This is a genomic window from Marinobacter alexandrii, assembly GCA_039984955.1.
In the GTDB taxonomy this organism is placed as follows: Bacteria; Bacteroidota; Bacteroidia; order Cytophagales; family Cyclobacteriaceae; genus Ekhidna.
Map to the genome: position 1 here is coordinate 403700 of JBDWTN010000007.1, position 57671 is coordinate 461370.

General features: G+C 38.2%; 54 protein-coding genes and 2 tRNA genes (1 of these 56 cut by a window edge). 33 read left to right on the top strand and 23 right to left on the bottom strand.

Annotation, left to right across the window (positions count from 1 at the left end; all coding sequences use genetic code 11):
- The first annotated feature begins 212 nt into the window (after window positions 1–212).
- From ABJQ32_08195 to ABJQ32_08215, 5 genes are all read left to right on the top strand, one after another.
- On the top strand, window positions 213–1109 hold the full coding sequence (locus ABJQ32_08195; GenBank protein ID MEP5289617.1) for a universal stress protein: 897 nt from the start codon (window positions 213–215) through the stop codon (window positions 1107–1109).
- Window positions 1069–3666 carry a calcium-translocating P-type ATPase, PMCA-type gene (locus ABJQ32_08200; protein MEP5289618.1) on the top strand — a complete coding sequence of 866 codons (2598 nt, stop codon included), beginning with the start codon at window positions 1069–1071 and terminating at the stop codon, window positions 3664–3666. Before ABJQ32_08195 ends, ABJQ32_08200 begins: the two co-directional genes overlap by 41 nt.
- A gap of 84 nt (window positions 3667–3750) precedes the next feature.
- Window positions 3751–4137 carry a DUF302 domain-containing protein gene (locus ABJQ32_08205; protein ID MEP5289619.1) on the top strand — a complete coding sequence of 129 codons (387 nt, stop codon included), beginning with the start codon at window positions 3751–3753 and terminating at the stop codon, window positions 4135–4137.
- A gap of 31 nt (window positions 4138–4168) precedes the next feature.
- On the top strand, window positions 4169–5038 hold the full coding sequence (locus ABJQ32_08210) for an RNA polymerase sigma factor RpoD/SigA (protein ID MEP5289620.1): 870 nt from the start codon (window positions 4169–4171) through the stop codon (window positions 5036–5038).
- A gap of 73 nt (window positions 5039–5111) precedes the next feature.
- Window positions 5112–5513 carry a hypothetical protein gene (locus ABJQ32_08215; GenBank protein MEP5289621.1) on the top strand — a complete coding sequence of 134 codons (402 nt, stop codon included), beginning with the start codon at window positions 5112–5114 and terminating at the stop codon, window positions 5511–5513.
- Between the two features lie 6 nt (window positions 5514–5519).
- Here the strand turns inward: ABJQ32_08215 and ftsH are convergent, their stop codons facing one another.
- A complete protein-coding gene (gene ftsH / locus ABJQ32_08220; protein ID MEP5289622.1) occupies window positions 5520–7457 on the bottom strand; it encodes an ATP-dependent zinc metalloprotease FtsH in 1938 nt (645 codons plus the stop codon).
- Between the two features lie 178 nt (window positions 7458–7635).
- Here ftsH and ABJQ32_08225 point away from each other — a divergent pair, with 178 nt between their 5' ends.
- Window positions 7636–8586, top strand: a complete 951-nt coding sequence (locus ABJQ32_08225) for a calcium/sodium antiporter (GenBank protein ID MEP5289623.1) — start codon at window positions 7636–7638, stop codon at window positions 8584–8586.
- On the opposite strand, the gene ABJQ32_08230 is transcribed toward ABJQ32_08225, so the two are convergent.
- Together ABJQ32_08230 and ABJQ32_08235 are read right to left on the bottom strand one after the other, a co-directional pair.
- Window positions 8587–9360 (bottom strand): hypothetical protein, encoded by a 774-nt coding sequence (locus ABJQ32_08230; protein MEP5289624.1) that lies wholly within the window; start codon window positions 9358–9360, stop codon window positions 8587–8589.
- A 3-nt stretch (window positions 9361–9363) separates the two neighbouring features.
- On the bottom strand, window positions 9364–9858 hold the full coding sequence (locus tag ABJQ32_08235) for a DUF892 family protein (GenBank protein MEP5289625.1): 495 nt from the start codon (window positions 9856–9858) through the stop codon (window positions 9364–9366).
- A 126-nt stretch (window positions 9859–9984) separates the two neighbouring features.
- Here ABJQ32_08235 and ABJQ32_08240 point away from each other — a divergent pair, with 126 nt between their 5' ends.
- The gene (locus ABJQ32_08240) at window positions 9985–10488 is read left to right on the top strand and encodes a hypothetical protein (GenBank protein ID MEP5289626.1); all 504 of its coding nucleotides are present in this window, start codon (window positions 9985–9987) and stop codon (window positions 10486–10488) included.
- Between the two features lie 29 nt (window positions 10489–10517).
- The gene (locus ABJQ32_08245; protein MEP5289627.1) at window positions 10518–10880 is read left to right on the top strand and encodes a GerW family sporulation protein; all 363 of its coding nucleotides are present in this window, start codon (window positions 10518–10520) and stop codon (window positions 10878–10880) included.
- A 127-nt stretch (window positions 10881–11007) separates the two neighbouring features.
- On the opposite strand, the gene ABJQ32_08250 is transcribed toward ABJQ32_08245, so the two are convergent.
- Window positions 11008–11889, bottom strand: a complete 882-nt coding sequence (locus ABJQ32_08250) for a universal stress protein (protein ID MEP5289628.1) — start codon at window positions 11887–11889, stop codon at window positions 11008–11010.
- A 187-nt stretch (window positions 11890–12076) separates the two neighbouring features.
- Here ABJQ32_08250 and ABJQ32_08255 point away from each other — a divergent pair, with 187 nt between their 5' ends.
- From ABJQ32_08255 to ABJQ32_08265, 3 genes are all read left to right on the top strand, one after another.
- A complete protein-coding gene (locus tag ABJQ32_08255) occupies window positions 12077–12994 on the top strand; it encodes a DnaJ C-terminal domain-containing protein (GenBank protein ID MEP5289629.1) in 918 nt (305 codons plus the stop codon).
- Window positions 12995–12997: 3 nt separating this feature from the next.
- On the top strand, window positions 12998–13354 hold the full coding sequence (locus ABJQ32_08260; protein MEP5289630.1) for a hypothetical protein: 357 nt from the start codon (window positions 12998–13000) through the stop codon (window positions 13352–13354).
- A gap of 80 nt (window positions 13355–13434) precedes the next feature.
- On the top strand, window positions 13435–14208 hold the full coding sequence (locus ABJQ32_08265) for a CBS domain-containing protein (GenBank protein ID MEP5289631.1): 774 nt from the start codon (window positions 13435–13437) through the stop codon (window positions 14206–14208).
- 35 nt (window positions 14209–14243) lie between these two features.
- On the opposite strand, the gene ABJQ32_08270 is transcribed toward ABJQ32_08265, so the two are convergent.
- The gene (locus ABJQ32_08270) at window positions 14244–15101 is read right to left on the bottom strand and encodes a universal stress protein (protein MEP5289632.1); all 858 of its coding nucleotides are present in this window, start codon (window positions 15099–15101) and stop codon (window positions 14244–14246) included.
- Window positions 15102–15327: 226 nt separating this feature from the next.
- Here ABJQ32_08270 and ABJQ32_08275 point away from each other — a divergent pair, with 226 nt between their 5' ends.
- Together ABJQ32_08275 and ABJQ32_08280 are read left to right on the top strand one after the other, a co-directional pair.
- Window positions 15328–16605: an acetyl-CoA hydrolase/transferase C-terminal domain-containing protein gene (locus ABJQ32_08275; protein ID MEP5289633.1), complete on the top strand. Its 1278-nt coding sequence runs from the start codon at window positions 15328–15330 to the stop codon at window positions 16603–16605.
- Window positions 16606–16691: 86 nt separating this feature from the next.
- A complete protein-coding gene (locus ABJQ32_08280) occupies window positions 16692–17417 on the top strand; it encodes a peroxiredoxin (protein ID MEP5289634.1) in 726 nt (241 codons plus the stop codon).
- Window positions 17418–17515: 98 nt separating this feature from the next.
- On the opposite strand, the gene ABJQ32_08285 is transcribed toward ABJQ32_08280, so the two are convergent.
- Together ABJQ32_08285 and ABJQ32_08290 are read right to left on the bottom strand one after the other, a co-directional pair.
- Window positions 17516–17589: transfer RNA gene (locus tag ABJQ32_08285), tRNA-Arg, on the bottom strand.
- Window positions 17590–17749: 160 nt separating this feature from the next.
- Window positions 17750–17836, bottom strand: a tRNA-Ser gene (locus tag ABJQ32_08290).
- 160 nt (window positions 17837–17996) lie between these two features.
- Here ABJQ32_08290 and ABJQ32_08295 point away from each other — a divergent pair.
- The 5 genes from ABJQ32_08295 to ABJQ32_08315 all read left to right on the top strand — a co-directional run bounded on the left by ABJQ32_08295 (window position 17997) and on the right by ABJQ32_08315 (window position 22908).
- Window positions 17997–18734: a hypothetical protein gene (locus ABJQ32_08295; GenBank protein ID MEP5289635.1), complete on the top strand. Its 738-nt coding sequence runs from the start codon at window positions 17997–17999 to the stop codon at window positions 18732–18734.
- 121 nt (window positions 18735–18855) lie between these two features.
- The gene (locus ABJQ32_08300; protein MEP5289636.1) at window positions 18856–19824 is read left to right on the top strand and encodes a VWA domain-containing protein; all 969 of its coding nucleotides are present in this window, start codon (window positions 18856–18858) and stop codon (window positions 19822–19824) included.
- Entirely contained in the window at window positions 19821–20624 is an 804-nt protein-coding gene (locus tag ABJQ32_08305) for a hypothetical protein (GenBank protein MEP5289637.1), read from the top strand. The genes ABJQ32_08300 and ABJQ32_08305 overlap by 4 nt, the downstream gene beginning before the upstream one ends.
- Before the next feature lie 117 nt (window positions 20625–20741).
- Window positions 20742–21920 carry an acetyl-CoA C-acyltransferase gene (locus tag ABJQ32_08310; protein MEP5289638.1) on the top strand — a complete coding sequence of 393 codons (1179 nt, stop codon included), beginning with the start codon at window positions 20742–20744 and terminating at the stop codon, window positions 21918–21920.
- A 64-nt stretch (window positions 21921–21984) separates the two neighbouring features.
- Window positions 21985–22908: a DUF6263 family protein gene (locus ABJQ32_08315; GenBank protein ID MEP5289639.1), complete on the top strand. Its 924-nt coding sequence runs from the start codon at window positions 21985–21987 to the stop codon at window positions 22906–22908.
- An 89-nt stretch (window positions 22909–22997) separates the two neighbouring features.
- On the opposite strand, the gene ABJQ32_08320 is transcribed toward ABJQ32_08315, so the two are convergent.
- The gene (locus ABJQ32_08320) at window positions 22998–23840 is read right to left on the bottom strand and encodes a prephenate dehydrogenase (protein MEP5289640.1); all 843 of its coding nucleotides are present in this window, start codon (window positions 23838–23840) and stop codon (window positions 22998–23000) included.
- Window positions 23841–23921: 81 nt separating this feature from the next.
- Between ABJQ32_08320 and ABJQ32_08325 the strand changes: the two genes are divergently transcribed.
- Genes ABJQ32_08325 through ABJQ32_08335 form a run of 3 tightly spaced genes read left to right on the top strand, consistent with a single transcriptional unit; the run spans window position 23922 to window position 26755 of the window.
- Window positions 23922–25229, top strand: a complete 1308-nt coding sequence (locus ABJQ32_08325) for a toxin-antitoxin system YwqK family antitoxin (protein MEP5289641.1) — start codon at window positions 23922–23924, stop codon at window positions 25227–25229.
- A 51-nt stretch (window positions 25230–25280) separates the two neighbouring features.
- Entirely contained in the window at window positions 25281–26417 is a 1137-nt protein-coding gene (locus ABJQ32_08330; GenBank protein MEP5289642.1) for a M23 family metallopeptidase, read from the top strand.
- A gap of 20 nt (window positions 26418–26437) precedes the next feature.
- The gene (locus ABJQ32_08335; GenBank protein MEP5289643.1) at window positions 26438–26755 is read left to right on the top strand and encodes a potassium channel family protein; all 318 of its coding nucleotides are present in this window, start codon (window positions 26438–26440) and stop codon (window positions 26753–26755) included.
- A gap of 49 nt (window positions 26756–26804) precedes the next feature.
- On the opposite strand, the gene ABJQ32_08340 is transcribed toward ABJQ32_08335, so the two are convergent.
- The 3 genes from ABJQ32_08340 to ABJQ32_08350 all read right to left on the bottom strand — a co-directional run bounded on the left by ABJQ32_08340 (window position 26805) and on the right by ABJQ32_08350 (window position 30851).
- Window positions 26805–28193, bottom strand: coding sequence for a pitrilysin family protein (locus ABJQ32_08340; GenBank protein ID MEP5289644.1), 1389 nt, complete (start codon window positions 28191–28193; stop codon window positions 26805–26807).
- 6 nt (window positions 28194–28199) lie between these two features.
- A complete protein-coding gene (locus ABJQ32_08345) occupies window positions 28200–29579 on the bottom strand; it encodes a pitrilysin family protein (protein ID MEP5289645.1) in 1380 nt (459 codons plus the stop codon).
- 102 nt (window positions 29580–29681) lie between these two features.
- Window positions 29682–30851 carry a sorbosone dehydrogenase family protein gene (locus tag ABJQ32_08350; protein ID MEP5289646.1) on the bottom strand — a complete coding sequence of 390 codons (1170 nt, stop codon included), beginning with the start codon at window positions 30849–30851 and terminating at the stop codon, window positions 29682–29684.
- Window positions 30852–31036: 185 nt separating this feature from the next.
- Here ABJQ32_08350 and ABJQ32_08355 point away from each other — a divergent pair, with 185 nt between their 5' ends.
- From ABJQ32_08355 to ABJQ32_08365, 3 genes are read left to right on the top strand one after another with little or no spacing between them, the layout of a single operon-like run.
- Complete coding sequence (locus ABJQ32_08355; GenBank protein ID MEP5289647.1) at window positions 31037–32995, top strand: sensor histidine kinase; 1959 nt, start codon at window positions 31037–31039, stop codon at window positions 32993–32995.
- A 54-nt stretch (window positions 32996–33049) separates the two neighbouring features.
- The gene (gene abc-f, locus ABJQ32_08360; protein ID MEP5289648.1) at window positions 33050–34924 is read left to right on the top strand and encodes a ribosomal protection-like ABC-F family protein; all 1875 of its coding nucleotides are present in this window, start codon (window positions 33050–33052) and stop codon (window positions 34922–34924) included.
- A gap of 8 nt (window positions 34925–34932) precedes the next feature.
- Entirely contained in the window at window positions 34933–35394 is a 462-nt protein-coding gene (locus tag ABJQ32_08365; protein ID MEP5289649.1) for a hypothetical protein, read from the top strand.
- A gap of 16 nt (window positions 35395–35410) precedes the next feature.
- Here the strand turns inward: ABJQ32_08365 and ABJQ32_08370 are convergent, their stop codons facing one another.
- On the bottom strand, window positions 35411–36076 hold the full coding sequence (locus tag ABJQ32_08370) for a DUF6090 family protein (GenBank protein MEP5289650.1): 666 nt from the start codon (window positions 36074–36076) through the stop codon (window positions 35411–35413).
- A 138-nt stretch (window positions 36077–36214) separates the two neighbouring features.
- On the opposite strand from ABJQ32_08370, the gene ABJQ32_08375 reads away from it, so the two are divergent.
- Window positions 36215–37030 (top strand): M48 family metallopeptidase, encoded by an 816-nt coding sequence (locus ABJQ32_08375; GenBank protein ID MEP5289651.1) that lies wholly within the window; start codon window positions 36215–36217, stop codon window positions 37028–37030.
- Complete coding sequence (locus tag ABJQ32_08380; GenBank protein ID MEP5289652.1) at window positions 37031–38005, top strand: YitT family protein; 975 nt, start codon at window positions 37031–37033, stop codon at window positions 38003–38005.
- A 20-nt stretch (window positions 38006–38025) separates the two neighbouring features.
- On the opposite strand, the gene ABJQ32_08385 is transcribed toward ABJQ32_08380, so the two are convergent.
- Window positions 38026–39153 (bottom strand): amidohydrolase family protein, encoded by a 1128-nt coding sequence (locus ABJQ32_08385; GenBank protein MEP5289653.1) that lies wholly within the window; start codon window positions 39151–39153, stop codon window positions 38026–38028.
- Between the two features lie 103 nt (window positions 39154–39256).
- Between ABJQ32_08385 and ABJQ32_08390 the strand changes: the two genes are divergently transcribed.
- From ABJQ32_08390 to ABJQ32_08400, 3 genes are all read left to right on the top strand, one after another.
- Window positions 39257–39739 carry a dCMP deaminase family protein gene (locus ABJQ32_08390; protein MEP5289654.1) on the top strand — a complete coding sequence of 161 codons (483 nt, stop codon included), beginning with the start codon at window positions 39257–39259 and terminating at the stop codon, window positions 39737–39739.
- A gap of 8 nt (window positions 39740–39747) precedes the next feature.
- Window positions 39748–41649: a histidine kinase gene (locus ABJQ32_08395; protein ID MEP5289655.1), complete on the top strand. Its 1902-nt coding sequence runs from the start codon at window positions 39748–39750 to the stop codon at window positions 41647–41649.
- Window positions 41650–41746: 97 nt separating this feature from the next.
- Complete coding sequence (locus ABJQ32_08400) at window positions 41747–42499, top strand: LytTR family DNA-binding domain-containing protein (protein ID MEP5289656.1); 753 nt, start codon at window positions 41747–41749, stop codon at window positions 42497–42499.
- A 118-nt stretch (window positions 42500–42617) separates the two neighbouring features.
- Here ABJQ32_08400 and ABJQ32_08405 read toward each other — a convergent pair whose 3' ends face one another.
- The 4 genes from ABJQ32_08405 to ABJQ32_08420 all read right to left on the bottom strand — a co-directional run bounded on the left by ABJQ32_08405 (window position 42618) and on the right by ABJQ32_08420 (window position 45668).
- On the bottom strand, window positions 42618–43133 hold the full coding sequence (locus ABJQ32_08405) for a hypothetical protein (GenBank protein MEP5289657.1): 516 nt from the start codon (window positions 43131–43133) through the stop codon (window positions 42618–42620).
- A gap of 616 nt (window positions 43134–43749) precedes the next feature.
- Window positions 43750–44127 carry a cupredoxin domain-containing protein gene (locus ABJQ32_08410; GenBank protein MEP5289658.1) on the bottom strand — a complete coding sequence of 126 codons (378 nt, stop codon included), beginning with the start codon at window positions 44125–44127 and terminating at the stop codon, window positions 43750–43752.
- Window positions 44128–44160: 33 nt separating this feature from the next.
- Window positions 44161–44709: a carboxymuconolactone decarboxylase family protein gene (locus ABJQ32_08415; protein MEP5289659.1), complete on the bottom strand. Its 549-nt coding sequence runs from the start codon at window positions 44707–44709 to the stop codon at window positions 44161–44163.
- A 98-nt stretch (window positions 44710–44807) separates the two neighbouring features.
- Window positions 44808–45668, bottom strand: coding sequence for a helix-turn-helix domain-containing protein (locus ABJQ32_08420; protein MEP5289660.1), 861 nt, complete (start codon window positions 45666–45668; stop codon window positions 44808–44810).
- 101 nt (window positions 45669–45769) lie between these two features.
- Between ABJQ32_08420 and ABJQ32_08425 the strand changes: the two genes are divergently transcribed.
- On the top strand, window positions 45770–46798 hold the full coding sequence (locus ABJQ32_08425) for an alkaline phosphatase D family protein (GenBank protein MEP5289661.1): 1029 nt from the start codon (window positions 45770–45772) through the stop codon (window positions 46796–46798).
- On the opposite strand, the gene ABJQ32_08430 is transcribed toward ABJQ32_08425, so the two are convergent.
- From ABJQ32_08430 to ABJQ32_08440, 3 genes are all read right to left on the bottom strand, one after another.
- A complete protein-coding gene (locus tag ABJQ32_08430; GenBank protein MEP5289662.1) occupies window positions 46795–49269 on the bottom strand; it encodes an outer membrane beta-barrel family protein in 2475 nt (824 codons plus the stop codon). The genes ABJQ32_08425 and ABJQ32_08430 overlap by 4 nt on opposite strands.
- Before the next feature lie 85 nt (window positions 49270–49354).
- Window positions 49355–50608 carry a HAMP domain-containing sensor histidine kinase gene (locus tag ABJQ32_08435; GenBank protein MEP5289663.1) on the bottom strand — a complete coding sequence of 418 codons (1254 nt, stop codon included), beginning with the start codon at window positions 50606–50608 and terminating at the stop codon, window positions 49355–49357.
- Window positions 50605–51285, bottom strand: coding sequence for a response regulator transcription factor (locus ABJQ32_08440; protein ID MEP5289664.1), 681 nt, complete (start codon window positions 51283–51285; stop codon window positions 50605–50607). The genes ABJQ32_08435 and ABJQ32_08440 overlap by 4 nt, the downstream gene beginning before the upstream one ends.
- Window positions 51286–51431: 146 nt before the next feature.
- Between ABJQ32_08440 and ABJQ32_08445 the strand changes: the two genes are divergently transcribed.
- The 3 genes from ABJQ32_08445 (at window position 51432) to ABJQ32_08455 (ending at window position 55366) form a co-directional block, all read left to right on the top strand.
- Window positions 51432–53879 carry a prolyl oligopeptidase family serine peptidase gene (locus ABJQ32_08445; GenBank protein ID MEP5289665.1) on the top strand — a complete coding sequence of 816 codons (2448 nt, stop codon included), beginning with the start codon at window positions 51432–51434 and terminating at the stop codon, window positions 53877–53879.
- 142 nt (window positions 53880–54021) lie between these two features.
- Window positions 54022–54411, top strand: a complete 390-nt coding sequence (locus ABJQ32_08450; protein MEP5289666.1) for a VOC family protein — start codon at window positions 54022–54024, stop codon at window positions 54409–54411.
- Between the two features lie 220 nt (window positions 54412–54631).
- Window positions 54632–55366 carry a TlpA disulfide reductase family protein gene (locus tag ABJQ32_08455; protein MEP5289667.1) on the top strand — a complete coding sequence of 245 codons (735 nt, stop codon included), beginning with the start codon at window positions 54632–54634 and terminating at the stop codon, window positions 55364–55366.
- Between the two features lie 36 nt (window positions 55367–55402).
- Here the strand turns inward: ABJQ32_08455 and ABJQ32_08460 are convergent, their stop codons facing one another.
- The 3 genes from ABJQ32_08460 to ABJQ32_08470 form a co-directional block, all read right to left on the bottom strand.
- The gene (locus tag ABJQ32_08460; protein ID MEP5289668.1) at window positions 55403–55855 is read right to left on the bottom strand and encodes an isoprenylcysteine carboxylmethyltransferase family protein; all 453 of its coding nucleotides are present in this window, start codon (window positions 55853–55855) and stop codon (window positions 55403–55405) included.
- A complete protein-coding gene (locus tag ABJQ32_08465) occupies window positions 55852–57093 on the bottom strand; it encodes an amidohydrolase family protein (GenBank protein ID MEP5289669.1) in 1242 nt (413 codons plus the stop codon). Before ABJQ32_08465 ends, ABJQ32_08460 begins: the two co-directional genes overlap by 4 nt.
- Window positions 57094–57191: 98 nt before the next feature.
- Window positions 57192–57671, bottom strand: the 3' portion of a protein-coding gene (locus ABJQ32_08470; protein ID MEP5289670.1) for a S8 family serine peptidase. It continues 3372 nt past the right edge of the window; the window shows 480 of its 3852 coding nt (coding positions 3373–3852); its start codon lies off the right edge, out of view; it ends in the stop codon at window positions 57192–57194.

Genomic DNA, 57671 nt, shown 5'->3' on the forward strand with positions numbered 1-57671 from the left:
GGTTCGATGATTTTTCAGAAAATTATGATTTAATGACCTCAGTCACTCCCTCACAAGCTTGATTCACACGTGCACCCAGAGCTCCCCCTCAAAGAATCCTCTTCGAGATATGAGTAACTCAACTTTATGAATTTTAATCAGTCTAGTTGCTGATTTTACTCATGTATTCAATTTAATTGAGAGGATAGCTTTAGTCGAAAGTTGAAGTAAAAATGAAAGACATAAAAAGAATCCTTATTGCATTGGACTTTACTGAAATGGATCAGTACTTAATTGGTTTTTTATCCAAAAACAAGCAATTATTTACGAATCTGGAACAGGCTTATTTCATACATGTAGAACGTGACTTGGGCTCAGAAGAAAGTGACAAGCCTATAGATGAAGTGCTCATGCAAAAAGAAAAGAATGAGGTGTCTTCTTTAGATGATGAGTGGCTAAAGTCAAGAGCTAGTTTCCACATCATAGAAGGTGATCCACTAAAAGAAATACTGAATTGGTCAGAAATAAAAAAAGTGGACCTGCTCATGGTAGGGCATAAAAAGTTAGAGAATGGAAGCGGCATTCTTATGCAACGACTCGCACGAAAGATCAGAACATCAGTACTTGTCATACCACCTAAGAATATCGAAGTTCATAAACTTCTTATTCCACTTGATTTTTCAGATCACTCAGAACAAGCAATAAAGCTTGCCGTGCAAATAGGCGACTTAGCAAAAGATTCAGAGCTGGTCGGACATCACTTATTCCAAGTACCTACAGGATACACTAAAACTGGAAAGACCTATGAAGAAATGGAAACAATTATGCATGGGCATGCTGAAACCAATTTCAACAACTTTCTAAAGAAGTGCAAAATCAGTGAAAACAAGATCCAGAAGAGAATTGAACACTCAAAATTTTCAACTGTTTCCGATACGATCATACAGACTAGTCAAGATCTGCAATCTGACATGATCATCATTGGTTCCAAAGGCCAAACGTTTGCTTCATGGGTATTGCTGGGAAGTATTGCGGAGCGATTGATTGTAAAAAATTATCGTGCGGCCCTCCTCATTGTTAAGAAGAAGAATGAAAATTTTGGATTCTGGGAAGCATTCAAAAAAATATAAGGATATGAACGTGGCTGCCTATCAAGGTCTATCAACAGCAGAAGTCCTAAACCGGCTGGAGAAGTATGGGAAAAATGAGATTATTGATTCCAGAAAACACAGCATATGGTTGATCCTTGGTAGACAGTTTAGTTCACCGCTCATACTTATACTAATAGCTGCTGCCTTTATATCTTTTGCTATTGGGTATCTACCAGAACAGGAGCCACACCTTGTTGATACCATACTGATACTAGCCATTGTGTTAATATCAGGTGTATTAGGGTTTATTCAAGATTATAAAGCTGAAAAAACAATCAAAGCTTTGCAACAGATGTCTTATCCCAGATCCAGGGTTATTAGAGACAATCAAGAACAACTGATATTAGCTAGTGAACTAGTCCCAGGAGATTTACTTATAGTAGAAGCAGGTGATATGGTCACTGCAGATGGCGAAGTAATTGAATCTTTTCACCTGGATATAGATGAATCCATCTTAACAGGAGAATCTCAGGCTGTTCATAAAATCGAAGGGGAATTAGTCTTCAAAAACACCATTGCAAACAGTGGGCTTGGAAAAGTGCATGTCACTTCTACTGGAATGCATACCAAAATCGGTAAGGTAGCCTCTGAGCTACAAAAGGTAGAAGAAGAACGTTCTAGCTTTCAAGTCGAACTCTCTGGGCTAAGCAGGAAACTATCGCTCATCACTTTCTTTATCACTATTGTTATCGGAGTTGTGGGTGTATTCAAATTTGGATTTTATACCTCCATCCTTACGGCCATTTCGCTTGCAGTAGCTGCTATTCCTGAGGGATTGCCTGCAGTAGTGGTACTTGCTTTGGCCATTGGTGCAGGGAAAATGTTTAAGAAAAATGCATTGATCAGAAAACTTCCGATCGTAGAATCCATAGGTGCTGTTGATGTTATTTGTACGGATAAGACTGGAACACTCACGCTGAATGAGATGACGGTTACTACCACCTTCTTTAATAGAAAAGAGCATACGGCATCCGCGCTACAAGCAAATGAATTGAGTCATACCGCTAACATGCTCTTTCTATGTGCTCATACCTGCAATCATGCTTCTTCTGGGTTTCGCGAAGATGGCTCAGAGTATTACCTGGGGGATCAGACAGAAATTGCATTAAAGAAAGCTGCACTTATACAACTCAGTGCTCAACCCCTTCCTCATTATCGAAAGATCAATGAAATACCCTTCGATTCGGAAAGAAAACGGATGACTGTATTGGTTGAAGATAAAACAGGAGTTCATACCGCATTTACAAAGGGAGCGCCTGAAGTGCTTTTAACCAAATGCACTCATATTCTGGAAGGAAATGAAGTGGTTCCGATGACTAAGAAACTCAGCAATGAGCTTATGGAACAAACTGATGTTTTTGCTTCGCAAGCACTTCGTGTGATGGGCTTTGCCTACAAAAGAGCTGAATCCGATCATGAACATCTTGATGAGGGGCTTACATGGATTGGTTTACAAGCAATGATTGACCCCCCTAGAAAAGAAGCAAAGCAAGCATTGGAGGATTGCAAAAATGCTGGCATCCGTGTAATCATGATTACGGGGGACAATCCAGTCACTGCTCAGGCAATTGCGCGGCAAGTAGGATTGGATAGCAAAAATGTGCTTACTGGGGGAGAGTTAGATCAACTCAGTGACCTTGAGCTTGAAGATTACTTAAAAAGTGACACGAACATATTTGCAAGAACAGATCCATTTCACAAATTGAGGATACTCGAACTGCTAGAGAAAGATCATACGGTGGCGATGACTGGCGATGGAGTAAACGATGCACTAGCTATTAAACGCTCAGTGGTAGGTATAGCGATGGGTAAAAAAGGAACCGAAGTAGCAAAGCAAGCCAGTGATATAGTCTTACTTGATGACAACTTTAGTTCAATCAGAGATGCGATAAAGGAAGGTCGCACCATCTTTGATAATACTAGAAAATTCATAGACTATTTACTGACCTGTAATCTGGCTGAGGTAACGTTAATTTTCTTTATCACTCTTTTTTTCTCATTCTCAGAACCCATCCTCTACCCTGTTCAATTGCTTTGGATCAATCTTTTGACGGACGGCTTGGTCGCCTTGGCTCTGGGAGCTGATCCTCCTGCTAAAGACATTATGCAAAGAGCTCCGAGGAAAAACGGAGAGCCCCTCATTGATAAAAAGCTGGCATGGTTGATTGGATTGATTGGATTAAAGAAAGCAGCTGTCTTGGTTGTTACTTTTCTGCTGGTTCTACCACAAGGTTTAGATATTGCCAGATCAACGTTACTAACAGGAATTGTCCTTTTCGAATTTGTCAGAATAGGCGCTATTCGATATGGTGAGAAATTGGGATGGTTTGACAATAAGTGGTTAGTCATGGGCCTGGTTGTCTCATTGATACTCCAAGTCGGTCTTATCTATTCACCTTGGAACCACTTCTTTTACCTGACTCCATTGGGCATGCATGAATGGCTTGTGCTCATTGTTGGAGTTGTCATTGGGTACCTGCTAGCCATTCTAATTACCCGGCTGGTAAGCAGATTTTTTAATACAACGAAAGGCTGAAAAAGATCACGTAAGTCGATGAGGTAGGTCATTACATAAGATGGATCATATTGTCAACTTAGCTTTCTTATCAACCAGCGTAAAATGAGCTACTACATCAATAAGTCCGTCTCCAAAGGTTTCGAACAAACTGTACAGCGCACCATTGATCTTTTAGAAAGAGAAGGGTTTGGTGTATTGACAGAGATCAATGTCAATGAGGTCTTGAAGAAGAAATTGGATCTTGATTTTCCCAAGTATAAAATATTAGGTGCATGCAATCCTGCTTTCGCTCATGAGGCCCTTATGAAAGAAAACAAAGTGGGAACTATGTTGCCTTGCAATGTTATCGTTAGAGAAGATGGAAAAATGAGTGTTGAAGTCGCCGCAGTTGACCCCTTAGCTTCCATGCAAGCCATTGATAATCCCGCATTAAAAAATACTGCTAAAAACGTAAAAGAGCGCTTATCCCGCGTCATCAGGGATGTTTAACTTATTTTTTCAACCTTAAAACTATGGAACCATGCAGCAACTCACCATTACTGACAACATCACAAGAGTCGATTGTGATTCACTTAATAAGTACTTTAAAGAGATATCCAGAGAACATTTATTGACGGCAGAAGAGGAAGTCGAAATAGTCAGACGGATCAAGAAAGGAGATCATCGCGCCAAAGACAAACTTGTCAAAGCCAACTTGCGATTTGTGGTGTCTATCGCTAAACAGTACCAAAATGGGCCCGTGCCACTAAGTGATTTGATCAATGAAGGAAATATCGGCTTGATAAAAGCGGCTGAGCGCTTTGATGAAACTCGTGGCTTTAAATTTATCTCTTATGCTGTCTGGTGGATTCGTCAGGCTATTCTTACAGCTTTAGATGAACAATCCAGAGTCATTAGAGTGCCCTCACATAAGATTTCGAATATGTCCAAAATCAAAAAAATCAAAGAGGGATGGGCCAAGAAAAATGGCCGTTATCCAACAAGTGCTGAACTAGCAGAGGACATGAACATGGACGAAGAGGATATAAATGAAACAATCAGCACATTCAATTCCACCTCTTCACTGGACGCTATATGCAGCATGGATGGAGATCACTCACTGATGGATCTTATTACTGATAAAGCAAGTGATGAAGAGCTAGAACAAACGAGTTATTTCGAGCAACTTAAGAATGATGTAAGCCACATATTGGCCAGGCTAAATGAGCGGGAAAAAGAAATTGTAGAAATGGTATTTGGTATAGATTGTCCAAGCCCACTTTCTCTCGATGAAATCAGTAAACATTTGGGTATCTCAAGGGAAAGGATACGTCAAATCAAGGAGAAAGCATTGAAGAAACTATCCTTTCATGCCATAAGGAAAAAAATTAAAAAACTTACAGCAGCTTAAAAATCCTTTTTTATCATGAAAGAAGCCAACACAAATCATAGAAATAAAAAAGGACTGTAGGTAGTATAACTATATGAAAAAATCAGTCCTTGTATTTGAGGATGATCCAGACTTGAAAGAGAACATAGCTGAGCTAATTCAACTCAATGGCTTTCCCGTCAAAACACACTCGCCTGTTAGCCTCGAAACCATCTCACAGGAAGGGCAAAATGCAATTGCCATTTGTAATGCTTCTACTATCGTTTGCCCTATAGAATCATTTATCAGCTTACTTAAAAAGAAGGTTGCTCAAGTGATTGTATTATGTACAGATCTTCAGGACCCAAGAATCAGTGAGGCTGATGAGAAAATCGTCATGCCTTTTGATGAGAAAGTGTTGGTCACTGCTTTACAAAATTGTTCATCACCGACTAAGAAATTCTTCAAGAATGACACACTGAAAAGTGTATTCAAGTTAACCTTGACCGGTATTTAATTGCTTTTAGTTGGACAATACAGTTGAGTCATTTCCTGGTATTTTCTCTCCTAATATTTTTTCTAAATCTTGACGGTATAGGGTTTCTTTTTTGAGTAGTTCTTCAGCCAAGGTTATTAGCTTACTTTGATTCTTTTTCAAGATTTCTTCCGTTTTATGTGACATTTTTTTCACCAAGCTTCTAACTTCTTTATCTATAAGCTGGGCTGTTTCTTCACCATATGGTTTACCAAAAAATTGCTCATTTCTACCTGTAGAGTCAAAATAGCTTAGATTACCCATTTCTTCCCCTAACCCATAGTAAGCTATGAGTGTATAGGCAAGTTTAGTCACTTTCTCAAGGTCATCTAATGCTCCTGATGAAGCTTCATCAAAAATCAATAACTCTGCCATCCTACCACCTAAGGCAATGCACATTTGGCTTAAGAACTGTGACTTGGTATAGATCTGATGTTCCTCTGGAAGATACCAGGCAGCTCCCAAAGATTTTCCCCTGGGAATGATAGATACTTTTATAAGCGGATCGGCATCCCTAATCATCCAACTAACTAGAGCATGACCCGCTTCATGGTGAGCCACAATATTTCTTTCTGTAGGGGAGATGATCTTACTTTTCTTCTCAAGTCCTCCGATGATCCGATCCATAGCACGTACAAAATCCTCCTTTCCTACTGCTTTTTTGTTGTTTCTTGCTGCTATCAATGCTGCTTCGTTACAAACATTGGCAATGTCAGCCCCAGAGAAACCGGGAGTTTGAGAGGCTAAAAAATCAACATCTAGGTTTTCAGCCAACTTTAAGGGTCGCAGATGAACATTAAAAATGGCACTTCTTTCTACTTTATTAGGTAATTCAAGATAAATGTGCCTATCAAATCTTCCAGGTCTGATAAGAGCTCTATCCAGCATATCCGCTCTATTGGTAGCTGCAATCACAATAACCCCTGAATTAGAACTAAATCCATCCATCTCAGTCAAAAGTTGATTGAGTGTATTTTCTCGTTCATCATTTGACTGAAAGGCTTTTACATTCCCTCTACTCCTACCAATTGCATCTATTTCATCTATAAAGACGATACAAGGAGCTTTTTCCTTTGCCCTATTAAACAAATCACGCACCCTCGAAGCTCCTACTCCCACAAACATTTCTACAAATTCAGATCCTGAAATAGAAAAGAAGGGAACAAGAGATTCTCCTGCGATCGCCTTTACCAAAAGCGTCTTTCCAGTTCCTGGAGGACCAACCAATATGACTCCTTTGGGAATTTTTGCTCCTAATTCAGTATACCTTACTGGATTTTGTAAAAAGTCTACAATCTCTTTCATTTCAATTTTTGCTTCTTCCAAGCCTGCCACATCATCGAAGGTTATTAATTGTTTACTATTTGCATCTCTAAATCGAGCAGTGGTTTTTCCAAAATTGAAAAGAGACTTTCCTCCGTCCACACCCTTGCCCGATCGTCTCAACATATAAAGCCAAAATAGAAGTAGTAAGCCAAAGGGCAGCAAAAAACTAAGTCCATCAAACCAATTAGTCCGCGTTTCATATTTTACTTCAACATGCTTTTCAGAAAGTATTTCTTCTTGTGCCTTAGATAGGTTTTTTTCAAAGGTTTCTACCGAACCGATCTGAAAGAAGTAATGGGGTCCTTTTGAATGAGACTGGCTTATATCTTCATACTTTCCTTGCCTATCAGACCGAATGAATATCTCAACAATTTCCTTATTTACCACTACCACATAATCCACATCCTCTGAAGAAAGGAGCTCACTTTTAAACTTATTCCAAGTTATCTCACTGGGCTTGACATTTTCTTTAACTAAATAATAAAGCCCCAGAAAGAGAATAATTATGACCAGATATGACCAGATATTAAATGGTTGAGATTTGTTAGTCCCATCGCTCTTTTGCTTCCTTCTCAATTCGTCCAGATTCTGATTGTTCATAGCTTTTGTGTTTGAACTTCAATTAAAGAGCAACTATCAAGAAACGGGGTGATAATCCTCAACATGATGATTGATTATCATCAACCGCTGATCATTTTCAAGGGCTACTATGATCCTAATCATTCCTTTTGAATAGCTAAAAAGGCTAGGTTGGTAATTCTATATCAACGCATTATTCATGAGTGATTTTGGGCTACTCTTACTTGGAATACTCGGACTATGGCTAGGAACTGAGCTGGTCGTCAGGAAGGCGATTATTCTGACCAAGCGTTTTAACGTCTCATCCGTATTCATTGGTTTATCCATCCTGGCATTCGGAACTGATCTGCCTGAATTGATCGTAGCAATTAATGGAGCCATTCATAGCTCTAGGGGCATAGATAGTTCAGGGGTTATCGTAGGAAATGCCATCGGAAGCTCCATCAGTCAAATAAGCATCATCATTGGATTAACAGCTGTTGTTCACTTTCTGGCGGCTGGTAAAATTCAGATACGTCACTTAGCCGTTGAACTTATTGGGTCTATTGTTTTATTAGCCTTGGTTGGCTTTGATTATGTCATTACATGGAACGATGGAGCCATTCTAATCATTGCTTTTCTCATCTATTTCCTAACTCATCTAAACAGGGAAAGGGCAAATGAAATTCAGGAAGTCAAGGAAAAAACCATATTACTTAACACTACCTCTCACGTCTTATTATTAATCCTCGGACTGGGAATCGTTATTCTTTCTTCCGAATTGACGATAAACAAAGCGCTTAATCTGGCCAATCAATGGAATGTCAATCAATCATTTATTGGTGCTGTGATTATCGGTCTTGGAACGAGTCTTCCCGAATTGGCCATTTCCATTAGTGCCATTTTAAAGGATAAGCCGGGGCTTTCTATTGGCAACATTATCGGCAGCAATATCTTTGATATACTGGTTCCAATAGGTATTAGTTCACTCATTTCTAATATCTATATTGAAAAATCTATCTTACTTTTTGACATGCCCTTTTTGTTAGTGTTGTCGATCGTAGTGATTTACTTTCTAAGTAAAAAGAAGGGACTACAAAAAAAGGAAGGAATTGGGCTTACCCTCCTCTATCTCACTTATGTATTTCTGAAGTACATTCTGTGGCAATAGCTACTTTTCCTTCAACTCTTCTTGCAGTCTTTCCATCCGTAGTTTAGCTGGGAAGTATCCCATTTCAAAAGATGTCGTAAATGCATTCAGAGCCTCTTCAAGACTCTTCTTTTTCCGTTTTGGGGCCAGTCTGATCTTATTTGCAAGCTCCTCCAGCCCCTCACCCTCTGCAAAATAAATCTCAGCCTCACTTAACCTTACAACCTCCATGAGCCCAATGATTTCCATCTGAGCAAGTGCAACATCCATCCTTGAAAAGTTGAGAGATTTTTGTGTTTTCTCAAGCTGTGATTCAGTGATTTCCAACCGGCCTTTCAGCGAATCTTCTAGGTTACGGTATTCGTTGACACTTATTTGCAAGCGATTAATTTCATCATTCTTTTGATCTACCGTAGTTTTTAAACGATCTATTTGAATGGAATAGGTACCGCTTATTTTTTCTAACTCTCTGATTGCCCATTCTGTCTTTTGAAAGTATTGATTAAGGTTTTTTACCTTTTGTATATAATCTTTATCATCCACTCCTTTCTTCAGATCCAGAATTACAGACCTTCTCCTAAGGTCAATGGAATCAAGGTATTGCCCGACTACTTCAAATAGCTGAATAGTATATTCTTTAGACTCTAAAGCTGCCTCAAGCGAATCCACTTTAAGGTGTAAGGCCGTGTTTTCATTCCTAGTCTCAGAATAACAGCCGGTCAATAAGAAGAAAAATAGTACCCAAATTGAAGCTTTGGAAAGAGCATAATGTCTATTTGCTGATTTTGATTCCATCTTTCAGTGAATAGCTCTAAGGTTGATCTCTTCTTTAGCTAGCCCTGAAAGCATACGATCTGTATTCTTTTCCTCTGCCAAAGATTCTCTTAGGAGTATAGCTACATTCTTTTCCGCCAATTCTTCAGCATAAGTACAGAGCGTACCATAGCTGGCAATGTTGTGATGATTTAGGTGTTGGATAGATGCAATAATACCCGCATCCCTAACGTCATCATCAGTACACCTCATTTCCAATTCAAATGCTTCATCAATAAGCCCTTTCACGCCCATGTTATTCTCACCATGAATGTTTCTTTCCAGCAATGAAAAAACATCTTCTAATCGCTCCATTTGCTCTCGCGTTTTTCCTATATGCACATCGATAGCCCCTTGCAAAGCGTTTGAAGTCGTCTGCTCCCTTAATTTTTTTAATGCTTCTAACTGCTGCCTCTCTCCATCTTTCTGCTCTTTGAGCTGTTCGACAAAGAGTCCCATAAAATCAATAATATTTTTCATAACTCTTTTTCTTATAAACCAGATCAATAAATAGGTCTGACTCACTGATGCGCTTCATCTTAATAAATGATCCTGCTCATTCCCAATGATCATACGATCTGATAAATTAATGAAGAACAAAAAATCATGATCGTTTTAATTATTACCGTCATTCTTCTTGCCCTAATCGCATGGGTTTTGTTTACCCCCATCATTTTGAGGATGGATACTATACATCATATCTATGATTTAAGACTTTTCGGTGTAGTTCGTACCTGGCTCGATCTGGAACAGGATGAATTAACCTTTCATCTCAAGCTACCATTCTATCATTATCGGGCAAATCCATCATTCGAGCGATCTGAAACTATTAAAAAGAAGAAAAAACCTGAGCGCAAGAATTTTTCTTTCAAACAAGCCAAACGGATAAGGAATGTTCTTCGCTCATTTAGGTTCAGTACTCTTAAAGCAGCTCTAGATACAGGCAATTATGCTGTAAACGCTCAATTGATTCCGTTAGGTGTATTTCTAATGAATAAAGGGTTCCCTGTCCACATCAATTTTCAAGGAAACTCTTACCTAATGCTAGAGGTCCGAAATACATTTTGGAGGATAAGCACTGCTTACTTAAACATCAGAAAATACAATTAATGTTTTACATAAATATTTAAACCATGGAAATGCATATCGAAGAATTATTAGAACAAATCACAAAGTTCATCAAATCGGAAGCCACTACAGACACTATTATGGGAGATCTCTTCAAGCTAGGTCAGTTTGAATGTGTTCCTGTCATACGTGTAGGAATGGGTTTTGGAAGTGGTGCTGGTGGTGGAAAGGCCCCTAAAAGCTCTGAAGGAGAAGGTGGTGGAGCTGGTGGAGGAATGGGTATAGAGCCAATAGGATTTCTAGTCACTAAGGATGATGAAATATCATTTATCGGTGTGAGTAAATCAAGCAAGGGAATAGCTGCTGCTTTTGAAAAAATCCCCGATCTCGTTGAAAAAATGATCTCGAAAAAGGAGAAAGAAGAAACCGCTTAGGTCTCTGAAGATTAATGAGACTGTCTCAAAAGAATTAAAATAATGTCATTCTGAGGAACGGAGTATCTCAAAGTGTGATAATCCTCCATTCTCAAAGACAGGTTCAGGATAACATTTTGAGACAGTCTCATTCATACCTGCTATCCTTTTCCATCCGATACGATCTCAAGTCGGAATCCTCAGCATGAAAAACAAGAAGTGGTATATCTGTCCTGTAAAACACTTTTTTCGTTATACTTCCGGAAAATAACTGGGCTAATAAACTCAATTTAGATTTTGAAGTTGCTAAAAGATCTACGTTGTAATTATTCACAAATTTCTCCAATTGCTTAGGCACATTTTTTCCTAGAATGAAATGCCATGATATGTCATTGTCCGGCAGCATATCATCTATATCAAATCTGAAGTCTTTCATCATTTTACTCTCCCATTCATCATCCTTCTCGCCAGAAGTCACTCTAATTACAGAAAGTTCTGAATCAAAACGATTGGCTAATTCTTCCAAAAACAAAAGATCATCCTGATCAGTGTCATGATAATCAAGGGCAAAAGCTATATTCTTCGGCGTGTCAAAAGACGAGGCTTGAGGAACGATAAGGAGTCGGCATTGAACCTTATCCAATACTTTCCCAGTTATCGATCCGAAAACAAATTTATCAAGCGGCCCCCTGCTTTCGGTTCCAATAATCAATAAGTCGTAATCCCAACTATTTGCATAGGAAATGATTTTTTCCAAGGCAAACCCTTCCTCATTGATTATTTCACATTCAAGGTGAAATTTTTGTGTAATATCGGCCTGAATAGACTCCAATTCTGACAAAGCTGATTTTCTGAAATACGCTAACTCCTCTTGGTGACTTTTCGTTTTTATGTCCAGGTTTGCTGGCGTAGTGTGATAGGCATGCAAGAGGTTCAATTTTGCATCAAAAGCTCTAGCGATATTTATCCCATAAGCTAAAGCGTTGCTACTTACCTCAGAAAAGTCAAGTGGTATTAGAATGGATTTCATTGCATCATCTTTAGCCTGAATTTCCAAATAAGATGATATCAATGCAATGACTTAAATCCCTTTTGTGACTGACAAATGATAGTTTTTGTAATGGCATGATTTAAGTCAATTTCATCCATGAACACGATCATTTAGAAAAAAGCCTGGGTCATTTATGTTTATCCTAAATAAGATTCAACGGTCTGGAATGGATTACAAAGATTATTATCAGGTACTAGGAGTTAACAAAACAGCTTCACAGAATGAAATAAAAAAAGCCTACAGGAAACTGGCGGTAAAATATCACCCTGACAAAAATCCTGATGACAAGGTAGCTGAGGAGAAGTTTAAAGAAATCAGTGAGGCGCACGAGGTTTTGGGTGATCCAGAGAAGCGCAAAAAATATGATGAACTTGGTGCAAACTGGAAACAATATCAAGAAGCTGGTTTTGATCCTTCGGGACAAAGGCATTCATCTGGTTGGTCAGGTGGTCAGCACTATGAGTTTGATGGAGATCCTTCGGAGATGTTTGGAAGTACTGAGTTTTCTGATTTTTTCGAAACACTTTTCGGTCAGAGAGGTAGAAGACGTGGCTATCAGCAGGAATTTTCAGGTGCTGACCTTGCGGGAGAGGTTGCCATTTCCCTCCAAGAAGCTTACTCTGGAACGGAGCGAATTGCAGATCTGGGATCTGAGAAAATTCGGCTTAAGATTAAGCCAGGATCGTACGATGGCTTAAAGTTGAAGGTCAAAGGGAAAGGCCAAAAAAGTCCGCAAGGAAAGGCTGGTGATCTTTATTTGACCGTAAGAGTTCAAGATCATCCTTCCTATAAGAGACAAGGTGATGATATCTATATGGAGTTGGCAGTTGATCTTTTTACCGCTCTGCTTGGAGGGAATCAAGAAGTGACTACACTATCAGGAAAAGTAAATGTCAAAGTACCCGAAGGCACACAAAACGCAAAAACGCTGCGACTAAAAGGAAAAGGAATGCCTATTTACGGCAAAAAAACACATGGAGACCTGTTTGTAAAGCTCACAATCAAATTACCCACTAAACTGACTTCTGAGCAAAAGAAAATAGCCAAACAATTGCAAGAAAGTTTTCAAATACAATATGCTTAAGCTATGAAGTATTCTATCATAAAATCAGAACCTATCTTCTCAGATGAAACCATGTTGGATTTCATTGAAGCTATCAGAAACAGAGAATTCCTGTATCGAGCAAGTTCGCTAATGGAAACTGATGAGCAATTTGATCAGATGGTTGAGGCAGTAAATCGAGCTATGAAAGCATGTTTACTTAGAAAAATTCCAATACACGATCATTTCCAAGGCATTTATTTAACAAATGCAAAAACTCACGAAACTATCCAGGACTGGAAACTTTCCCGTCTTGGGTATGTACTTGTGATCTTAAACGGCGATCCCCGAAACCAACTCGTCGCTAAAACACAAATAGAACTAGCAAAGAGTCTGCTTTAGTCCTCGATCATCATCAGGCAATAACGTAATCTAAATCATATTTTATCTCATTAGTTCACCCCTTTTTTATAAAAAAAATTATGAAGACGCTTGTAAAGGAACTGATGACAAGTAAAGTCCATTCGATCGGAATATCGAATTCCCTCATTGAAGCACGAGATATGCTACTGAAGTATCACATCCGTCATTTACCTGTAATGGATGATGACAAGTTGGTAGGAATACTAAGTAGAACGGACGTGATGAGACTAAGCTTTGGCGATGTGTATGATGAAATAGAGACTGAAGCAGATGCCGCGCTTTACAATGCGCTTACCATTGAAGATGTAATGGTTAATCGTCCAAGAACGGTGGCTTCAACCGATCCTATAAGTATAGCTTCAAGAATATTCATTGAAGAAGAGTATCATGCATTGCCCGTTTTGGAAGATGATAAACTAGCTGGCATCATCACTACTACTGACGTGATTAGAAATTATCAACAAGAACAACACAGTGCTAAAATTCCCAAAAAATACACTGAGGAGCGACCATGGGGAAACTTTGAACAGTTCTGTGAAAATCGACTTTGTACGGTTAAACTTATTAATGTCAATCCAAACGAAGAGTTGAGCCTTCAATATCATAGAAACAGGAATGAGTTCTGGAGAGTGGTGAAAGGAAAAGGTAAAGTAGTCATTGGTAAACAGGAATTAGATGCAAATGTTGATGACGAATTTTCTGTACCCGCTAAAACCAAACATCGCATCATAACACAAGAATTTTCGTTGCAAATTCTTGAAATTTCTTATGGCTTGTTTGATGAAAAAGACATTGTTCGACTCATCGATAAATACCATCGAACACAACAATAAAGAACAATTCACAGTAGTTTCCTACTCCTCATTATCTAGTTGAATAGATCAATGTTTTTTACCTTCTTGTCCAGCTTATAAGTCCAAACAGGAATACTGATATGATTGATAGTATCTTCTGTCATACTTCCAGCAAGTAAGTGCGAAATTCCTCTTCGTGCGTGAGTAGCCATAGCGATCATATTTGCTTTAGATTCCTGTGAATAAGCAAGTATCCCTTCTGCTGGAAAGACGCTACAGATAATGCATAACTCACTGTCCTGAAAACCATAAGTCTTCATCAGTGAGTCAAATTTTTCCCTCACCACTTTTTCGTTTTCGATGTTGTGCGGTGTACGCACCCATACAAACTCCATAGAAGCCGAGAAGAATTTTTGAAGTTGTGCAAATTTTTTCATCAACTCATCTTGTATTTCTCGGATGTCAATGGGTACCAATATCTTTTTAATTGAATTCACTGAAGTCTTGGAAGGTATTGCTATCACAGGACATTTTACCTTTCTCACTATTTTTTCAGTGTTTGAGCCAATGAAGAACTCTCCCAAGCCTGAAGATCCATGTGTGCCTACGGCTATTAAGTCTATCCCTTCATCCGCTACTATATCTTTAATAGATTCTATAAGACTAAGCCCGGACACACATATTTCGCACTCAACATCCGCAGCGACTCTCTTTCTCAACCCTTCTAATTTTTCATTGATTTCTCGCTCAAATTCTTCAATTAGAGGTTGATAATTATAGGTCATTCCGTAACTAATATCATTGTAATAATTGAAGAATGCACTGTGAAGGAGTATTAGTTTAGCTTTTGACATTTTTGCGATTTCCACCGCAAACATTGCCGCAGAAATGCTTACCTCAGAAAAATCGACAGGTACTAATATTTTTTTCATCATCAATCTTTTTTCAAAGGTGCTTACTAATAAAAAATAGTCGCATGATAGCTGATAGGGTATTCTATGATTTATATCAATTTCTTCATTCCATCTTCACAAATGGTGAAACATCCTATTTATCTAAATCAGAAAAGCTGAAAGACATCAAGTATCGGACTGATAGTTATCAGCATAGGATGATTACTCTGAGCTCACCTTTGCATTAACAATCATAAAGTCAATAATGAAAACAGCATCTTCGGCCATAGAAGCCGTTTCATCTATTCAATCAGGTGAAAATATTTTTATCCATACAGGAGGAGCAGCTCCGCAATCGTTAGTCGATGCATTGACAAGAAGAGCTGATGAATTGGAAAATGTTCGTATCTATCAGATGCATACTGAAGGAAACGCTTCATATGCTGAACCTCAATTCAGCAAAAGTTTCGAAGTAATTGCCATGTTTATTGGTAAAAACACAAGACAATGTGTCAATGAAGGATCTGGCGATTTTCTTCCATGCTTTTTTAGCGAAGTACCTATCATGATTAGAGAGGAAATTATACCAATTGATGTGGCACTAGTACAAGTATCTCCACCAGATAAACACGGATTTTGTTCACTAGGAATCTCCGTGGAAACAACTAAAGCCGCGGTAGATAAAGCAAAAAAAGTCATAGCGCAAATCAATCCTCAAATGCCACGAACTCATGGGGATGGATTGATTCATATTGATAACTTCCATAGTGTATTTGAATATGAACAACTTCTTCCAGAAGTAGTACCTCACCCACTCTCCGAAATTGAAAAAAGGATAGGCGAAAATGTTGCTAGAATAATTGAAGATGGCGCGACACTTCAAATGGGAATTGGAGCAATACCCAATGCAACATTAGCGTGTCTCCATAATCACAAAGACTTAGGTATCCATACTGAAATGTTTTCAGATGGAATTTTACCATTGGTCGAAAATGGTGTCATTAATAACAAATTAAAGAAAAAAAATACGGGTGTAATCGTATCTGGATTCCTAATTGGCACTCGAAAATTATATGACTTTGTAGATGATAACCCACAGGTGAGAATACTAGATATACAATACGTCAATGACATATCTGTTATTAGAAAGCAGCCTAAAATGACAAGTATCAATAGTGCTATTGAGATAGATCTGACAGGACAGGTTTGCGCAGACTCTATTGGCGAACGAATATATAGTGGTGTGGGTGGTCAAATGGATTTTATTAGAGGTGCTTCCCTTTCTCCTGGGGGGAAACCTATTATTGCCCTATCATCGCAAACAAGAAATGAGGAATCCAAAATAGTCTCCCAACTGAAGCCTGGTGCCGGAGTAGTTACCACTCGAGCACATATCCAATATGTGGCTACTGAATATGGAATTGTTAATCTCTATGGTAAAAGTCTAAAGGAGAGGGCTAAAGAATTGATAAAAATCGCTCATCCAAATCATCAAGAAAGTTTGGAAAAAGCATTGTTTGAGAGGTTTGGATGCATTTTATGATGTAGCTCATCAAAAAAATTGAAGGGAGTCATTGAGATTGTCACCTATTGACATCTAGTTTATTCATATCATAAAGTAACTACACAATGGAGATACTAGAAGAAAAGGAATATGCTGCAATGCCCCGAATCGGTGATCTTGCACCAGCTTTCAAAGCAATTACAACACAAGGAGAAATTAACTTTCCCAGTGACTATAAAGGGAATTGGGTTATTTTTTTTAGTCATCCTGCGGACTTCACTCCCGTATGCACCTCTGAATTTATGACCTTCGCCTCCATGGAAGATAAGTTCGAAAAAGCAAATTGTAAGCTTGTCGGGCTCTCTGTTGATGGCTTGTATAGTCACATTGCATGGCTAAGAACCATACAAGAAAAGATCAAATTCAAAGGTATGGAAAATATTGAAGTCAAGTTTCCTTTGATTGAGGACATCTCCATGGAGATTGCAAAAAAATATGGAATGATCCAACCAAATGAAGACACCACCAAGGCAGTACGGGCTGTATTTTTCATTGATCCTACAGGAATTATTAGGGCCATTATTTACTATCCTCTCAGTCTAGGAAGAAACTTCGATGAACTATACCGAGTGTTAATTGGCTTGAAAACATCAGATGAATTTGATGTAGCTACTCCTGCAGATTGGGTTCCAGGTGATCATGTAATAATTCCTCCTGCAGGATCATGTGGAGTTGCAAAAGGTAGAATGGATGGACAAGAGGAAGGCCTAGATTGTAAGGATTGGTTTTTCTGTACCAAGGAACTAGACAAAAAAACTATCCTCGAAAAGGTCTTACGATTAGAGAGTTAATAAAAATAGATTGGCATTGTTCAGGTGAACTTAAATTAGAAACAACTCGACAGACAAAACAAAAAAAGCCCCATACGTATCGTATGAGGCCACAAGTGTGATTGCACAGGGACTCGAACCCCGAACCTGCTGCTTAGAAGGCAGCTGCTCTATCCAGTTGAGCTATGCAACCATGATATTTTGTTGCGGAGAGAGGGATTATTTCATGATCCCCTTTTGGGGGAGATGAAACAAAATGCTGATACTACGTATCAAACTAACCTCCGTAAATCCTTATTCAAGTAAACTTGATCCGGATTTTCTCCAGTTACTGCTTTCGCAGCATTTTGTTGCGGAGAGAGGGGGATTCGAACCCCCGGTACGATTTCTCGCACGCATGTTTAGCAAACATGTGGTTTCAGCCACTCACCCACCTCTCCGTGGCATTAGCTAATGCTCTTTTAAGGCCAACATTATGACCAAAAACCCCTTTCAAAAACATCTTCTAAAGAAGGTTTCCTCTGAAAAGGAGTGCAAATATAAAAGTAACCTTCAAAAATCCATTTCGTTGACCCAATTCTTTAGTAATTTTCTTTTGCAATGAACAGAACTCAAATTTTATTAGCTCTCGTAATACTCAGTTTTATAGGAATGAGTTCCGTATTTCTTGACCTTCATTCTTTAGTCAGTGGTTCTGAAGTAGAGGAAATCTCCAAAAGAAAAGTTCGTGATGGAGAAATAAAGCAGTACACCAAGGATAAACGACTAAAAACAATCGTCAATTACAATAAAGGAATAAAGCATGGAGTATCCTATCTCTATCATGATGATGGCGAAACAGTTCTATTATCCATGCCATACAATAACGGCAAACGAGAAGGCACTTCAAAAAAATATTATAAAAGCGGAGTTCTGTATGCCTCTACTTCTTACCATGATGACCTACTTCATGGTAAACGAGAAATCTATTACTCGTCAGGACAAATAAAAGCTATCATCAACTATGGTTTTGCAAAGCCCGGGGTTGGAACAGTAGAGTATCTAACGGATGGCACACTCAAACAAGCAAACTCAATCGAGATAACAGAGATAGGAAATAATTATTTTCTTTCTACCTCCCAGGAATGTAGAAACCTAAAGTTTTACATTGGTAAGTTGATCGAAGATCAATTTTTTGATGCTGTTCATCCTGACATCAAATTACTTCCAAAAGAAAATGGATCATATTTCGTTGACCTTAGTGTCTACACACCGAGTTTCTTAAAGTATCAAGATGTTGTATGCCATTGCGAAAGCTCTCAGGGTAATCCTATTATCATGAAAAAAAAGCTTTTCTAATACATACACTGCTACTCATCCTTAAAAAATGTTAATCTATAAAATTCTAGTGCCATCCATTGCGCTGTTCTGTTACATTTGCCCGCTGATAGATTCGTACCTAAAATAAAGTATTCAGTGCATGAAGTGGGTTAATACAATCAGCACATTCGAGATCATCTTAATAGGAGTTTTCATACTTCTGTACTTAGTATTTATTTGGCGTGTTATTCGTACCACACAAAGACTAGGTCTTCCTGCCCGACGAGTTATTATAAAAACAATCATTCGGACAATCTACTTTGGATTGATAGTCACCGCTCTTTTGGGACCAAGTTTTGGTGATACATCGAGAGAAGTGAAAACCGTTGGTAAAGACATCTTCGTCTGTATTGACTTAAGCCAATCAATGAATGCCTATGATGTTCAACCATCCAGATTGGAAAAAGTAAAATTTGAATTAAAAAATATTGTTGAAGCATTCAGTTCAGACAGAATTGGCTTGATCATGTTTAGTAGCGAGGCTTACATGCAATGCCCGCTCACCTATGACAACAATGCGCTTAACCTTTTTATTCAAACACTAAATACTGGTATGGTACCTAACTTTGGAACTGACTTTGGGCCTCCGCTAGAAATGGCAACCGAAAAGTTAATCGCAGATGATACGGTGGTCACCAGATCAAAATCTAAAATCACTATTTTAATCAGTGATGGCGAGGACTTTGGAGATAATACGGATGAGATAGCAGAAGAATTAGAATCTGAAGGAATCACATTATTCACGCTCGGGGTTGGCACAAAGCAAGGAAGTAAAATTCCTACTAGGAACGGATTTAAAACTGACCAAAGTGGGAATGAAGTAGTATCACAACTCAATTCAAGTTCATTAGAAGATCTTGCGGAAAATACAGGAGGGGAATATTTCGAGATAAATGAATCAAGAAACGATGTTACTCGTTTGATAAATGCGATTAACAATGTAGAGGGAGAAATGCGCGATTCCAAGCAAGTAGATGCAACCCAAAATCGTTATTTCTATTTCTTAGGTCTAGCACTATTTTTGATGGTATTAGACGTATTATTTAGTGTGAAATTGATCAAACTATGAGAATTTTTTTAGTCATCATATTAGCAGTCTTTATCAATGATCCGAAAGAGATCGCTAAAATCAATGCATTAAAGAAAGAAGCCCAAGCAGCTTATCTCGCTGAGGATTATGAGTTGGCACTTGCCAAATACACCATTCTTAGTGACTCACTAGGAGTAAATGATCCTGCAGTTAAATTAAACCTGGCTCATGCTCATTATCATTTGGGCGACACTGCAGGAGCTAAATTGAATTATGGAAACTTGGCATCCTCGGAGAGTAACAAACTGAAGTCGATAGCACTTCAACAACTTGGTGTGATGAGTAAAGAGGTGGGTAAACTGGAGGAAGCATTGCAGCAACTCAAATCTGCTATCAAAGCAGACCCTTCCAATCAAGAGGCACGATATAACTATGAGGTAGTGAAGAAATTACTTGAAGAGCAAAAAGAACAGGAGCAACAAAATCAAGATCAGCAAAATCAGGACGGAGAAGACGAGCAGGAACAAAATAAGGATCAGAAAAAAGACGGAGAACAAGAGGAACAAGAAAATAAAGACGGAGAAGATCAAGAGAAGTCCGAAGAAGAAAAAAAGAACGAAGAGCAGAAGGAACAAGAGAAAAAAGAGGGTGAGGAAGAAGAGCAAGAGCAAGAAAAATCAAAAGAGGAAATGACGAAAGAGAAGTTGGAAGAGATGGGAATAACCGAAGAAAAAGCCAGGCAATTACTTGAAGCCATGCGTCAAAGTGAAATAAAGTACTTACAGCATCAGAAAAGAAAACCGACCAAACGTCCACCAAGTGGTAAACCAGATTGGTAAGCAGCTACTATCTATACAGCTATTTTTTCCAATCTGATTTTACGATCTTTGCGTCCCGATCTGAACCATCGGGACTTTTTTTTGATTAACAACATATTAAGATAATCTAAACTCAAAATGAAAGAAGTTTACATCGCAGCAGCAGTACGTACCCCAATAGGAAGTTTCGGAGGAAAACTATCAGGCTTTTCAGCTACACAGCTTGGCACCATAGCTATTAAAGGAGCTCTTAAAAAATCTGGAGTTTCAGCAGAGGAAGTAAACGAAGTGTATATGGGTAATGTGCTTTCTGCAGGTCTTGGTCAAGCGCCCGCTAGGCAAGCAGCTATCGGAGCTGGAATAGGACACAACGTGCCATGCACTACCATCAATAAAGTATGCTCGTCGGGAATGAAGTCTGTGATGTTGGGTGCCCAATCTGTTATGCTAGGTATCAACGATGTAGTAGTCGCTGGAGGAATGGAAAACATGTCAAATGTTCCGTTTTACGTACCTAAAGCTCGATTTGGTTATAAGTATGGACATGGACAACTCACCGACGGGTTAATGCATGATGGACTATGGGAAGCTTATAATGAATTTCCTATGGGAAGCTGTGCAGATAACACCGCAAAAGAAATGAATATCTCGCGTGAAGCACAGGATGAATTTGCTATCAACTCATACAAGAAAGTTGCCGCTTCAACTGAGGCCGGAGAATTCAAAGATGAGATTGTTCCTGTTGAAATTCCGCAACGTAAAGGCGATCCAGTAATCATGGATGAAGATGAGGAATTCAGAAACGTGAATTACGATAAAATTCCTACTCTTAGACCTGTATTTAATAAAGACGGTACAGTAACAGCGGCTAATGCTTCCACTATCAATGATGGTGCTTCTGCACTTGTTCTTGTTAGCAAAGAAAAAGCAGAAGAGTTAGGATTGAAAGTGATTGCAAAGATCAAGGGGTTTGCAGATGCCGCACAAGATCCCATGTGGTTTACCACTGCTCCTTCATTGGCTGTGCCAAAAGCATTGGCACATGCTGGAGTTGATAAATCAGATGTAGATTTTTGGGAAGTGAATGAGGCCTTCTCTGCTGTAGCTCTGGCTAATCAGCAAGAATTGGAACTTGATGCTGATAAACTTAATGTCTTCGGTGGTGCTGTAGCGATGGGACATCCACTAGGTACTTCGGGAGCTAGAATCATTGCTACGCTTGTGAACGTACTTAACAAAAAAGGAGGCAAGATCGGCTGTGCAGGTATCTGTAACGGTGGTGGTGGTGCTTCTGCTATTGTTGTAGAAAAAGTATAACATTATATTAAAACACTAATGAAGAGGGGGTTACATTTGTATACCCCTCTTTAATTTTCAATTTATGATGAAAGCATTTACGCTGATTTTATTCTTGATTATCTCAAATGGTCTTGTTGCACAGCCTTTTGATCTTAGATTAAGGACTAAGAAAAAACAGGAACTTGAATATTCGATTACAACTTCTTTAGCAATAACACAATTCGTAGATGGGGTGCAATCCCTTACAAAAATGGAAATCAAGAATGAGATTAGTCTGGAAGTTAAAAACATTCGAAACGATAAGATAGAAATAACCTCACGCTACAAGAAACTGAGTCTCGATTTAGAATTTGAAGAATCCGCCATGTCTATAAATTCAGAAAGTACGGATGAGCGTGATACTTTTTCCAAGATTTTAAGTCAGCTTGTAGATAAACCTTTTCAATTATCTATTTCTGAAAAAGGCGAAATACTTGAATTTAGTGGTCTATCCAAGATCATTGATGGTGCTTTCACAGATTACAAAGAACTTCCACAAGCTAAAATTGATCAACTAAAAGGACAGTTAAACAAAGCATTTGGTGAAGAAGCCTTGAAAGGAAATATTCAATCTTTTATAACCATCTTTCCATCAAATCCAGTCAATGAAAAAGACACCTGGAGAATAGAAACATCATTTAATGATGGTATGTCAGCAAGCATTGAATCAGATTTTATTCTTGAGGATGTAAGAAAAAATCAAGCAAAAATTATATCTACGGGTATTATAGAATCATTAGATAAAGAAAAATATTTCGAATTAAACGGCAATTATTTTAAGTACAACCTGGTAGGAACTACAGATTCTGATATTGTACTAGATCCTGAAACAGGTCAGGTAATTGAAGCAATTACTCATCAGGATATCAGCGGTGATTCTTTTCTTAAGCCAAATGATCATATCGATGAAGACGTCACCATTTCAATTGAAATTAGTAATAAGACAGTAATTACCCGCTTGAACTAACCACCTAATTTCGCCAAGGATTATAGAATCAAAAGCTGGTTTCTATATATCGGATTACTCATTCTGATCGATCGAACTGAATCCAAATATTAACTCAAAATCTTCCGAATAGACCTCCCCTCTTCAAGATATTTATTTATGGCACGTTCATCCTCTGCCTCTATCAACTTTTCTAGCTTTTCTAGTTCTCGCTTGTACGCACCAATTCCTTTCAAAACCATTTCTTTATTTTCCATAAAAATAGAACTCCACATGGATGGAGAACTTTTTGCTAATCTCACGGTAGATTCAAACCCCGAACCTGCGAGATCCAAAATCACCTCACCGTCCTCTTCTTTTTTAAGTACTGTATTACTTAGTGCATAAGAAGTGATGTGACTTAGATGAGATATGTAAGCCAAATGTCGATCGTGCTCATCCGCGTCCATTTTGGTGATATAGAAACCTGCTTCCTTAGCTAGGGATTCAAACGTTTCCAATTTCATTGAATCGGACTTTTCTGTATCGCAAAGAATGAGGTTTTTACCTTGGTACAGCGCTGCGAAAGCTGCTGCTGGGCCTGAATGTTCTGTTCCCGCAATAGGATGAGCAGCGATGTATTGAGCTCTTTTAGGATGTTCATTAACCGACTTACAGATAGATGCCTTGGTCGAGCCAAAATCAACCACAAACTGATCTGGCTTTAATAAATCTAAGACTTCTGGTAGCATTGTCTTAATTGCTTTGACGGGAATCGCAAGTACGACAACATCTGCCCACTCAACCCCATTGGTTATATCGCTAAAAGTTTTCTCGACAATCCCCAATTCTTGTGCCTTATCAGCCGATTCACGATTCTGATCAAAGCTCGCAAAATGTAAATTCTTTTTGCCTTTTAAGGAAAGTGAGAAGGAACCTCCTATTAGACCAACACCCACAATTAGTAAATTCATTCTATAAATTTTAGCTTTGAAAGCAACGAATTTAGTTAGTGCATTTTTTGTGTACTAAAAACCTTTGAGAATCGTTCTAAAATGATGAAAACTCTTGCAACCACAACCTTACTCCTTTTCATTGTCTGCCTAGCTACTGCTCAGCAGACCATCAAAATTTTTTACGACCAAGGCCAGCTAAAAGAAGAATATAGAGTACTCAATGGAGATAGTTCCTTGGTGGATGGCGATTATAAGATGTATGACCCAAGTGGCAATGTCATTATTGCAGGAAACTTTGATTCTGGTGCTAAAAATGGCATTTTCTACAATTACTATCCAGACGGAAACATTCAAAGACAAACTGTCTATCAGGACAACAGACGTGAAGGACTTACGAAGGTCTTTTCCCCTTCGGGTAAGGTAATACAAGAAGCAACCTTTGAGAAAGACACACTTGTAGGATCTGTGAAGTTGTATGATGAGCAGGGCAAACTAAAAGGCATCACTTCATTCGAAAATGGAAAACCCAATGGGTCTGTGCTTTCCTACTATAGTGATGGCACAACTATCAAAGAAGAAATAAGCTATGCCGATGGTAAACCAAACGGCATCACAAAGCACTTTTATGAAAGCGGAAAACTCAAGCTGGAAGCTAATTATCAGGCAGGCCTATTAGACGGCACTTATAAAACCTACTATCCAAGTGGCGATCTGGAAATGACCGTAATAAACAAGCGTGGAGAACGTACTGGATCTGTCAAAATGTATCATGAAAATGGTCAGTTGAAGGCGACAGGCATTTATGAAGATGGTACTCTTCAAGGGGATTACCTTGTATATTTTGACAATGGAGATGCAAAAAGCGAGTATAAGTACAAAGATGGCTATCGCATTGGCAAGAGCCTGGACTATCATAAAAATGGTCAAATTCGATTGAAGTCTATGTTTTCCAATGATGGATTAAGTGCTATCATCAAAGAATACAGTGAGAAAAAACAACTCACCTCTCAAAAAGAATTACTTAATGAATTACCTCACGGAACATGGAAATATTGGGATAGCAAGGGTCATTCACTTAAAGTAGAGCGCTTCGAAAAAGGAAAGAAGCATGGAATTCAAGAAATCTATGATAAGGGGGAGAAGAGTTCGATTACTGAATACCGATTTGGCAACAAGTATGGTCCTCACACGGAGTTTTATCCAAACGGTAGTTTGAAGACAGAAGCCAATTACGAATTAAACAAGCTTGAGGGTAACTATATCGAATATCATAAAAACGGTCAAGTTGAGCATCAGGGAAAATATGTCAGAAATCGCAGGCATGGAGTCTGGAATTATTACGATAAAAAAGGAACTATTATTGATACGGTGACATACAAACATGGGGAGAAAATAGAAAAAGACTGACCTCTGGTAAATTTTCTTTAACTGAAATCCTTTTGCTGCGTAATAAGTCACATGCGCTTAAAGCTGGCCTCCATAATTCTTATCGCTCTATTCTTTTGGGGATGTGATAAAGAAAAAATACCTGAAAGATTCTATCCGAGAAATGATCACCACGCTTATTGGTATTCATTGAAACAAGCCAATTTACTAAACTCTGCACTTGGCAAAGAGTGGTTAGCAGCTTCAGAAAATCCCTTTGATGATCAAATAAAAGTAACTCTACCCTACCAGGAAGCTTTTGTTATCTCAGACTTAAAACCTGATGCAATCGGCTATCGCTTTAGTGTGAAAAGAGGTCAAAGAATTCTTGTAGATATTCAATTAATAACTGAAGACACTACTCGGATTTTTGTTGATCTTTTCCGGGTTGAAAATGATAGTTTAAAAGAGTATCGTCAAGTTGCATCGGCTGACAGCACACTTCAATTAGGTTTTGAACCTCGGAGAGATGCTTCTTATTTATTAAGAATTCAGCCCGAACTTTTAAGAGGTGGAAATTTTTCCATTACCATTGAGAACGTTCCTACGCTGGCTTTTCCAGTTGCGGGGAAGAACAAAAGAGCTATTCAAAGTTTCTTTGGTGATCCGAGGGATGGAGGTCGGAGGGATCATCACGGAGTAGACATATTTGCTAAAAGGCATACCCCAATTATTGCTCCAACAAAAGCAGAGGTTCGCTTTGTCGGTGTGCGAGGGTTAGGAGGTAAGGTGGTTTGGTTATATGATCGAAAGCGAGGAACAAACCTCTATTTTGCGCACTTGCAAGAGCAAAAAGTTAAAAAATATCAGATGGTTAACCCTGGAGATACCATTGGAACTGTGGGTAATACCGGGAATGCTCGCTTCACTCCACCGCATTTACACTTTGGAATTTATAAAAATGGACCGATCAACCCATATGCATTTATTGTTGAAGAATACAAAAGACCTGAGCCCCTGATTCCAGATTCAATATTATTGGGAAGAAAAGTGATACTAAACAATCAGTTATTGCTCATGTCGGAGATGAGTCGTACTGCACAAGTAAAAGATACTCTTTATGCAGGAGCCTCCATTTCCATCAATGCAGTAAATCACAATTACATACGTGTAACCAATGAAAGCGGATTAACTGGATTTCTAGATAAAAAAGACACACGCAAATTCTAAGAGAATCATTAACTTAAATCATGATTTTCTTTCAAACAATTAAATCTTTTCTTCAAGACAAAGAATATCGAGATTTACTCCTTACTGGAATAGCTATCCTAATTATTGGGACATTAGCATATCATGAATTGGAAGGCTGGAGCTACCTGGATTCTTTCTACTTCTCGTTTATCACACTTACAACCATAGGGTTTGGAGATTTTGCACCTCAAACTGACGGTGGGAAAATTTTCACAATTTTGTATATCACGATCGGTGTTGGAATTATTCTCTCTTTCGTAAACACACTCTACCTCCATTATAGCAAGTCCATCAAAAAGAAGAAAAAGGGTAAATAAAAAAAGCAGCTCTAAAGAGCTGCTTCTCTATTACATTCAGTATATCGGATCAATTTCCTCCAAACTCTTTTTCGTAATCTTTGATTTGTTCTTCAATCTTCTTCTTATCCCCTACTATCACAACCTTCATATCTTCAGGCCTGATGTATTTGGATACCAACTCACTCACTTGCTCTGGAGTCACTGCATAAATGTTTTTTACTTTATCAGTTAAAAACGATTCGGGCAAATCATAAATATCCAGATAAGAAAGCTGTCCAATGATTCCTCCAGGAGTAGAATTTTGTAGCACATAAATACCAGCTTCATAATTCTTTATCCCATCCAGTTCTTCTACTGAAGGGGCTTCATCTTGCAATCGATAGATCTCTTTCGTAATCTCACGAAGAGCAGGTCCGGTTACATCTGTTGTAACATCAGCCATCTCAAACCAAACTGCAGACTTGTATCTATCTGAAATAGTACTGTAGGGTGAGTACGTATACCCTTTGTCTTCTCGAATGTTACTCGTGATCCTTGATCCAAAAGATCCCCCTAAAAGAGAGTTGGTAATATCCAATGCCTGATAATCTGGACTTGAAGGGTCTGCCACAGGTAGACCAATCATAATAGTAGACTGTGGGGCATCCGGTCGGTCAATCATTTGAATATTATCAGCCAACTGTGGTTCTGCAACTGGATAATTAGCTTCTTCACCAACAATCCAATCTTTAAAACTATTTTCAATTGCTGCTTTTACTTCTCCTTCATCAAATTTACCTGCTACATAAACGGTCGTTCTCTTGGCACCAAAATTTGAAGAATAGAAGTTTTTAATCTTATCCAGATTATAAGTGTCTAGCATTTCATCCGTAGGAAAAGTTCTCCCATATGGATGATCAGGATAGATAGCGCCATAGAACTGACTAACAGCCTGAGACTGTGGTTGAGTCATACTAACACTCAATTGCCTTTTCCTGTCATTGATCAATCGCTCAAGCTCATCTTCAGGAAAAGCTGGATTAATCAATACGTCAGCCATCAATTCAAGTGCTTTTGGAACAAATTCGTAAAGCACTGATACATTGAGTGTTGTGCTATGTTGACCTACTCCAATCGAGAGGTCTCCACCCATACTTGCCACTTGATCTGCAATCTCATTGCCCGTACGGTTGATACTTCCTTCTTGCATTAAATCTCCAACAAGATCACTCAACCAAACCTCATCGGCTCCTTCATTGATATTTCCAGTTTTAATCACAATTTGAATCGTGGCTTTAGGAATAGATCCCCATTGCACCATCACTCCACTAAGGCCATTCTCAAGGCTGAAAACATCTTTTTCTGGTAAAGCAAAACCTTTAGGCTCCCCTCCGGCAGGTGGAGTTTCTTTTTCTTGTGCAATTCCAAAAACTGGAACCAAACACATCAATAGCATATATTTAAATATCGATTTCATATCTATTTAGTTTAGAGATTCAGCAGTTGGCTTCAAAGTCAAGATTGTCCGGTTAGTCGATCGTAAATACTCTTCAATTGTAGCATTTACATCTTCGACTGTTACTTTTTTAAACTCACTTTCTATAAGGTTAATTCTAGATGGATCATCATCAAATAACGCAAAACTGCAAAGCAAATCTGCTCTGCCAAATCCGAAGAAACCTCCAAGATTATCATACAAACTTGATCGAATTTTCACAATCGCATTGTCAAGCATTTCCTGAGTTACACCTGTAGCTTGCAAAGCTGCAATCACATCATCTATAGATTGTACAATACTATCTGTATCGGCTCTATCATCATAGGTAAGGTTAAACATCCATTGCATTGGGCCTTTATAGTTAAACATGTTACCCAGGTAATTAATACCTCCTGAAACATTTGCAGTGTAACCATTCTCTTTCACCAATTCTTTATAAAGCAGGCTGTTATCGCCTTGAATAAGTATCTGGTCCAACAATCCCATTGCATAGTAGGATGTGCTATTTCGCTCAGGCATATGGTATGCAATCGCTATTGCTGGCTTGGTTGCCAATTTATCTTCCTTCTCGAATCGCTTCTCCTCTGTTTGTCTTTTTTCTGAAATGTCCGGAGTAGCAGGAAGCTCTGCTGTAGGAATATTTGCAAAATATTGATCAATCCATTTTTTGGCATCTTCCATTTCAAAGTCTCCTACCACAGATATTGCAGCATTATTTGGAGCATAGAATGTGTCAAAGAAGCTTTGAACATCAACCAAAGTGGCTGCATCTAAATCTTCCAAATCACCATAGAAGTTATGTGCGTTGTACCAATTTTCATTAGCATATTGTGGCATATCTAACCATGGAAATCCACCGTAAGGTTGATTCAGCACATTTACTTTTACCTCATTCTTCACGACTCCCTGCTGGTTCGTTAGATTATCCTGGGTGATATCCAGTCCTCGCATTCGATCTGCCTCTGCCCAAAGCATTGTTTCAAGCTTATGTGCTGGCACAATTTCAAAGTAGTTTGTGAAGTCAAATCGAGTGGAGCCATTCAGAACTCCACCATTCTTTTGGACCAAGTTGATGAACTCCATTTTCCCAAGATTATTTGAACCTTGAAACATCATATGTTCAAATAAGTGAGCAAATCCGGTTCGGTCCTTTGGTTCAATTCTGAAGCCTATATTATAATAAGCAGCAATCACCACTGTTGGTGATGTTCGATCCTGTGATAGGATCACCTTCAAGCCATTATCCAGCTTATAATATTCTACCGGAACCTCAAATGAGGCCGATTCCTTCTTTTCTTCCTGAGGTGCGCAACTTGCTAGACACATCAGTGAAAAGGCCATAGCCAATAGTTTAGTGTACTTCATTGGTGTTTATATGATTAATGGATTAGTAAGAAAATGAATTCTAATGTGATAAAAGAGTGTATTTACATTAATGGATTATAGTCCAATGTAATTGGAGCGTATTTAATTAGAATAGCTAATTCTAAAAATGGTACCTCCTAAATCATCAGAAACTAGCATAGAGCCATCCGACGCAAAAATTGCATCAACAGGACGAGCCCAAGCTGTATTTGTTTCTTTGCTCAAAAACCCTGTTGCAAAATCCTCATAAGCTATCCCAGAACCATTCTGTTCAGTGACAAGAGTGATTTTATGCCCAGTGTGACCTACTTCAGGATCTCTATTCCATGAGCCATGCTCTGCAATAAATATTTTACCCTGATACTCAGAAGGAAACATATCACTAGTACAGAATTTTAGGCCCAGAGGAGCAACGTGCGGACCTAAGTTTTGCGCTGGTTGCACAAAATCAGAGCATGGATATTTATCACCAAACTCAGGATCCTTGATTTCACCAGCATGACAAAATGGATAACCAAAATGCTGACCTGCCTCTGAAACTCTGTTTAACTCACAAGATGGGGAATCATTCCCAAGCCAATCTCTTCCATTGTCTGTAAACCACATTTCACCTGTTTCAGGATGCCAGGTAAATCCTACGGTGTTTCGTACGCCGTGAACATAGACTTCTCGGTCGGAACCATCTGGATTCATTCGAGTAATGCTCGCATACATTTCATTTTTACTTTCGCAAATATTACAAGGAGCTCCTACAGGTACATAGAGCTTGCCATCGGGTCCGAAGGCTATATATTTCCAGCCATGATGTCCATCAGTTGGATAATCATCATAAATCTTTACAGGTTCAGGAGGGTTAGCCAAGTTCGTTTCTATATCGTCAAACCTCCAGAGTTTGGATACCTCAGCAACATATAATGACCCATCTTTAAAAGCGATACCATTTGGCATACGCATATCACTTGCAATCACATACTTTTCGTCTGCTTTCCAATCTCCATCTGTATCTCTCAAAGCATAGACCTTATCTCCTCCTCTATTACTCACAAACAAAGTTCCATTTTCAGTTAGTGCCATTGATCGTGCATTATTAACTCTTGCAAACACATCAATTTTGAAGCCATCTGGAAGTTGAATAGAATCTAGACTTAGTCCCTCGTATGATACCAGTGACACTTCTTCTTCCGCCGGCTCTTCCGGTTCAGTACTATCTGGAGATTTCGATGAACAGGAAGCGAGGAAAATCAATAGAATAGGTGAGAAAATTCTTAGCATATCGTTTTTTATTTCAAGTTAAATCATCCTATCGACAAAATGCATATTTCGTGCATAGATCGAAGGATTTAATGGTTAAATAGAATAATTATCAAATCCTGTGTTTTGTTATCTAGATTCGAAAATTCAAAACATTTCATGTTTTTCTTTTGGTGGTAATACGGTTTCTAATCATCTTTCCCCTTGTGGTGCAATCCATTTCAGGGTTTGCCCAAAATCAATCTTTTGATTATAACGGTAAAGTAATACCTCTAAGAGGAGACTGGAGCCTTGTTATGGGGTCATTTCTTTCCTATAAAGAAGTATTGGAAGATTCTTCCGCAACCCAGATCCAAGTGCCAGGAACATGGAATGATGTCAAATGGAATGAAGTTTCTATAGGTCCTTATGGGTATGGCACATACTATACGACGGTAATCCTTGATAAGACAATTAAAAATCAAACGCTGGCGCTGGATGTTTCTGAAATAAGCCTGGCCTACCAACTATACATTAATGATCAATTCATTGGTCAGGTAGGTACGCCAGGAACAAGTAAAGAAAATACCGATCCTAAAATTGATGCTGAGGTCTTTGAATTCAACGCTTCACCCGGAGACACATTAGCCCTCATTTTTCATATCAGTAACTTCAGTCATGAAAGTGGAGGATTGTGGTATGAGCCTAAAATCGGCCCTAGCGACAAAGTGCTGAGAAAGCATGATCTAAACAAATTTATTACACTGATTATGATAGGATGTATACTAATCGGTGGTGTTTTCCAGCTTTACATTTTCCTTAGAAAGCAAACCGAGAAATCCGGCCTTTACTTCTCTCTGGTTTGTTTAACAATCATCATGTTAATGATATCTCGCGGAAGCATGCCGATAATGGATTTGTTTCCTAATACTAGCTGGGTGGTATTGAAAAAAATAGTTTATCTCGCTGTATTTCTCATTGGCCCTTCAAATGCACTCTTTCTAAGAGAAATATTTCCCAGGTATTTCAATAAATATATTATTAATTCGATGGCCATTATTGGTTTAGTGCTTTTCTGTTTTACCCTACTAGTCTCTCCTCGGATAAGCTATGCATTGGTCCCATATCATCATGTCTACAATATCCTAATAGGGATCTACTTATTCATTGTATTGATAAAAACTGCTATTGATAATAAGTTTGGAGCAAGGTTCCTGTTAATAGGGTATTTATCTGGATTTTTCGCCGTACTCCACGACATACTCAGCAGCCAATATATTATCCCTGGGTATTCCTTTTCAATGATTCATGTGGGTATCCTTCTATATATGCTCCAATTAATGGCACTATTAGGCGGGCGATACCTTTTCGCATTGGAAGGAAAAGAACAGCTTTCAAACCATCTGAAGAAAGTCAATAAAGAATTGGAAGAAATTGTTGCAAGAAGAACTAAAGCACTGAAAGACAAAAGTGATATAATTGAATTAAAGAATGCAGAACTAGAGAAAGCCATTAAGGAAAAAGACCATCTCATGGCTGTAGTTGCACATGATTTAAAGGCCCCTCTTTCAAGCATTCAGGGAATCAGTGATCTCATGAAGTCAGATCTCAAGGGACAAACCGCAGAATTCAATGAGATGATCAAAAAAGTATCTATCGATGGAAGAGAGATGATAGATAACTTAACAGAACTAAAAACCTACGAGCAAAGTGATTTTAAGGTAACTAAAACAGTTTTTAAACTACCTGATTTTTTCGAACAGAAGAAGATCACCTATGAACTGATTGCCGAAAACAAAGAAATAAACCTACGCTCCAAGTTGTCATCTAGACGGAAAAAGATTCTTTCAGACTCAAATATGCTTGGTAGAATAGCAGATAACTTACTGTCAAATGCATTAAAATTCACTCAAAAAGGCTGTATCGTTAATTTCTTGATATCTGTCAAAAAAGGAAACCTAATACTTATTGTTAGCGATAATGGGCCTGGTTTTAGTGAAAAAGACAAAGACAGCATTTTCAAAGAATTTCAAAAACTTTCTGCTAGACCGACAGCAGGAGAAAGCTCTGCTGGACTTGGCTTATCTATCGTAAAAACTCTTGTGGACAAATTAGAAGGAAGCATTGAACTGGAAAGTGAAAAAGGAGATGGCGCAAAGTTCACCGTCACGATTCCTCTTAACTAAAAAATGTTTGGCATCTGGGAATCTCCTGAATAGTATTGAAGTTACTTTTGCGGCATGATTGATATCACAAATCTATCTTACTTCATAGGCGATAGACCTTTATACGATGAGGCATCTCTTTTTATTGGTCCAAAAGATAAAATTGGTCTTATTGGATTGAATGGAACTGGTAAGTCTACTTTGCTAAAAATGATGGTGAATGATGTGCAGCCATCAGGCGGTAAGATATCTATGAGTAAGGACACGACCATAGGTTTCTTAAATCAAGATCTTCTTTCCTTTCAGACACAGGATTCCATTCTGTCAGTCGCTATGCAGGCTTTTGCATCCACACTTGCTATCCAAAAAGAGATTGATAAAGTCATCAAAGAAATGGAGGAAAACTACCGGGATGAACTGGTAGGCAAATTGGCAAAGTTGCAAGAGCGATTTGAAGCGCAGGAAGGTTATACACTTCAATCAAAAGCTGAAGAAATTTTAGAAGGTATTGGGTTTAAAACATCTGATCTAACAAGACCTTTAAGTGAATTTTCAGGGGGATGGAGAATGCGAGTCATGCTCGCTAAGCTCCTTTTGGAAAAGCCTAGCCTTTTGATGCTGGATGAACCTACTAACCACTTGGACCTTCCTTCCATTCAATGGATTGAAAACTACCTTCAGTCATATGAAGGAGCCTACATCATTGTATCTCACGATAGAGAATTTTTGAATAGAACAGTCAACAAGATAGTCGAGGTTAGTCAGGCAAACCTCAATGTGTACTCAGGAAATTATGACTTCTATGAAGAAGAGAAAGCACTAAGAAATGAGCTCCAGCAAAATGCCTTTGAAAATCAACAAAAAAAGATAAAAGAAGCAGAACGATTCATTGAGCGTTTTAAAGCCAAGGCTACAAAAGCATCTCAAGCACAATCCAAAATGAAGATGCTTGAGAAAATGGATCGTGTAGAAGAGGTGGTAGATGAGAACATGAAGGTGAATTTCAGGTTCAACTTCAAGACCCAATCGGGAAGGCATGTAAAGCGACTTGAAAGTATTTCCAAGTCTTACGGAGACCTTCACATCTTGAATAATACGTCCATTGGAATAGAGCGAGGAGACAAAATTGCTTTAATTGGAGCCAATGGAAAAGGTAAATCGACCCTTCTTCGCATAGTTGCAGAAACAGAATCATGCGAAGGGAAAGTCCAGACTGGACATAATGTAGTTAATTCTTTTTATGCACAGCATCAGTTAGAATCATTGGGCGTACAAAATGACTTGCTTGAAGAACTAAAACAAGCAGGTACTGGCAAATCAGAACTTGAGTTACGAAGTGTATTAGGTTGTTTTTTATTCTCTAGTGATGAGGTATTTAAAAAGATCAAGGTACTTTCTGGGGGTGAGAAATCAAGAGTAGCTCTGGCTAAAACCTTGATCTCGGAAGCTAACTTCTTACTATTAGATGAGCCTACCAACCATTTGGACATGATGTCAGTAAGCATCTTAGTTCAAGCTCTGCAACAGTATGAAGGTACACTCCTATTGGTTTCTCACGATAGGCATTTTATTACCCAGGTAGCAAACAAGGTTTGGTATATAGAGGATCAGGAAGTAAAAGAATACCCAGGTACCTATAAAGAATTTGTATGGTGGTGGGAAAAAAATAATAAAGGACAAGACACCTCCAAGAAAGATGATCGACCAGCTGAAAAAAAAGTAAGTACCAAACCCCGATCAAATAATGAAGAGCAGCAAGCCGCCAAGGAACTCAAACAGGTGGAGGGAAATATTGAAAAACTTGAGGCGACCATTGCTGAAATAGAGGAGCATTTAGCAAATCCAAAAGTCTATGAAAACCCTGATGAATATGAAAAATTAAATGTCTCCTATGGTCAAAAAAAACAGGAACTTACTGATCTAATGGAAAAATGGGAGGAATTAGCCTGACCTGAGAGATGAAAACACTCTATATCAAGCAAACAAAACCACAAAAGTACCTATACATACTGATGGGAGCAATCTTCATCTTTCAGGGTATAGTGGGTCTTATGAAAGATGTAACTGAAATTTCATTTTGGTTCGGTTTCCCTCAGTTAGGTTTTGGAATCTTTTGCGGACTCTATGCTTTTTCTATCATCAAGCCTTCATCAATCAATTCTCCTAGAATTTTTTTAGGAGAAGAAGATATTACACTTCATCTGGGACTTCCATTAAAAAAGCCTAAAACAATTGCTCATTCAGACATAAAGTTGATTCAACTTAAACCTGAACAGCTAAGTGTCATAACCAAGGAGTACGATTTCACTCATTCTATTAGTTATGAAGCGCCTAATAAGGAGGAAACTATGAGTGAATTGGCAGATTATGCCAAAGAAAAAAATCTTCCTGTTGAAAGGCTCTCCTATCGAAACGTATAAGACTTCAGATTAAAGCTTATAATTGACTGCTGTAATCTTCAAGCTCGTTTCTCAACGATTGAGCTCTATTCCTAACATTATCATAAAAGCCACATTTAGCAATGAAAAGATATCGGTAGGCAAATATCATATTGCGAAACTCATCTTTAGGTAAAAATTCTGGGTTGAGAGACTGAGCAGAATTAAATCGAATTTGATTGATGTAAAAAGGCTTAACAAAGTCTCTCACATGCTCATTGATTGAAACATCATACTCACCTGTTCCTCTATAGTACTGTTCATATAAATCAACTATTTCGTTTCGAATATTAAAGTCATTAATCAGGTCCATTTTACCTGAAGCTTTCAAAGATTCATAGGTTGTGCGTTGAGGAGAAAAAGGAGGATTATATTGAATGGTTAAAATATGATTCATTAATGCCGTATCACTGCCATAGGGTCTACCAATACTAGCCTCAGATAAGGTTACTAAAGACGTGGATATTCGATCATTCACTGAACGAAGTGTATCTAATGCTTGAATGTCTATGTCCAGGTCAGAGATTAAGCTTTCCAGGTATTTTCGTTCTAGTTTCTTACTATTGGATTCTTCTTTATATCCTTCCAGATAAAAGGCAATGCTAATACCTAAGATGACCACCAAAAGGTTTGCTATATGATCTAGCCAATTAATATTCTTCATGAATTAAAAATATAACAAATCCATTGGCATAATAAATTGAAACAAGAAGTAGTTAATAATTCATTTAACCAGAAAAAAATCCATTCCTCCTTTCCATATTGACGGGATGATTTTAACTTCATTGAAAATTTACCCATCATGCGAAAAGCACTTTCATTCTCATTTATAGTCGTTGCTCTTATACTCATCCAATGTAAGAGTGTACCTCTTAGTGGTCGTTCGCAACTGAGCCTTATCGGCAATGACAAGATTTTTCCCATGAGTTTTGATCAGTATGAGCAAGTGAAAAAGGAAAGCAAAATCATCAACGGTACCGATGAAGCACGAATGATTAAGCGTGTAGGAACCAGAATACAACGAGCGGTAGAACAATATTTTAGAGAAGAAGGGAAACCCAACTATTTATCTGATTACAAATGGGAGTATAATCTTGTTGATAACGACAGCACCGTGAACGCATGGTGCATGCCGGGCGGGAAAGTAGCTTTTTACACGGGTATCATGCCCATATGTAAAGATGAGCTAGGTGTAGCAGTAGTTATGGGACATGAGATAGCACACGCTATTGCAAATCATGGAGCCGAAAGGATAAGCACCCAATATGCAGCTCAAGCTGGTTTGGCTACAGTTAGTATTTTATTGACTGGAGGAGGGAGCGGTCCTTCAATACCAGCCGAGGTAATCATGCAAGGAGCTGGAGCTGCTACCTCGCTTGGGATACTTGCATTCTCAAGAAAGCATGAATCCGAATCTGACAAATTAGGATTGTATTTTATGGCAATGGCAGGTTACAATCCACAGGAAGCTCCAAAATTCTGGGAACGAATGGCTGCTAATAGTGGTGGGGAAGCTCCACCGGAATTCACATCCACTCACCCGTCACACGATACAAGAATATCTGACTTGAAAGCTAACATGCCTAAAGCGATGGAATACTATCGCAAAAGCCAATAAGTGAATAGATCTAGACCACTCTTTAAGCTTTTTAAGTCGTTAAAAGGATTATTAGGCTCAAGAGGAGAGCGAATTAGCGATATCACAATCGCTAGACAATCTATAGAGGTAAAAGATCAGCTTCTGAGGTGGGTGAAAGAACTCCTATTCCTAAGTCTGGGAATTCTATCTGCTGGTTTTGGCTTAAAGGGCTTTCTTCTTCCGAACGATTTTATCGATGGAGGAGTGACTGGAATATCATTGCTTACCCGTGTTATAACAGGCTATCCTTTACCCATTTTGATTGTAATCATCAATATTCCTTTCATCATACTTGGATATTTTCAAATCGGTAAGTCATTTGTTTTTAAAAGCATTCTTGCAATTGTAGGTTTAGCTTTTGCTCTAGCTTTTATAGAATACCCGACCATCACATCTGACAAATTGCTGGTAGCAGTCTTTGGTGGATTTTTCCTGGGAGCTGGAATAGGCCTTTCTGTGAGGGGCGGAGGTGTTCTTGACGGAACAGAAGTTCTCGCCATTTACCTAGGAAGAAAAACAGGATTGACCATTGGCGACTTAATTCTTGTCTTCAATGTTTTCATCTTTTCAACTGCAGCTTACCTCCTATCTATGGAGATTGCTCTTTATTCTATCCTAACCTATTTGTCGGCTTCAAAAACAGTTGATTTTGTCATCGAAGGTGTGGAAGAATACATTGGGGTCATTATCATTTCTCATCGGAGTGAAGCCATCCGTTTAATGATCACAGAACGTATGGGGCGTGGCGTAACTATTTACAACGGCACTAGTGGATTTGGTCCGCGAGAAGAGCTAAAAGATACTGAGATACTCTACTCTGTAATTACAAGATTAGAGATTGCCAATCTTCAAAACAAGGTGAGACAAATTGATCCAAATGCGTTTATTGTTATGAATAGCGTAAAAGATCTAAAAGGTGGAATGATCAAAAAAAGACAGTTTAAAGAGCATTAGTAGATTGCTCTCATAGAGAACTACTCAAACTGACTCACTTCCAACCTCGGTATGATCTTGCAAGCATTTTTATAGTACACTTTTTTGAGTATCTCATCGGAAAGACCTAGGCCATACATTCTCCAATAGGCATGGTACTTTTTATAGTACGGAAAATACTCATCTTCTGTCTCTAAGACCCGGAAATATGTGTAGAACTCTTCTGGATTATATGCATCTTTTCCAAACAAGACTCGATCCTGATATTTTTCAAAAAATTGATTTGCTCTCCGTGGCTGTCTGCCAAACTCCGCAATGACAGCTCCTATTCCAAAGTAAACATTCGGATAGATATCTAAATGTTTTCCTGCTTTATCCAAATCATTGGCCATCCATCCCATGTGGGCATTTACAAAAGTGGTTTTTGGATGTTTTTTAAAGATGTTGTGCTGCTCTGCAATGATTTGCTCAAATGGGGCCGGATTCTCTGCTCCTCTTTTTCTTCCTGGTCTTAGTTTCAATTCCAACCATCGTTCATTGTCAGCATCCATTGGGTCCCAAAAAGAAGCAGGATCTGCCGCATGGATAAGTACTGGTATCCCCAATTCACCACACTTTGCCCAAATAGGATCTATTCTAGGATCATCAATTGCTACTCTATTTCCATCCATATCTTGGTAGCTAAGACCAAGACTCTTATAAATTTTTAATCCTCTAGCTCCCGCTTTTACATCTTCTTCTAATTCTTTTACAGCTTTCTCTGTCCAACCTTTATCGCCAATATTTTTGAATGATACATTCGTAAAAACAATGATTCTATTAGGAGCTTCTCCCTCCACCCTTCTAACCATCCCTGCTAAGTATTCTTGCGTACCTATATCTCTGGTTTCGCGGCTAAATCCTCTACCACTTAGATTAATCATAGCTCCCATATTCAATTCATCCATCTCCTCTACCAATGAAGCAACTCGATCTTTCGTAAGATTCCATTGATGGCTGTGAATATCCACAAAAGGAAACTTCGCTCTTCGTACAGGATTTTCTGGAACCACTAACGTTGATGTGGGATTGTACTCCTCGAAACTCATCTCTGGATCAGAGGTCTCTGCCTCCTGTGCAACTAGTGAACAAAAAGTGAAGCTGATAAGAATAAAAAGTTTTTGTCGCATATGTCAGGTTTTATTTAAGGCAATAATACAAATGTAAGACTGCATCGAACGAGTCATTTATTTATTTGGTTCGATTTCGATGTGAGCTGGTTAATTTCGCATTATGGAGCGACCTGAGTTTGACGATATATTTATGGAATTGGCAGTAAATCTTGCTAAACGATCTCATTGCATCAAACGACATGTAGGCGCAGTACTCACCAAAGACACCCGCATCATATCTATCGGGTACAATGGGCCACCCTCCGGAACGCATAATTGCGACGTAGAGTGGCCTGATGATGGATGCCCAAGAGACTCAAAAGGAAGCTGCTCCCTGGCACTTCACGCAGAACAAAATGCTATCCTGTATGCTGTTAAAAATAAGACCGATGTAGAAGGTGCTACACTCTATGTGACTCTATCACCTTGTATAGCGTGTGCTAGAATCATCTACACAACGAAAATCAAGAAAGTGATCTACTTAAAATCATATGCTGAGTACAAAGGAATACCGAGTGATGAAGGCGTTGACTTCTTGAGAAAATTTGGTGTAGAGGCCGAAAAATATGAAGGTTCGCTGGATAATGTAAGTGAGTTGGTTTAGAATTGAATATGACAAACAACTTCTTTGTGAATGCTAAAACTTCTCGACGTTTTATTCAAGTTGTATTCCTTTTTGCAGCACTATTCTGCAATAGCACTATTTTAATTGCTTCAAAATCAAGCCTACCTGACTCCCATTATGACAGTATCTATCATGTAATGACAACATCTACAGATAAAGCTGATTTCAAATCCTTTTATGAAGTCGTAAGATTAGATGAGCACTTTCCTGAGAATTTAAAATATGAACTAATACTAATCACTACTAAAAAAGCGAAAAAACTAGGTTTCGATCATTCATATGCCAGTGGCTTGTTTTATCAATCTATTTACAAATCAATTGGTGGAGAATATAGGGAAGCGATTTCGATGGCCTCTATCAGTTTGGCAATATTCCAAAACCTTGAAGATCATACCCAGTTGTCCGCCTGCTACAATACATTGGGTAGTACCCTAACGGCTAATGGGGATCCAGAAACTGGAAAGGAATACCTGCGAAAAGCCATGCAGGAAAATGAGCTTGTCAAAAACTTGAAAAGAAAATTAATCGATAGAATCAATAATCTGATTGTTATGGGTTATGTGTACTTCAATGCTAATCAGCTTGATAGTGCAGAAATATTTACCAGGCAAGCACTCCAGGAAGCCAATGAAAATAGCCTTCCTGAGGTTTCAGCGTACAATCTTTATAAAGAAAAAGCCTATTGCCACATAAATCTGGGAAAGTTTCAACTAACAAGAGGAAATTATAATAAAGCAGTAGAGTTATATAAAAAAGGACTGGAATTTTGCGAAAAAGGATCTTTTAAAGATCTTGAAGCCACTTTTCATCACAGAATTGGTCAGACCTATCAATTAAAAAATGATTGGGAGAATGCGCTTTCTCACTTTGATAAAGGAATTGAGTTGTGTGATAACTACTTTACTTTTCTTCCCATATGGATTGATTTGCTTGAAATTAAAGCCGAGACTTTGCAAAAAACTGGGAATTATAATCAGGCTGTCGAAGTACAAAAAAAACACATACTTCTAAAGGATTCTTTAAATACAATCAACAAAGAAAAAGAATTACAGAGATTAGTCATTGAGTTTGAAGTAGAACAAAAAGATCAGGAAATAGCCTCACTTAACCAGCAAGCAACGATTCAGTCTTTGCGACTCTCACAGCAAAATAATCAGTTACTCGTAATAACTCTTTTTTCCCTAACTGCTATTTTAGGAGGCTTTTTGTATTACCGCCAGTTTAAGTTTAAGAAAGAACGGATAGCGTTTGAGTTGAAACAACGGTTTTTACGCTCACAACTAAACCCTCATTTTATCTTCAATTCAATGACTTCCATCCAATCCTATCTGGTGAATACAGATACCGAGAATGCAGGACGCTACATGGGAATGTTTAGCTCGCTAATGCGCCAAATTTTAGAAAATTCAAGGGAAGAATTTATTCCTTTGGCAGAGGAAGTAAGCATGCTTAAAAACTACATTGAACTACAAAGAATACGTTTTTCCGAACCTTTCGAATATCATATTGAAGTAGACGAAGCAATCGATGAAGTCTATATGGGAATACCTCCTATGTTTGCACAGCCTTTTATCGAAAACGCATTTGAACATGGTTTATTCAAAGAAAAAGGAAAAGAAAATAAGCTTAATGTAATATTTTCAATGACAAGCCCAACCCAAGTTCTTTTGGAAATAGAAGATACTGGCATTGGCGTTAATTGGGCAATGCCAGAAAAAAATCATAAATCCATGGCAACTAGGATCACCGAGGAGCGGTTGCAAAATTTGAATTATTCGAGTAGCCAGAAAAATGGATTACAATCAGAAAACTTGATAGGAAAAGGGGGATATACAAAAGGTTACCGTATCAAACTTTTACTTCCCTTGAAAGTACTCTCATATTCATAGAAAGCCTCCCCAAAAAAGGGTATTTTTTAGAAATAATTAAGAAGGTAGTAAAGTCTTGATCATACTTTTTTTAGGTTTCCGGTAAATGGAACCAATTATGAAAGTTTTACTCCTAGATGATGAAGTAAATGCTCGAGACACCATAAAAGCATATCTATCAAGATTTTCCGGGGCAGATTTTGACATCAGAGAAACAGATTCAATTTCAGATGCACAAGCCATACTAAAAGAGTTTAAGCCTGACATTGTTTTGCTGGATATTAATTTAAAAGAGGGCACTGGGTTTGATTTATTGAGCTTGATTGGAATAGATAACATAACATTCAAAGTAATTTTCATCACTGCTTCAGATGGCTTTGCTATAAAAGCATTTAAGTTCAATGCCGTAGACTACATACTCAAACCGGTAAACCCATTGGAATTTGATCAAACGATTCAAAAAACCATAAAAAGTCTAGATAAGCTTCCTTCGGAAAATCAACTTAAAAACCTCGAAGACAACTTATCTGATGAGTCCCGGTTTCTTGATCGGATTGTACTTAGAGATCAGCAGCAAATCCAATTAGTGAAAACTCAAGATATTATTTATTGTAGTTCAGAAAACAACTACACCATGTTTCATATGGTTGATGGATCAACGCTGGTAATTTCTAAAACACTCAAAGAATACGATGATCTTTTAACAAAAAAACATTTTTTTAGAAGTCATAGATCGCACCTAATTAATCTGGACCACTTTAAGAAATATGATAAAAGAGAAGGGGGTTCTATTCAAATGCAAAATGGCACAATTGTTCCATTAGCAAGAAATAAAAAAGATATCTTCATGAAGTTGATCGAAAGGGTTTAAACGAAAAAAGACTATCCTTATATGGATAGTCTTTTAGGCAAGCAGACTAAGTCATTAAGTTTAGGTATGAGGAACCCTTTCTAAATAATACAGTCTGAACTATAAGTCTCATAATCTTTTAATCCACTATAGCAATAACTATCTCCGTTACTGCACCAAGAATTGCCTCTCCCCAACATCCAAGGTTGCATTTACCTCTTCCTTTCCCTTTCTCATACTTATCTCGGCAGTTATTAAGACAATCAGCAAGTCCATCTTTAAGGAATACAATATCGTCTTCAGACGTATTTTCAATCCAAAAATCCTTGGATAACTTCAACTCGCTAAGCAAGTTGCTGGATAAGCCTAAATATGATAAATTATCATCAACATTCACCACTAAACTGATTTTACCATTGACAGATTGGCCTTCAGCTGTAACAATGTTAATCTCTTGAATCAAGTACGTTGCTTCTTCTGATAATTCTTTGGTAGACTGTAAAGCTTCAGGAATTGAAATTTCAACGAACTCTTCATTAAAACTTTGTTCAGATTTTTCTTGCAACTCAATTGATTCTATTTGTTCTAACTGTTCGTTACAAGAAATAGTAAAAACAAGCAATGTAAGAAAGAATAGATTTTTGATTTTTTTCATGATTTTATTGTTTTGTTATTGATGCATCAAAACTATTTGGTGCATGAATCATTGCTTCATTCACTCTATCGTATGGTATGCTATCATGAGTGAATGGTATGATCTTTTGAGAGAATCTTCTAATTCTCTTATGATGCCATTAATCAACAGTAGTTCCCCATTCACTCAAAAAACTCCTCCTCTCCACTCCCTGGAGTTGTCATTCACTCATATTGCAATTAAATGTTTCCATTAAGTATAAATAAAAACAAGAGTTTGAACTGGATCTAAGTGAGCAGCTAACAGGCATTTATTACTTAATCATTAACAACAGAGGACAGCTAAAACAATCATTAAAAACTAATTGTAGTTAGTTATTGTCCAGCCCTAAACTGGGCTAACTGGATACAAAATAAAACCGTCAAGCATTAAGCTTGATGGTTTTATTTTTGTTAGAACTACTTCATATTAAATATAAGTTTTAGCTGGTGAGGCTTTCTGAGGAAGTTTAAGGCATAGAAACTGAAAAACATGGAGGCTCGCTGGATAATGTAAGTGAGTTGGTTTAGTGATTTTTTTAAAATAAAAAAGGGTCGCATCACTGCGACCCAATTCACTACCACTCTATCACTATCTATTACTCTACTACTATTTTATATTGTGGAGTAGGGTTCAACGGACAGAAGTACACGTACTCGCCCTTTTCTAAAGTAACCGTTTTGGAAGCCGCTTTTTCACCATCACCAATTGTCTTGAACAAGTAAGCGCTCTGTACATGGTTTTCCTTGTTGGTCTTCCCTTTCGGCGCGATCACAAATCCTACTTGACGATCTACTCCACTGTTTTCTACTTCGAAAACGTATGATTTTCCTGCCTCAAGCTTGAGTTCTTGTTGTACAAACTCTCCAGGTGTTTGTACTAAGCTTATTTTCTGTGGTTCTTGTGCATTAAGTGCAGTAGTCCATAAAATTCCAAGCGCGAGTAAAAACAGTACACTAATTCTATTCTTTTTCATAATTTTTAAATTTTATATTGATTTGAATAAGTATTAAGCTAAGGTTGATTCTAGTTTAGCTGCTGCAGGAAAGTCAACTGCAAACTGCCCAGATCCATGGATGAAATTGCTCACAATTTTGTCACCTATCACCATGTTGATATCTATCAAATTTTCTTTTGTGTAACCTGCTTCAAAAAGTCTGGCAACAGCGTCTTCGCTTGGTTTACTTCTATTGATAGTGATGTCTTTCACAAAGTTTGCAAGCGCACCTATCTTCGTATCGAAGTTTGCTTCGCCAGTTCTGATGTCAAGAATTTCTTCATCAGAGAATCCATTCATTTTGCCCAAAGCAGTATGAGCGGCAAGGCAATAATCACATTCATTTACTTGGCTTACCACCAAGTTGATCACTTCTCTTTCTTTTGCTTTTAAAGATGATTTTCTGTTCTGAAAAGTCAGGTAGTCTCCTAGTGCTGTTTCGCTATGAGCGAAAGTTGCATAAAGGTTTGGTACAAATCCCAACTTGCTGTTTAGGTTATCAAAGATTGCCTGATTGTTTTCAGATACTTCTTCTCGATTAGGTACATTGATCGTTTCCATAATTCTATTTTTCTTATTTTATTTTTTGCTAAAAGATTATGGTTCAAAGAACGCAGAGAATGTGCTGTTGGGTACTGTCTATTCTTCCCGAAGGGTTGTCAATTTTTCCCTAATGGTTGAATTTCGTACTGATCTCGAAATTTTGAGGGAGCCAGCTGGGTATGTTTCTTGAAAAAACGACTGAAACCAGGGATGTCTTGAAACCCTGTTTCATAGGCTATCTGCTTCGTTGTTTTATCTGTGTAGATCAACAAACGTTTGGCTTCAAGTACGATCCTTTCATGAATGGTTTCTAAAGGAGATTTATCACTGTATTTTGAAAAAAGGTTTGAAATGGTCTTGGGAGATTTATGTAAAAGATCAGCATAGTCTTGTACTTGATGAAGTGAGCGATAGTTCTTCTCAACCATTAAGTTGAACTTACGAATCACATCCATTTCCTTATTTTCTATACCGGTTAGAGAATTTTGCTCTTTGTAACTTCTGGTCAGTTTAACAATGAGTCTCTTCAAGACGATTCGAAGCATCTCTGTCTTTAGGTTGTCCTCTTCCTCTTCAAACTCATCCAGGAATACTTGAAACATGAGACCAATTTTACGTTGGTTAACTAAATCCAATGTGATGACTGGTGCTCCATTGCTACCATAGAAAAGTAATCCCGCACAGGATACTTCATGATCGTGATCAATGATGCAATAAAAATCACGATTGAATTGCCAAGCAGAAATGTATCTCGGATTTTCAAATCTAAAAGACTGATTTACGTTTAGTACGATTACGTGATTAGTTGGTAGTAAAACAGTCGTTTCATCGACCACTACCATTTGATCATCACCCACATTCCAGGCGATCGTTAGCAGAGCTTCCTGTTCATCTCCTAACAAACCACTAAAGTCTGGGTCATCGTAAGTGAGTCTCATTAGCCCTCCTACTTTCTCGTCTGAATGGGTTAAAGTCATAATTGGTGTATTTGAAGAACTAACACTAATTCAAAGGAAAGTACTCAATTTGATCACAGCTTTTTAACAATTCTTTCTCAAATGTCCAGTAGCTTTCAATCATGAAAAAGTATCTACTATTCATTTGCATTCTTCCCTCCTATCTTCTTGCCCAAAAAGCTGACGTTATAAAGGATGCTGAAATCATGCGTATCGCATTTGGATCATGTAGTGTTTCTAGCCTGACAGACAAACAGCTATGGGCTGAAGTAAACGAAACAAAGCCTGATCTATGGATCTGGTTAGGAGACAACATTTATGGTGACTCTGAAGATGTGAATGTTCTAAGGAGTAAATATGCTGAGCAAAAATCCCATCCTGATTATCAAAAACTCCTCACTGAAACAGAAGTAATAGGTACATGGGATGATCATGATTTTGGCGTAAATGACGGGGGAAAGGAATTCAAATCTAAAGACGGTAGCAAAGAAGAACTCTTTCGTTTTCTGAATGTTGCTCAAGATCATCCTGCTCGATCTAGAAAAGGAGTTTATCAATCTTACACATACAACCACACGAAAGGAAGTATCAAGATAATTCTTTTAGACACTCGCTATTTTCGAGATTCTCTAAAGTGGGAAAATGAGGGAACTAGAGACAAGGCTGCTTTAGTGAATTCCAATGGTGATGTTTTGGGAGAGACTCAATGGTCGTGGTTAGAAAATCAATTATCTGAACCAGGAATTGACATGTTTATAGTAGTGACAGGGATACAATTAATCCCAGATCAGCATCAATTCGAAAAATGGTCTAATTTCCCAAAGTCTAAAGATAGATTGATGAAACTAGTTGATGAGAAAGTAAACGTTCCACTCGTCTTCCTCTCTGGAGATAGACACATCTCTGAGGTTTCAAAGGAGATGTTAAAAAGAAGTAAAGAACCAATCTATGAATTTACTTCCAGCAGCCTCACGAGTCCCTGGGGTACGCAAGTCCCAGAGTTGAATGATAAGAGAATTGGAAAAATAGTTTACGATCCCAACTTTGCGATAATGACGATTGTATGGACTTCATCTAAACCAAGTATTCAGGTAAAGTACATTGGAAAAGAGAACGAGGAACTAGCTCAGCATTCGATAAAGTATGATTAAAAATCACCTCCTCCATCTCCGGAATATTCTCTTTCTCCGTCTCTGGATCTTTGTTTCTTCTGATTGAGGCGATAAGTAAATGAAAGAGTCGCAGTTGTGGTCCTTCGCTGAAACTCACTGATTTGGAAAGATCGCTCATTGGATATCTCACTTCTATATTTTCTTGAATTAAAAAGGTCACTCACATTGAATGCGAGTGTTCCATTGCCTTTTAACACATCTCTGGACATGCCTATGTCTACAGAAGTAATTGATAAAGTTCTACCCTGAACAGTATTGCGCGGTGCACGATAGTTCACATTAATCTGAGCATCAAAGAGTTTCTTGAATTTAAAATTATTACTTACCCGAGAAGTTAAAGTAGTCGCCTCAGCTCCATTGAAAGTAAGTATTTCTTCGCCAAAGATCACACTCCCACTCGGAACAATACTTCTGTAAAAATTAACATTTCCACTTACACGATACCAGTCAGCAAAATCTTTAGAAATATTCACTTCCACACCGTAGGCATCCTCAGTTGAAACATTATATGGTCTTGTAAATGTGACACCTTCTTCATTCGTATTTCTAAGTCTTTGTACTCCTCCCTCAGTATGACGATAGTATATTCCGGTATAAAATGAGCTGGATTGCGTATTCAACAAATAGCCTAGCTCGTATGAATCTGTAAATTCCGGCTGCAGCGTAGGATTTCCCAGCCAAAAATTTCTGCTATCAGATATGGAAGTAAATGGATTCAAACTCCTCCCTCTTGGTCTGCTAATTCTCCGACTATAGCTTGCTTGCACTGCTTGCGATTCTGTCATTTGATATGTTAAGAAGGCACTAGGGAAGAAATTTCCATAGTTTTGGACATTGCGATTATCGTCTGTTTTTTGAAAAGTGATAAGCCTTGTCTGTTCAAAGCGTAGACCAAGTTGCCACGATACCTTGTTTATTTTATTACCTACAATTCCATACACTGCTAACACATCTTCTTCGTATTCAAACTCATTGGAAAACGAAGAATCTACTTCATAAATACCTGCTTCATTCCTTTCTGTTACCAAATAGTTATTACCAACTAATCGATCGGTGTATCTTGTCCCAAGCTCCATTTTACCATTCTTTCCAAAAGGATGTATATAGTCAGACTGGATCATATATCTTTCTTCAATTTCATCTGTATTTGCTTTTTGAAACAAAATAGGTGATTGATCAGCAGCGCTAGCTCCTATGGTTTCGATGAGATCGCTACTCTCCTGTTCATTGTTATTTTGATATTGGAAATCGAAGGTTAATTTCTGACCCTTTCGTTCAAAATTCCTCGTATAGTTAAGCGCATATTCCAAATTTTCATCTCCCTCTCCTTCATCATCATTCCTGAATGAGATGGAATCTGCCCCAGATTGTGGGTAGAAGTCATCATATATCAATCTTGTCTCATTGTTTTCATCAGAAAAGCGGTAGAGAAAGGACAGTGTGATTGAATTAAATTCATTTAGGTAGATGTCTGATCCAAACCTGCTAGAATAGCTCAATCCTCCTCTGTCATGACTCCTGTCTCTTATAGTCTGAAGGACGGCAGTGGTTTTTTCTGGGGAATCAAAGAATGTCTGATCTGACGAGCCACCTCCATTGTTTCTTCTATAGTTAATTCCAAAGTTTGTAAAAAAATTGATCCAATTCCTCCTAAAGTTTAGATTGATTGAACCGCCATGATTATCAGGCAACCCTGTATTAACCTGAAAACTTCCATTGACTCCATTCTTTTTATCCTTCTTTAAAATGATATTGATAATACCAGCAAGGCCTTCAGCATCATATCTGGCAGATGGATTGGTGATCACTTCTACACTCTCTACCAAATTACTATTTAACTGACGTAGTGCATCGTTGCTACTCAACCCGACAAGGCCAGACGGCTTTCCATCAATGAGTATTCGCACATTTTCACTTCCACGAAGACTTACATTTCCTTCTACATCTACCTGCACAGATGGTAGATTATCCAAAATATCTGTAGCACTACCACCGAGGTTACTGAGATCCTTCCCAATGTTAAACACCTTCTTATCTAGCGTCATTTCCATTTGAGTTCTCTCCGCTTGGATAACCACCTCTTCCAATAACGTTTCATTTTCCTGGAATTGAATATTTCCAGTTTCATATATAGGGTTTGCTTTGGATATGACCACATTTGAAATCATGACATCCTTGAATCCCATGAACTGAATTCTGATGTAATAGCTTCCCGGCTTCACAGGAACATTAAATATTCCTGTCGCATCCGTCAGTCCTCCCGTTGATAAAGTAGAATCAGATTCACTGAAAATGCTAACAGTTGCAAATTCCACAGGCAGATGAGTGCCTGATTTAATTAGTTTGCCTTTAATAGAATAATTGGGGGCAGCATAATTTTTATTCGCTTGCCCATATGTGATTATAAATGCACTTAATAGAACAACAAAAAGCTTACTCTTTAATTTCATAGTGCAACATTAACACTCATATTTGATGCATGTTTGATTGAAATTTGAAGCAAATCTGAAGTTTTACATTTCTTTCTATTTGCGGTTAAAACCTAATATGAATGGTATGTAAATCAGCATCATTATGATATTGAATTTGATAATCATAGAAATCACAAATCTTTTTCACAATAGCAAGACCTAAACCCATAGATTTAGCACTCTGATTAGCCTTTTTAAACCTTTGAAAAAGTTCGTTCGAAGAAACTTGAAGTTCTGGACCCGAATTTGAAATTGAAAGCCTTTCTTCATCTAATGAGAGACTAATATTTCCTCCTTCCCAATTATGCCGAATTGCATTATTTATCAAATTGGTAAGCAATAGTTCTATAAGAACTGGATCTGCCTGGATAATGACTCCCTCTTTAACTTCAACAATTCTTTTTATACTTTTCAATTCTACCAACTCTCTAAACTCTTCAAGCATATGCTCAAGCGTCATTGAAAGATCAATACTAGAAACGTTTATAAACTCTTTATTATCAATTTTAGTAAGTAATGAAAGAGCATTTCCCAATTGACTTAAGCGCTTAATTGTGCTTTGAGTAGAACTGATCTGCTGAATTTGTTCTTCGGTAAGATTATCTGCATCTATTAAAACCTCCAGCTTACTCTGCACAATGGCAATAGGAGTCTGGATTTCATGAGAGGCATTCTCAGAAAACTCCTTTAACGATTGGTAGTCTGATTGAACTTTGCTGGTCATTTCACTAAGAAAGGCATTGAGTCTCTTAAATTCTTTAACACTTGAAGTAGGGAATTGCATCTTTTGATCTGGTTTGGTAAGTGAGAAGCTTTTAATAGCTTCCAAAGTCAGATTAAAGGGTCTTAAAATAAAGTAAGATGCCAGAAAACCTAGAATCAAAACTGTACCGAGCAAAATCAAGTACAAGGTCAGCAGTGATTCGACAAGACCATCTCTGATATCATCTGCTTCTACGATAACGTCGTACAAACTAATAAGATAACTTTTCCCATCTACATTTCTGATAGCATCCAACCGGAGGTGCAATTCCAATCGATCAAGTTGACTATGCATTACTAAAGTATCAGAAAATGAAACGCGCTCATTTATCAGTTTTTCTAGTGGGATAACCTTCAGCTTAGTCCACTCTAAAGTGTCCTTAGGTGGCTTCCTTTCAATTCTCAATTGCATACGATCCAAGCGCTCTATTAGAAACCTACGTTGCTCAAAGTTCACTTCTCTCATCATTATATTGAAACTAATGACTCCTCCTATGATAAAGACAACCAATGATACTAATACAAATAATATGGTGATTCTTATGATTAGATTCATCTTTCATTTTTCATTTTATATCCAGCTCCATACATTGTTTTCAAATAATCATTTCCCCCTGCTTGTATGATTTTCTTTCTCAAGTTTTTTATATGCTGGTATACAAAGTCAAATGAATCCATTGTATCCATATAATCACCCCATAAGTGCTCTGCAATTGATTGTTTCGTCAATAAACGATTTTGATTTACCATAAAATAGTGAAGCAACTCATACTCCTTCTTCGTTAATTCAATAGTTGTCTCATTGATTTTTACTTCATGATTTTCCAGATTCAATTCGATTTCATTGAAGGTTAACTTTTGCTTACCTTCTTGTTTTCTCCGTCTATAAACTGCATTAGCTCTTGCATTTAACTCCGCAAGGTGAAAAGGTTTAGGTAAGTAATCGTCGGCTCCAAGTTCCAATCCTAGTAATTTATCATTGAGAGCATTTTTAGCAGATACAATCACTACGCCCATATCCGGCCAATTGTCTTTGACAATCTTCAATAATGACAGGCCATCACCATCAGGTAGCATCAAATCAAGTAACAACACATCATATGAAAATGAATAGAGTTTATCTGTTGCTTTAGATAATGAGGTCGCCACCTCACAGATATCGCCTTCTTTCAAAAAATAATTTCGAACCCCCGATGCTAACTCTTCTTGGTCTTCTACAAACAACAATTTCATTATGCAAACATAAAAGGGCTTTTTGAAGCAAATTTGAAATTACATAAATATACCAACACCCCTGCCAGCCAGACTCTTACATGAACGGTCTTCCATTAACGCCACTATTTTCTAACTTGAAGTTTAAACTTAAAACAGCTAGGATCATGAAAAGAATCATTAATCATTCTCTCTTATTCCTCTTATCCTTAGGTGCCTTTGCCCAAGGAAGTCTCGGGTATCAGGAACCTCCCAAAGAGATCAAAGAACTAGTAGACGCACCACTTGCTCCTTCTGTTCGAATAGATAACAAAGGAGAAAATGTAGTATTGCTTTATAGAAATGCATATAAGACGATCGCTGAATTATCTGAGGAAGAACTGAGGCTTGGTGGTCTTCGAATCAACCCTTTAACTAATATCGGTAGCCGTACTACATTTTATAACAACATCAAAGTAAAGAAGGCATTCGATCAGGATGCTAAGCAAGTGAGCGGACTACCTGCTAATCCAAGGCTAGCCAACTTTAGTTGGTCCCCGAATGAGTCGATGATGGCTTTTACGCATACCACCGCTACCGGAGTAGAAGTCTGGGTGTTGGATGTAGCTAAGGGAGCTTCGAAAAAACTCACAAATGCAGGTACCAATGCAAACCTTGGTCGTCCCATGGTTTGGGCCGCTGACAGCAAAAGCATGCTGGTAAAAATGCTTCCGGGCGACCGAAAGCCACTGATCAACGCACAAACTGCCGTGCCAACAGGACCTACTGTCACAGAAAGTTCAGGTGCTAAGGCCCAGAATCGTACGTATCAGGATCTATTAAAAAATCCGGTGGACGAGAAAAACTTTGAGCAACTGGCACGCTCTGAAATCTACCGTGTATCATTGGATGGTAGCTCCAAAAAATGGATGGATACGGGAATGTACCGTGGAATGAATTTTTCTCCTGATGGAAACTATTTAATCATTATGAAAGTAAAACGCCCATTTTCTTATCTAGTACCCTACTACAGGTTTGCCTCTGAAACTGCCATTTTCAACAAAGACGGTAAGCAAGTAAAAATGCTTCTGGATATGCCCGTAGATGAGGTTCGTCCGAAAGGATTCATGTCTACCACGGACAAGCCTAGAGGATTTAGCTGGCGTGGAGATAAGCCTGCTTCTGTTGTTTGGGCTCAGGCACTGGATGGTGGCGATCCTGCCGCCGAAGTAGCATATCATGATGAGGCATTTGAATTAGCTGCACCATTCACAGGTGAGAAACGCTCTTTAATGAAGATGAAAAATCGATTCTCAGGTATCACATGGGGAGATGATGATTTAGCCATCGCATACGATTATTGGTTCGACAATCGAAATACAAAAACCTATGTTTTTAACCCTTCCGATAATTCGGTAGAACCTAAAATCATTTTCGATAGAAACTATCAGGATGCATACAGCGACCCTGGCAACTTTGTCACAACTAAAAACAAACTGAATAGGTATGTGCTGTCTATGGACAATGGCAGTGCTTACCTCATGGGAGATGGTTTCACGGAAGAGGGTCAGTTTCCATTTGTAGATCAAATGAATTTGGAAAGTGGAAAAACAATCCGGTTGTATCAATCAACCTACATGGATAAAGTAGAAGACCTAATCTATGCGATCGACATGAGTAAGGGAGAACTTTTGGTACGCATAGAGTCCGCTACAGACTACCCTAACTATTACGTGCGCAACATCAAAAAGAAGATGGCATTACGTCCTATCACACAGTTTGAAAATCCTTTCAAAGCCATGATGGATGTAGAGAAAGAGGTGATCACTTACAAGCGTGACGATGGTGTGGAGCTAACGGGTACGCTTTATCTACCTCTGGGGTATGATAAAGAGAAGAAAGAAAAAATGCCCATGATCATGTGGGCCTACCCTGTGGAATATAAGGATAAGGCCAGTGCAGGTAGAAACACCACGAACCCCAATGAATTTGTGTATCCGTACTACGGGTCACCGATCTACTGGGTGACGCGCGGGTATGTCGTGTTGGATGATGCCGCTTTCCCGATCATTGGTGAAGATGATGAAGAGCCAAACGATTCTTTCAGAAAGCAGCTGGTAGCCAATGCCAAGGCTGGAATAGATGCAGTAGATGAGATGGGATACGTTGACCGAAATCGAGTTGCTGTAGGCGGTCACTCCTATGGCGCATTTATGGTGGCTAACCTGTTGAGTCACTCCAATCTTTTTGCCGCCGGTATTGCCAGAAGTGGAGCCTACAACAGAACGCTGACACCATTCGGATTTCAGCGTGAAGAACGATCTTATTGGGATGCTCCTGAAATTTATAATACCATGTCTCCATTCATGCATGCAGATAAGATGAAGACTCCTCTCCTATTGATTCATGGGCAGGCTGATAACAATTCAGGTACTTACCCTATGCAGAGTGAACGATACTTTAATGCGCTTAAAGGGTTGGGAGGGCCAGCCAGACTGGTGATGCTTCCCAAAGAAAGTCATGGCTACCGTGCTAAAGAAAGCATTCTACATGTATTATGGGAGCAGGACCAGTGGCTGGAAGAGCATGTTAAAAATCGTGATACGATGGAAACCACAGTACAAATGGATAAATAGAAACCAATTACCAACCTGTTCGAAAGCCGGGCTGAAAAGCTCGGCTTTTTTATTTTCGCAAAGACTAGACTAAGTTAATAGATATAGTTCTGCCGACATGCAATGAGGAAATTTCAACCTCGTTCTTATAGTAAGTCAGATAATGACAAAGATTGATCCTATCATAGCCGTTAAAAACATTGAAACCAGTTCAAAATGGTATCAATCTATTTTTGATTGTAGGAGTAGACACGGTGGAGACACGTTTGATATATTGGTGGACGGAAATGATGAAGTATTGATTTGTCTTCATAAATGGGAAGAACATGACCACCCTACCATGCAAAACCCCAATGTACCACCAGGAAATGGGCTAATTCTGTACTTCAGAACTGAAAATATGCAGCTTATACGCCAGAACATTGAAAGCTTGGGGTACTCTGTAGAATCAGATATTCAATTGAACCCAAATTCTGGCAAGAAAGAATTCTCCTTAAGAGATCCTGACGGATATTATTTAATTGTTTCTGAATTTCATCAATACGGCGTTTAAGCCAGTTCATTCCGATCATCACATATTGATCGGAAGTACTTGCACACGCTATATTCTCGTTTTGCTGACAGGTTTTTAAGGTAGAGGCCTCTACGTTTCTTATATCACATACAATTTCTTTCTATCACTCAATTCCTAATTAATGTAGGTATCCTGAAACTATTAAAGATCTGCTACTATCTCTAAATAGATTTTAATAAATCAATAGAAAGGAGTAAATATGAATAAATCAATAGTATTATTAATGCTTGTTCTGAGCATAAATTCTCAAGGTCAAAGCGAAAAGAAAAGCTATTTCAAGGATGCAAAATCCGGCCTGATTCTTAATGAGGTAGAATATCAAAAAGCCAAAGAAAAAAAATCCGAGGAATTAAAAAAGTACAAAGATCTAATTCTTAAAGAGACCTTCATAGATAGTGTTGTCACAAGTGATTCAATCATCAACACATTCAAACTAGGATATAAAATTGATTTACAAGCTAAAATTGACAGAGAAGAAAAAAGTGCCAAAAAATGGATAGGACAGCAATTCACTTTCAGTGATTTAAACACTGTTGCTGGCGAGAAAATTAAATCCGAGATGCTAAATGGAAAGCCAACACTCATTAATATATGGTACGTCGCTTGTAAACCTTGCATTGAAGAGATGCCAATACTGAATAATATAGCAAGTACGTATTCTGAAAAAGTAAACTTTATCTCTATCTCATATGATAGCAAAGAAAGTGTGGCGAAATTTTTACAGAAAAGAGATTTTAATTTTTCGCATCACATAGTAAACGCCAAATCGCTCATTGATGAATTAGGTATTCAATCCTATCCAAAAAACATACTGCTGGATAAGAATGGAGTTATAACACAAATAGAGGATGGAATACACTATCAAAAGATCAATGGCAAATCAGTGATTGGAAATGGAGAAGAATTGATTAAACTGATTGAAAGATTACTCTAGCAACAATTAAATGATTATTTGGTAACTATTATTACACTAAATCCACCTTCTCACCTTTTTAAGGTACTCTGGATACTCATTGGGGAATAAGTTTTTGAGAGCTCCCTCTTCTGGCCTGATTTGAAATTTATTCATATACAAGACAAAAAAAATAGCAGATAAGATACAAAATGGATTTCCAATTCGTATGATTCCTCCTATTAGCACCAAGAGCATTCCAAAATACATTGGGTTTCGCGTATACATATAGATCCCGTTAGTTACCAAAGTACTTGCTTTTTCTGGTTTTGTCGGATCTGTGGTTGTTCCCCTTAATCTAAATGCGGCTATTCCTGCAAGCGCTATCAATGCACCTGATACCAATGGTATTCTAGATAATAAAGTCTTATAAGGATAGTTATATGAATACTCTTTTGTCAAATAGTAAATACCAAATGCAATTCCTAAAGAAAGCAGGAATACAATCACTGGTGGTATTTTAAGTCTCATTGTTTATAGATTTTACCGTCCTTCATAACTAATTTGATATTGTAAAGGTCTGAAATAGATTCTTCAGGGTTACCCTTTACTACTACAATATCTGCAAGAAAATTAGCATCCAGCTTTCCCAGTTTATTCAGTCCGAATATCTGAGCATTTACAGAGGTGACTGACCTTAATACATCGCGTTCCTTCATCCCATAATCAACCATCAATTCCAATTCTTTTACATTTTCTCCATGCTCAAAAACGCCTACATCTCCACCTGCCACAATTGTAACTCCGCTTTCTAAGACACGCTTAAACATTTCACGCTTGCCTAATACTCTTCGTGGTTCTGGAGCCTCTCCATTCCATCCATCAAAATACTGTGCAATCGCATGAGTAGCTGCTAATGTTGGGCACAATGCCACTTCTCGTTCTTTCATTAGTTCCAATACTTCTACGGTTGCATCCGATCCATGCTCAATTGTTTTTACACCTGCAAGTGTTGCCCTTCTCATTCCTTCTGCTGTAGCTGCATGTGCTACTACTACCCTACCACTACTCTTTGCTGTTTCCACAATGAGTTTTAATTCTTCAATAGAAAAGGTTGGCATGGCTGTTTTGTTCGGTCCCCAGCGGTAATCCGCATAAACCTTTATAAAATCAGCCCCCTTTCCAATTTGATCCCTTGTCACTGTAATCAAATTTTGCCCGTCTGCTGGCTCTGCACCCAACGGAACTTCAAAATCCGGATGGAATCCTTTAGGTCCATAACTCCCTGTAGCCACAATAGCTTTTCCGGCTACCAGCATCCTGGGGCCGTCTATTATTCCTTCTTCAATGCTTTGCTTAATAGCCACATCCGCGTACCCTGCACCTTCAGATCCTAAGTCTCGAATAGTCGTAAATCCAGCATATAAGTTTTTAGTAGCCATTTTTGCACCACGAATAGCACGCAAGCTCCGGGATTCTTTTAGTACCTGATCATTCCAACCCGTCTGATTGTATGGGTAAAGTAAAACGTGCGAGTGACCTTCAATCATGCCTGGCATGATCGTACCACCTTCATAATTAATTGTTTCATCAGATTTGCCCAACTGATTAATAGGCCCTACTTCTAGAATTGTATTGCCTTCAACAATTACTCCCCAATCAGTCTTCATATTTTCACCGTCAAAAAGACGATCTGCAGTGATTTTAATCTTTTGGGATGTAGCTAAGAAACTTAAAAAGCAAAAAAATAAAATAATAGTTAGGCGCATTGAATAGAATTTCATCCTAAGATAATACCATTCAATGAGCATAAATAAAAAGCCCCATCCGCAATGCAGACAGGGCTTCCGACTAGGTTAGGTTTAAGTTATTGCTTTATAAATTTTCTATTGACTGATTTTCCACCAGAGGAAAGCTCAATCATATATATGCCTTCTTTCAATTGACTTACATCAACTTTGTTTGCACTAACATCTCCTTGTGAGATCGTTTGGCCACTTAAGTTTGTTATTTTATATGCTACTTCGTTGCGAGTAGTCGCAATGTGGAGGTCATTTCCTACCGCAGGGTTAGGATATATCTCAAAGCTAACAGGCTGACCTACAGATGACGTTTGGATTGCATAAGAAGCTGTTGCCCCACCCACACAGAATGCAGTGGTTTCACTAGTTCCAAATGATCCTCCAGAAGCAAGCGTAGTTGCTCCATCTGCCAGGCTGTAAGCCCCGTTTCCAAATGAACAGCAGATACCATCACCATATGTATCACTGATTACAAAATCATAACATCCTGCATTCAAGTCAACATTTACATTGATGGTAGATCCATCAGGTTGTGAAGGATACGT

What these genes read in the sequence shown, in the direction of transcription:
- ABJQ32_08255 (MEP5289629.1), top strand. Translation starts at nt 12,077, where the DNA reads ATGGATTACAAAGATTATTATCAGGTACTAGGAGTTAACAAAACAGCT.
- ABJQ32_08315 (MEP5289639.1), top strand. Translation starts at nt 21,985, where the DNA reads ATGATGAAAGCATTTACGCTGATTTTATTCTTGATTATCTCAAATGGT.
- ABJQ32_08425 (MEP5289661.1), top strand. Translation starts at nt 45,770, where the DNA reads ATGAAAAAGTATCTACTATTCATTTGCATTCTTCCCTCCTATCTTCTT.
- ABJQ32_08300 (MEP5289636.1), top strand. Translation starts at nt 18,856, where the DNA reads ATGAAGTGGGTTAATACAATCAGCACATTCGAGATCATCTTAATAGGA.
- ABJQ32_08335 (MEP5289643.1), top strand. Translation starts at nt 26,438, where the DNA reads ATGATTTTCTTTCAAACAATTAAATCTTTTCTTCAAGACAAAGAATAT.
- ABJQ32_08260 (MEP5289630.1), top strand. Translation starts at nt 12,998, where the DNA reads ATGAAGTATTCTATCATAAAATCAGAACCTATCTTCTCAGATGAAACC.
- ABJQ32_08330 (MEP5289642.1), top strand. Translation starts at nt 25,281, where the DNA reads ATGCGCTTAAAGCTGGCCTCCATAATTCTTATCGCTCTATTCTTTTGG.
- ABJQ32_08455 (MEP5289667.1), top strand. Translation starts at nt 54,632, where the DNA reads ATGAATAAATCAATAGTATTATTAATGCTTGTTCTGAGCATAAATTCT.
- ABJQ32_08325 (MEP5289641.1), top strand. Translation starts at nt 23,922, where the DNA reads ATGATGAAAACTCTTGCAACCACAACCTTACTCCTTTTCATTGTCTGC.
- abc-f (MEP5289648.1), top strand. Translation starts at nt 33,050, where the DNA reads ATGATTGATATCACAAATCTATCTTACTTCATAGGCGATAGACCTTTA.
- ABJQ32_08460 (MEP5289668.1), bottom strand. Translation starts at nt 55,855, where the DNA reads ATGAGACTTAAAATACCACCAGTGATTGTATTCCTGCTTTCTTTAGGA.
- ABJQ32_08270 (MEP5289632.1), bottom strand. Translation starts at nt 15,101, where the DNA reads ATGAAAAAAATATTAGTACCTGTCGATTTTTCTGAGGTAAGCATTTCT.
- ABJQ32_08410 (MEP5289658.1), bottom strand. Translation starts at nt 44,127, where the DNA reads ATGAAAAAGAATAGAATTAGTGTACTGTTTTTACTCGCGCTTGGAATT.
- ABJQ32_08205 (MEP5289619.1), top strand. Translation starts at nt 3,751, where the DNA reads ATGAGCTACTACATCAATAAGTCCGTCTCCAAAGGTTTCGAACAAACT.
- ABJQ32_08215 (MEP5289621.1), top strand. Translation starts at nt 5,112, where the DNA reads ATGAAAAAATCAGTCCTTGTATTTGAGGATGATCCAGACTTGAAAGAG.
- ABJQ32_08385 (MEP5289653.1), bottom strand. Translation starts at nt 39,153, where the DNA reads ATGCGACAAAAACTTTTTATTCTTATCAGCTTCACTTTTTGTTCACTA.
- ABJQ32_08225 (MEP5289623.1), top strand. Translation starts at nt 7,636, where the DNA reads ATGAGTGATTTTGGGCTACTCTTACTTGGAATACTCGGACTATGGCTA.
- ABJQ32_08230 (MEP5289624.1), bottom strand. Translation starts at nt 9,360, where the DNA reads ATGGAATCAAAATCAGCAAATAGACATTATGCTCTTTCCAAAGCTTCA.
- ABJQ32_08265 (MEP5289631.1), top strand. Translation starts at nt 13,435, where the DNA reads ATGAAGACGCTTGTAAAGGAACTGATGACAAGTAAAGTCCATTCGATC.
- ABJQ32_08415 (MEP5289659.1), bottom strand. Translation starts at nt 44,709, where the DNA reads ATGGAAACGATCAATGTACCTAATCGAGAAGAAGTATCTGAAAACAAT.
- ABJQ32_08195 (MEP5289617.1), top strand. Translation starts at nt 213, where the DNA reads ATGAAAGACATAAAAAGAATCCTTATTGCATTGGACTTTACTGAAATG.
- ABJQ32_08435 (MEP5289663.1), bottom strand. Translation starts at nt 50,608, where the DNA reads ATGAATCTAATCATAAGAATCACCATATTATTTGTATTAGTATCATTG.
- ABJQ32_08430 (MEP5289662.1), bottom strand. Translation starts at nt 49,269, where the DNA reads ATGAAATTAAAGAGTAAGCTTTTTGTTGTTCTATTAAGTGCATTTATA.
- ABJQ32_08465 (MEP5289669.1), bottom strand. Translation starts at nt 57,093, where the DNA reads ATGCGCCTAACTATTATTTTATTTTTTTGCTTTTTAAGTTTCTTAGCT.
- ABJQ32_08365 (MEP5289649.1), top strand. Translation starts at nt 34,933, where the DNA reads ATGAAAACACTCTATATCAAGCAAACAAAACCACAAAAGTACCTATAC.
- ABJQ32_08210 (MEP5289620.1), top strand. Translation starts at nt 4,169, where the DNA reads ATGCAGCAACTCACCATTACTGACAACATCACAAGAGTCGATTGTGAT.
- ABJQ32_08390 (MEP5289654.1), top strand. Translation starts at nt 39,257, where the DNA reads ATGGAGCGACCTGAGTTTGACGATATATTTATGGAATTGGCAGTAAAT.
- ftsH (MEP5289622.1), bottom strand. Translation starts at nt 7,457, where the DNA reads ATGAACAATCAGAATCTGGACGAATTGAGAAGGAAGCAAAAGAGCGAT.
- ABJQ32_08250 (MEP5289628.1), bottom strand. Translation starts at nt 11,889, where the DNA reads ATGAAATCCATTCTAATACCACTTGACTTTTCTGAGGTAAGTAGCAAC.
- ABJQ32_08420 (MEP5289660.1), bottom strand. Translation starts at nt 45,668, where the DNA reads ATGACTTTAACCCATTCAGACGAGAAAGTAGGAGGGCTAATGAGACTC.
- ABJQ32_08305 (MEP5289637.1), top strand. Translation starts at nt 19,821, where the DNA reads ATGAGAATTTTTTTAGTCATCATATTAGCAGTCTTTATCAATGATCCG.
- ABJQ32_08450 (MEP5289666.1), top strand. Translation starts at nt 54,022, where the DNA reads ATGACAAAGATTGATCCTATCATAGCCGTTAAAAACATTGAAACCAGT.
- ABJQ32_08370 (MEP5289650.1), bottom strand. Translation starts at nt 36,076, where the DNA reads ATGAAGAATATTAATTGGCTAGATCATATAGCAAACCTTTTGGTGGTC.
- ABJQ32_08345 (MEP5289645.1), bottom strand. Translation starts at nt 29,579, where the DNA reads ATGAAGTACACTAAACTATTGGCTATGGCCTTTTCACTGATGTGTCTA.
- ABJQ32_08295 (MEP5289635.1), top strand. Translation starts at nt 17,997, where the DNA reads ATGAACAGAACTCAAATTTTATTAGCTCTCGTAATACTCAGTTTTATA.
- ABJQ32_08350 (MEP5289646.1), bottom strand. Translation starts at nt 30,851, where the DNA reads ATGCTAAGAATTTTCTCACCTATTCTATTGATTTTCCTCGCTTCCTGT.
- ABJQ32_08405 (MEP5289657.1), bottom strand. Translation starts at nt 43,133, where the DNA reads ATGAAAAAAATCAAAAATCTATTCTTTCTTACATTGCTTGTTTTTACT.
- ABJQ32_08400 (MEP5289656.1), top strand. Translation starts at nt 41,747, where the DNA reads ATGAAAGTTTTACTCCTAGATGATGAAGTAAATGCTCGAGACACCATA.
- ABJQ32_08445 (MEP5289665.1), top strand. Translation starts at nt 51,432, where the DNA reads ATGAAAAGAATCATTAATCATTCTCTCTTATTCCTCTTATCCTTAGGT.
- ABJQ32_08395 (MEP5289655.1), top strand. Translation starts at nt 39,748, where the DNA reads ATGACAAACAACTTCTTTGTGAATGCTAAAACTTCTCGACGTTTTATT.
- ABJQ32_08240 (MEP5289626.1), top strand. Translation starts at nt 9,985, where the DNA reads ATGATCGTTTTAATTATTACCGTCATTCTTCTTGCCCTAATCGCATGG.
- ABJQ32_08310 (MEP5289638.1), top strand. Translation starts at nt 20,742, where the DNA reads ATGAAAGAAGTTTACATCGCAGCAGCAGTACGTACCCCAATAGGAAGT.
- ABJQ32_08375 (MEP5289651.1), top strand. Translation starts at nt 36,215, where the DNA reads ATGCGAAAAGCACTTTCATTCTCATTTATAGTCGTTGCTCTTATACTC.
- ABJQ32_08200 (MEP5289618.1), top strand. Translation starts at nt 1,069, where the DNA reads ATGAAAATTTTGGATTCTGGGAAGCATTCAAAAAAATATAAGGATATG.
- ABJQ32_08440 (MEP5289664.1), bottom strand. Translation starts at nt 51,285, where the DNA reads ATGAAATTGTTGTTTGTAGAAGACCAAGAAGAGTTAGCATCGGGGGTT.
- ABJQ32_08340 (MEP5289644.1), bottom strand. Translation starts at nt 28,193, where the DNA reads ATGAAATCGATATTTAAATATATGCTATTGATGTGTTTGGTTCCAGTT.
- ABJQ32_08235 (MEP5289625.1), bottom strand. Translation starts at nt 9,858, where the DNA reads ATGAAAAATATTATTGATTTTATGGGACTCTTTGTCGAACAGCTCAAA.
- ABJQ32_08320 (MEP5289640.1), bottom strand. Translation starts at nt 23,840, where the DNA reads ATGAATTTACTAATTGTGGGTGTTGGTCTAATAGGAGGTTCCTTCTCA.
- ABJQ32_08275 (MEP5289633.1), top strand. Translation starts at nt 15,328, where the DNA reads ATGAAAACAGCATCTTCGGCCATAGAAGCCGTTTCATCTATTCAATCA.
- ABJQ32_08245 (MEP5289627.1), top strand. Translation starts at nt 10,518, where the DNA reads ATGCATATCGAAGAATTATTAGAACAAATCACAAAGTTCATCAAATCG.
- ABJQ32_08280 (MEP5289634.1), top strand. Translation starts at nt 16,692, where the DNA reads ATGGAGATACTAGAAGAAAAGGAATATGCTGCAATGCCCCGAATCGGT.